The organism is Desulforamulus aeronauticus DSM 10349 (assembly GCF_900142375.1).
Classification (GTDB): Bacteria; Bacillota; Desulfotomaculia; order Desulfotomaculales; family Desulfotomaculaceae; genus Desulfotomaculum; species Desulfotomaculum aeronauticum.
The window spans coordinates 1-57671 of sequence record NZ_FRAR01000022.1 but is presented as its reverse complement, the minus strand read 5'-3'; the positions used below and the strand labels follow the sequence as shown (position 1 = coordinate 57671).

Below are 57671 nucleotides of genomic sequence, written 5' to 3'. Positions count from 1 at the left end.
TATAACAATAGGAACTCCCAAAAAACACCAAACCTTGAACAACTAATTTAGGTAGATAAGATTTATTTATATTGAATCCATTTTTTCTGCTTATGAACATTATAAAAATCAGTATAATACTAGCGATTAAAAATCGCAAAAATAACATGATCTCTGTGGTTAAACCTACATTATACCCATATTTTATGAATATAGGTAAGGCCGCAAAGCCTAAAGCTGCTAATATAATTAACACATAACCATTTTTCATTAGTTCACGCTCCCAACTTATCTGGAACAGGCTTATCAATATAAAAAACCTTGTTAATTTAATTATAAGAGCGCACTAAATATGTGTATAATATCTATTGCCTATACCGGTATAATCTTGATCAATGGGTATTTCATATATAAAACGTACTAACTCCTAATAAAATACCCCCACCTTTAGTCGTGTGATAAAGGTGGGGGTTCTCATTCTCAAAACTACCTTGCAAAAGATATCAAACAGTTATTTTGGAGATACTTTTTATTTAACAGTCACCGATTTTGCGTGTTACCTGGTATGTCAATATCACAACCGCGATACACGGACAAAATAAACTAACAACAGTAACGGTATATCTGTCAGATTTAATGCTTAATCCAATTATTCATCAGGATTCAGTGGAAGGTATAATATAGACTAGCCAGCAGGATTCTGTCCGTAAAGCCTATGCTATTCCATTTACATGCGTGCCCTTATACAAAACAGCTATTGCCGCTGCTATAAGGATCATACCCATAAAAGCGGGTGCGGCATGACCAAGTGATACATAGATTTGACCTCCGATGATAGGCCCAATCATTCTTGCTAAAGCCTGAATAGATTGGCTCCCCCCTTGAATCCTTCCTTGTTCACTAGAATCGACAGACTTGGAGAGCATCCCGTTGAATGAAGGCCCAAAGATCGAATCACCAAAACCAAATATAAACATCCCAGCGATTAAAAGAGGATAAAATGAGAACAAAGCTGATGCTGCAATAAAACTGTAGCCTATAATCTCCGAAACCATGCCGAGAATGGTTATCTGTTTATCACTAAGTTTTATCAAAAGCTTTGGCATTATGAAACCTTGTGAAATGATGTCTTGGAAGCCTATAATTGAAAACATAAGTCCGATTAGTGCAGGCTTCCAACTGAAAGTATCTATTATAAATTGTGAAAAAATTGCCTGTAAAGATCCGTTAGGTATCCAAAGTAAGAACGCTGAGACAAGTAGTCTTTTTAAGTTTTTTATGGAAAGTACGTTTACAAGCTGTGTAAATGGATTCAGTCTTACAAAGGTAATCTTTTTCAGTCTATTATTCTTGTCAAGGCTCTCAGGCATATATAAGATGCCATAAACGACATTCAATAAAGTTATTATTGCTCCAAAATACATAGGTACAGAATAACCAAACTTGGCAAGTAATCCTCCTAGGGTTGGACCGATGACGGTTCCTACACCGACAACTGCACTCACCCATCCAAAGTATTTGGTTCTCTGTTCTGGGGGAATGATGTCTGCAAAATATGCAAAGATAGTGCTTATGCTCCCACCTGTTATGCCTTCTATTATGCGGCCAGCAAATAGTACCCATAGAGCTCCCCCTATGCCAAAAACCAAGTACCCGATTGCAGAACCCAAAAGGCATGCTAAGAGCAATGGACGACGGCCATATCTGTCGCTCAAAGCTCCAAGTCCGGGGGCCGCAAAAAACACGCAGAAGGCATAAACAGAAGTCAGCAGCGTAACAATGATAGCTTGATCTCCCGGATTGCTGGTATAAGGCTGTACTAAGAATGGGACGACAGGTGTTATGATACCGAAGCCTATTCCACAGAGAAACACGGACATAAGACCGAATAGTAAAGCCTTTTTATCTACGATTTGTTCTGTGTTCTGTTTATTGTGTGATCTAAATATGAACACGTAAACTCTCCCCTCAAAAACGATGAATTTGATTCCGCGGAAACAAATTTATCGTACCGTTATTTTGTTTCCGTGTCAACAAAATAATTTGCAATAAAAATGCAGCCTGTTCTCAATAGAGTTGGGCTGCCTGTGGTTTCATTTTCATTATTCAAATTTATTCCGACTTACTATCTACACCCAGTTTCTTTATTTCTGCATCCAAATGCCTACTATACCTTTCCATGAAGCTAAGCATACTGTCAAATTGTTCCTCGGTTACCTGTTCAAATACAGCTTTATCTCGCTCTCGAAACTCTTTGTGCAATTCCTCATGGACTTTGTTAATTACTTTCCCCTGCGGAGTCAAGCGAAAATAGATTTCTTTCTTGTTATCCGACTTTTGGTAGCTTTCGATAAAGCCTTTTTCGATAAGCTTCTTAGTTATTTTACTTATGGCACTTCTAGTCATATAAAAAGACTCCGCAAGCTTTGTCACGTTGGAATCTACATTTCTTCCAATGTATTCGATACAATGTACTTCAGAAGGCTTATAATCCTTAAGTCTGTCTTCCATCTTAAACTTATTAAGCCAAACCATCTTGTTGAATAAGTCTCTGAAACCCATTATGACTTGTTCTTCTTTGTTCATGGGCTGTCCCCCCACCCGTTGTTGCCTTAACCATAGTATATTAAACTTTTGTTTCTATTTCAACAATACAGGCGGTTTCGCTTCCTGTCTGGTCTCCCTGCCAAGCGTGGCGCGGCCATACTTTTCAAAAGTTGTGTTATAGTTTATTTACAATTTGTAGTAAACCTAGCCTTATTTAGTAGATATATAATAACGGCTGTTGCAAGTGCGTATTTAAAGGTAGGTATACTGATTCCTGTAGTAAGATAAGTCGATAACTGTATAAGCCCTGCATTAATTACCAATGTAAATAAGCCCATGGTTATTAAATTTATTGGTAGTGAAATAAGAAGTAGAATCGGTTGCAAAAATAATGTAATTATTCCAAGGAGAAAGCTGGCCCAAAGTACCGCAATTATTGAGGATGAAGATATTGCAGGAAAAAGTATACTTGCAATATAAAACCCAAGAGCATTAGTAAAACATATGATAACTAAGTTTTTCATAGGAATACCCCATTAGTAAAATGAAATACTGATTTGATCCTGGCGGAAAGTTATATCTGCCAGTTGCCACCGTCCCAGTTGACGCATTTCGGAAAACAGTTGTAAAACCATACTAATGGCCATTCTCGGTAGCTTCAGGCGGGAAGTAAAACATTCCCCCAAAACTACTAGATCTAATACAGACTTTATTATGTCATCAAATATAAATAAAGGTATTGGGAAGGTCAATTTCCAGGTACCATGATGGATTTTTACTAAGACAAAGTGGTTTTGGGGCTTATTCCACATAGATTTCTACCTTCGTGCGACCTTCTTTTGGGTCATCTGTATCTACATCTACCAGTTTGCCATCGACCAAGCCTTCGTCGATTAATTGCATTAATTCTTCAAAATTAATTTCTTGCAGGTTAATACCCTTTTTTTCCATTTCCAGACGAGCTTCCGCTGGGATAAACTTTAATCCAACATCCGCTAATTTGGTGGCCACTTTTAATAAGCTTAAGGGAACATTAACGTTTACCTTAGTATGTTGACCACTGGAAACACGAATTCTTATGAAACGTCCACTCATCTGTGAGGAAGTAACAGCCGTACTATCATTATCATCGATTGCCCTTAATAGTTCTAAACCTTCAGTGGCAGAGATGGTACCATTTTGAACCATTTCTAAAATCTTAATTTTTCCATCGCTCACTTACGTTACACCATCCTTAAGCATATTTTTAGCCAATTACTTTTTTACTTTTCTTAATTGCTGAGCCGCTTCTTCAGGGGTTATTTCCCCTTTTTCCAGGGCATCCAGAATATTTTGATGGTTAGTTGCTTCTACAGTGGATTCTGCTTTATCGGTCCCATAACCAAGGGCTTGTAAAACACTATCCAGTCTGTTGCGTACGGTGGGATAGGAAATACCTAGTTCTTTCTCAACATCTTTAATGCTGCCTCTGCACTTTAGAAAGACCTCAATGAATTCTATTTGTTCTTGGGGTAAGCGGCAAAACTTAGAAGGTAAAAACTCGCCTTCAATTTTTGTGTGGCAGTTGTGGCAAGCTAAATTGGTTACGATCATTTCATGTTCACACACAGGGCAACGGTTTAAAATTGGATAGCTAATGTTTCTCACCTCGATTATTAATATATCAGGTCTATCACTTTAATTCAACCATTAAATTAATAATGTTAATTATTTTTGTTAATTAAATTAAAAATATTAATAATAAATTTGATTTAATTATGGAATTGGTAGACTAGTTTTTAAAGTTTAGATAGTGTTTTTAACTATCTTCTTGATTATCCCAACTGACTTATGCCTTCTTGCTCCTTTCATAACCATGAGTTTTGAGAAGGTATTACCGTTTCCCCACTATTCATGCAAAAGAGCGATAGCCCGAACGGGAGAGCCATCGGCAGCCATATGCTTTAGTGGCAGGGCACAAAAGGTAAACAGGTCATCTCCAAGCAGATGCAAATTCATCAAGTTTTCAATAATGACGATTTCATTGTCCTTAAACAAACCCTTAAGTTTCTCTTGAACATCCTCAACTGTGCGGCAACCTTTTGCCAGTTCCTTAATAAATGACGAGTTTTGCATAAATGGTACTTCCTCCTTAGTGGTAAGTATTCCCATTTATACAAAACTCGTTACGTTCTCTTATATTACAGCCTTTACTTTCATAATAACGTATCATTTCGTCAATTTTCCTTTTATCATAACTTGTAATGCAATCTGATAGGACATTAACGCCATAATTTGCTTTGCGTAAGTTGTAGCAGGTAGATTTAACACAAGCAACAGCATCTGCCCCTGCTATATAGAAATCGCATATTTCGTTTTTACTGATAAAGTCTGTAAATTCCTCACTGCTCAATGCGTTTCCTTTGTATTTAGTAAAAACATTTTTTGATACTATTTTCAAATCCGAAGCTAATTCGGACCCATGTGTATTGGGTTTAAAAGTCCTCGTGCCGTCTGATAAATTTTCATGCCTTATATAAACAACATGAATATCATTATTGACTGCCCAATCAATAGCTTTATTTATATTGTCAATAATATCCTTATAATTCTTTGTTATGTCATTTTGAATATCTATTATCACCAAGGCTTTTTTCTGCATAGTGTCTCCCCCTGATAGGTAGATTGATTTGTTTGCTTTTTTATTATACCTGTAATTGTTGACAACAGTATGGCAACAATCTAAAATGATAAAAAAAATTTTGAAAGGCAGCTGTCAGATGAAAATTGACAGGCTTGTTAGCATTATTATGATACTCCTTGAAAAAGAGCGGATAGGAGCACAGGAGTTAGCAGATATATTTGAAGTTTCACCCCGCACAATCTACCGCGACATAGACACTATCAACATGGCGGGTATTCCTGTTCGCTCAACATCGGGAGTGGGCGGCGGCTTTGAAATCATGAAGAAATACAAGATTGATAAAAAGGTTTTTTCGACTGCCGACCTTTCCGCTATTTTGATGGGGCTTTCCAGTCTTTCCAACATGATACGAGGCGATGAACTGGTAAACGCCCTTGCAAAAGTCAAGAGTTTTATCCCCGCCGACAGAGCGAAAGACATTGAGTTAAAAGCAAATCAAGTATATATCGATTTAAGTCCGTGGATGGGCAACGGGAACATACAACCATTTTTAGAAATCATTAAAACAGCTTTGCAGGAAAACAGACTACTTTCTTTTGAATATACAGACCGCTACGGAAACAAAACCGCACGAACAGCCGAGCCGTATCAGCTTGTATTGAAAAGTAGCCATTGGTATTGGCAAGGGTATTGCCTTAAAAGAAATGACTATCGCTTATTCAAACTATCCCGCACATCAAACCTACAAATACAAGAGGAAGCTTTTACACCACGAGATTATCAAAAACCGACGTTAGATTTTACGTATATTTTGGCAATTATGCAAACAAAAATCAAAATCCGTATTCATAAATCTGTCATAGACAGGGTACTTGATTTTTGCGCCTATGAACACTTTTCACCTGATGGTAATGAGCATTACATTGTTAGTTTTCCTTTCATAGAGAACGAATACTACTACAATATCCTTTTCAGTTTCGGGGATAAATGCGAGTGTTTAGAGCCGTTATATATACGCTCAGAAATGAAGCGGCGAATACATGATATGGCTACCATTTACGAAAGTTAATACATGAAGTAAGACGCAAAAACAAACGAGTTGCCGTGTCATTTCGCCGCCGAAAACGGGGAACAGGATAAAGCAATCCTGTTCCCCGTTTTCGGCCGCTTCATTGTACGGCAAAACCGGCTTCACTACTGCGGCGGTAGGCGTAAGTCTATGCGGTGGCTCTGCCCCCGCGCCCCCGGCCTCCTCCAAAGAACAGAATAGGGGCAATCGTTCTATACGGTTTCTCCCTGCTTTTCAAACCGTTCTTTCAGTTTGCGGTAGTAATTCGCCACGCTTTTATCCCCCTCATTGTCGAGGAATAGACAGAATGGCAAACTATTCGTTTCCCTGTGCTTGATAACGCAGGCACAACATTGGCCGTTATTAGGGCAAGTCTTTTTCGGGCAGGCGCACTCTTTGACATTGGGGCAGCTCATTTCGGAAATGTCCTTTCCCTTGCGACTATCAGCAACAGCACGAGCCGCCGCTATCCGCGCAATCCGTTTCGTAGGAAACCCCGCATCCGTCAAACGCTCCAAAGTGCGTTGAGCGGTCGCCCATAACCTTAAACGAAGAAGCAAAGCGCGTTTTTGACAGCATGGACGCTGTATTGCCACAGACCAAAAGCGGCTTGCCCGTGAAGAAACGGTGATGGTCGTCAAGGTCAAAGAAATGCGGATGGCCGGGGATGGTGCCATTGTAAACAGCGATCTGCCCGTAATCCTCGCAAATATCCTCCAAGTCGTCCAGCTTAAATCCCCTAACAGTCCGCTCCATGAAGTTTGCGAAGCCCACTTTTTCTATGATGGCTTCATTATCCAAGTCTAGCGTCCGGCTGGACTTATAGCGGAAATCGGCAAAGCCAGACCGTTGCATGATACGGCGAAAATCCTCACTGTACATCGCACCACCAATACACTCACCGCGCAATATCGGGTCGGTTGCAAGGTGTTCAGGTATGCGGCGGTCAGCGAACACGTCCGAGAAGTAAAGCTCTCCGCCGGGTTTCAGTACCCGCCATATTTCCGCAAATACTTTTTCCTTGTAAGGCGAGAGATTGATAACGCAATTCGAGATTACAATATCCACGGAATTATCCTCAATCCCCGCAGAACGCAAGTCCTCAATATAACCCTTTATGAAGCGCACATTGGATTTAGCGTAACCAAATTTTTGACGCTGTTCTTCCTCGTATTTTTGAGCAACGTCAAGCTGTTCCTGCGTCATATCCACACCGATTACTTGCCCATGCTCACCGACAAGTTTTGCCGCAACGTAAACATCCAGACCGCTTCCACATCCAAGGTCAAGGACGGTCATTCCATTGAGCAGCAGAGGCAGGGGCGAGCCGCAACCATAGTAGCGAGTGACAACTTCATTTGCAACTAAGGCAAGGGCTTCTTTCACTTCCTTTGACATGGACGATGGCGAACAGCAACAGGCTTTGCTTTGTAAATCGGCTGTACTTTGCAGGGTTTTACCGTAATACTCTTTCACGTTTTCGATTATTGACGATTCACCGCAGCAATCACCGGACGCGCAACAACAGTTTTTTTCGCTCATTGACAACAATCCTCCTCGATATTTTTTTCGTAACAAATACAATCCTCTTTCGCTGTCGTGACTCTTTCAAAAAATGCCCGAAAACTCCGCACGGTATCGCCGTTCAGCGAGTAGTACGTCCACTTTCCCTCTTTGCGCCCATTTACCAATCCGCAATCACAAAGGGTTTTCATGTGATGGGAAAGGGTCGGTTGCGTGATATTAAACTTCTCTAAAATCACACAGGCGCACAATTCCCCGCAGGAAAGCATATCCACAATCATAAGTCTGTTCGGGTCGGATAACGCCTTGAAAAAATGGGCGTAGTCTGCATACTGTTCACGCACTAAAATCACCTCACATAGATATTCGTCTATGTCATAGTATACACAACACATAGATGAATGTCAATGTGTTGTGCTTGCATTTCTCAATAATTGTCACTCCATTTCATAGAATAAAAAAATCCTACAAGGTAATTCAACCTTGTAGGCGATACTTTTATCTCAATTTTGTCGAAAATCATTTTACCCCTTGACAAAAGCTATCCCAAGCTAAATTGGTTACAATCATTTCATGTTCACACACAGGACAACGGTTTAAAATTTGATAGCTAATGATTAGCACCTAAAATAAGATATGTTTTAGCACTAGTTTTTAAATTTTAGATAGTATTTTTTGCTATCCTTTTAATCATCCCAGCTGACGTAAGCCTTCTTGCTTCTTTCATAACCATGAGTTTTGAGAAGGTATTACCGTTCCTTCACTAGTCATGCAAAAGAGCGATAGCCCGAACGGGAGAGCCATCGGCATCCACATGCTTTAGTGGCAGGGCACAAAAGGTAAACAGGTCATCTCCAAGCAGATGCAAATTCATCAAGTTTTCAATAATGACGATTTCATTGTCCTTAAACAGCTTTTTATGAAGCGTCAGATTTGTATCGGCAATAGGATCAAGTCCTATTACATCCAGTCCGACGCCCTTTTTATGGCTCTTGACAAGATAATCCGCAACTTCACCATCAATACAGGGGTAATCGCCAAAATATTTCTCAGTTCCCCAATAGCGGTCCCAACCGGAGCGGAAAAGAAGAAACTCAGCTTTATCTGCTTTGTCCTTCTGCTTGTTGATGTACTCCATCGTAATGTGCTGCCCTTCCTTTAAGTCAGAGCAGTCTATCACCAATGCTGTTCCGACAAATTGGGTAATTGGGAACTGGTCGAGTGTGGTTCTGCCTGCAAATAAGTGTGCGGGTGGGTCCATATGTGTGCCGGTGTGGGTATACATGGTCATAAGCGTTTCCTTAAATCCATCCACTTCATAGGAATTTGCAGGCGCAAACTTTGGCCCCTCTGTTCCGGGATAGACGGGCATATCCTCTGAGATATAATGCGTTAGATCAACAATTCTCATTCTTTATCCTCTCTTACCTTTCTTAAATAGGCAGATTCATTTTGTTATGCAGTGCCACAATCAGTAAAACTCGTTACGCTCTCTTTTTTTGCCTACTAATAAAAATTAAGGCGGCTATCGGCAATCTAGCGGATTATCCTTTAATAGAGCTACTTTAAAAACCGACTACCAATATGTCTGTACTTCTTTGCACTTACAGGACGATTAATTCATAATCGCGGCTACCCATACCAATTTCTTCACCATGTCGCAATTGGATAGTACCGTCTATATAGGAGCGCAAACCTTGAAACTTATCTGCACCGGACTCATGATTGCATGACAAATGAGAGTTAGAGAATCCAAGCTGTTTATTTACCAGATCATAGCTTGCCTGATCAAGAGCTACAGGATCAGTGGATGCCAAAAAACCGATATCGGGAACAATCGGTGCATCGCTCCAAGACGCGCAATCACAATCAGGAGTGATATTTATTAGAAAGTTTATATAACCGATGTGTTTCTCATGTGCCTTGGCAAAGCCATAGCCATATTCAGTCATGCGTTCAAGAAAAGCTACTAGATCTGTCTCCCAGTCCATTCCGTTGGCCTTTACAGAGCACACAGTAAGGCATTCACCACAGCCGATACATTTTTCCAAAGAGATATGGGCCTTCATTTCACTCATACTTATAGCCTGTTCTGGACAAACTTCGCTGCATTCACCGCAGCCAACACATTTATCTTGATCGACTATAATTTTGGTAGCATGCTGTTCTTTTTTACCAATCGCGGGTGCTCCACCCATGGCAAGATTTTTTATCGCCCCACCAAAGCCACCCATCTCATGCCCCTTAAAGTGTGATAATACAATTACGCTATCAGCATTAACAATATCTTTAGCCAGTTTCACTTTATGAAAGTGTTTTTTGTCAATCTGTACTTCAGTAATATTATCACTGCGTAATCCATCGGCTATGATAATTGGCGCACCTGTAACCGTATAATCAAAACCATGCTCCAATGCAGTCAGTAAATGATCAACCGAATTATGTCGACTTCCAGAGTAGAGCGTATTGGTATCGGTTAGAAAAGGTTTTGCACCCTTTTCCTTTATTTTATCCACCACCTGACGCACAAAAATAGGGCTAATAAAGCCATCACTGCCGCGTTCACCGAAGTGCAATTTTATAGCTGTGAGGTCGTCCTTTTGAATAAGCTCATTAAAACCAGCACGATCAAATAAGTTTCTTATTTTGGTAATTTTATTGCTCTTATCTGTCCTCGCCCGCAGATTTACAAAATATACTTTGCTGGACATACTTTTTCCCCTCTCTATATAAAGTAAAAGTTTAATCACACTCAATAGTACAACTTTGAGCTAACTTAAAGTCAATAGCTATTATCCGTTTTTACATTGAGGTACCATTTGGCGTTTAATTTTATTTATCAAAGGTATTGGCAACCTCTTTTAAACTTTCCACAATGGACAGATGCTGCGGGCAGTGGCTCTCGCACTGATGACAGTCGATGCAATCGGAAGCACGACCGTTCTTGTCCAGATAGTTTTCATAATAGAATTTTGAGTTAGATTTCTCTTTAAACTGTACATAGGAGTTATACAACGCAAAATAATTCGGAATGGGTATGTTTTTAGGACAGCCTTCCACACAATACTGACATCCCGTACAGGGAACGGCAATGCTGGAATTAATGATAGCAACCGCTTTATTTATGATGGTCATTTCTTCCTCATTTAGAGGTCTGAAATCCTGCATATAATCTGTATTATCCAGTAATTGCTCATAACTTGACATACCAGAAAGTACCATCATGACATTGGACTGGCTTGCTGCATAGCGGATTGCCCAGGAAGCTACGGACAAATTTGGTACATAGTCCTTGAACATCTTTTCTACCTCTGCAGGTACTGTAGCAAGGGTACCCCCTTTGATTGGTTCCATTACGATAACTGGTGTACCATGCTTTACACAAACCTCATAACACAGCCGCGACTGAATGTTTGCATTATCCCAATCCAGATAATTTAGCTGTAGCTGTACAAATTCCACCTCTGGATGATCGTTAAGAATTTCTTCTAAAAGTTCTGCATTATCATGGTAGGAGAAACCGATACTTCGGATTTTACCCTCCTCCTTCTTCTGCTGAATAAAGGCAAAGCTTTCTAGGTTTTTGGCAATTGTATAGTTAGCTGCATTTAAACAATGCAGCATATAATAATCAAAATATTCCACGCCACACTTTTCTAACTGCTCACTAAAGATGCGTTCCATATCCCCTTTTGTTTGCAGCATCATGGTAGGCAGCTTAGTTGCAATTGTAAAACTTTCTCTTGGATGACGTTTTACCAGGGCCTCTTTTACCATAAGCTCACTAACATAATTGTGGTACATATACGCGGTATCGAAATATGTGAAACCCCTTGCCAAAAATGTATCTACCATCTTATATAACTGTGGCTGATCAACACTGGTCCGATCTTCGGGATTTATAATTGGTAATCGCATACATCCAAACCCTAATTTTTTCTGTTCCATAATTTTTCCTCCAACTATTTGATTAGGATCACAACTTTACTTTTGTCTATACAAATTACTTAATTGTCCTGCTTCGGGTAAAACTTTGGTATAGGTAAGTGTTTTTTCTTTTTCAACTATTGATTGTTCATATATTGCAATTTTATAATCTAGGCGTTCCAGTGTTTCCTTCATATCTTCTATTCTTGCTATGAGCTGCTTACGCTGCTCGATAAAAAGTTCTTTTCTTGCTTCAATGGTTTCATCACCCCGTTGAAACAGTGCAACATACTCAATCAATACCTCAATCGTAAGACCTGCGCCTCGCATACATTTGATAAATTCGATCCACTTACAGTCTTCTTCCGTATAATCTCTGTTGCCGCTTTTATTGCGATTCACCCGAGGTATCAGCCCAATACGCTCATAATAGCGGAGTGTATCCTGTGAAATATCTAATCTTTCACTTACTTCAGTTATCGTCAAGTTGTTTTACCTCCCAATAACCATCTATTTTAGGTGAATAAGCCTTTTCCAAGTTAAAAGCCCACTATGAAGAAGGAGGACTGTGTAGGTTCGAATCTAATAGGACAGTTTCATTCCTCCCTAAAAACATACCATTTTAGAGTTAGCTCCAAGTCAATATGTTTTTATCACACCTATAAAAAAAACCTGAGCTTTCACTCAGGTCCATCTCGTTTAATAAATTTTCCTTCATTTTGGTAGAACCTTCTTTTGTCTTGATACATTTTTTCATCGGCACAAGCAAAAACTTCTTTCGCTTCTGATATCTCCGAAGAACAACAAGCCCCCATGCTTAGATTTACACCAATCGGACCATCTGGTCTTGGTTCTATGTTTTTCCCCCTTATCCTTGAGCAAATAGACGCAGTCGTTTCAGGATTATCTTCACCTATTAGAACCACAAACTCATCTCCGCCAAATCTAAAGACATAATCTACCTTCCTTACACTCTGGGTAATGTTTTCTGCGGCCTTAATGATTAGCTTGTCCCCGGCTTCATGTCCGTAGTTGTCGTTAACATATTTTAGACCATTAATATCCAGCATAATGATGCCAAAGGGTTTTTGATTAGTAGTCAGCTCATGAAAAATTGTATCAAAGAATCTTCTATTATAAAGACCCGTAAGGTTATCTGTGACAGCAGCTTTTTTTACTACTTCAACCATTTTCTCTCTTTCAGTTACGTCTTTAGTAATGATCATAACACCCGTAAAAAGGTCTTTAATACGAATTGGCGTGTACGAGTTTTCAATGAATCTGCCATTAAGCTTAATTACGCTATGCCACTCTTTGGTATTAGCATGGTTTATTTTGTCTATAACCCGGGTATTAACCTCTTTGGAGTGACATTTTAGTACCGTATTTAATTCTCCTTCTTCACTCCAACCGAGTAAAAGCCGGGCCAGATTGTTATACCATGTTACATCACCGTTTTGGTTGACTAGGGTTATACCAACAGAGGCTTCCTCCAAAATAATATCTATGATTTCAGCCGGAAATTGTTTTATCATTTTGCATTGCCTGCCTTTACACATAACTATAGGTATCGGAATATCTCGGAAGGTCTAACCGTTCGTCCTTCAAATTGAATCTAAAATTGAGCAAATTGAGTATCATTTTGGACTTTATTCCATTGAACCGGTAACTTGTTTTTATTTTGGCTCAACTTTAGATTTCAATCCTTACTGTATTATTTCACTAAGCATAATCTAAGAAGGTGTAATGATATCTCTTAGTTTCCTGCGAATGATTTTTCCCGAAGTAGTTTTAGGCATTTCCGAAACATAGATGATTTTTCGTGGATATTTATAAGGAGCGGTGTTCTCTTTAACGTAATTTTGCAGTTCCTTTGTCAGTGCTTCCGACGAAGTGTAACCCTCACGTAACAAAATTACCGCACAAACAATCTGACCGCGGATTTCATCTGGCTGGGCGATAATAGCACTCTCCCTGACCGCCGGATGCGTATTTAGAACGCTCTCTATTTCGAAAGGTCCGATACGGTAACCGGAGCATTTAATCATATCGTCATTACGGCCTACATACCAATAGTAGCCCTCTTTGTCTTCAACGGCAATATCGCCGGTATGGTAAATTCCTTCCTGGATAGGATTCATCATTTCACCATTGGCATAGTACGCCGAAAGCAAACCGAGTTGATTCTCGCAGGTAGTAAAGATAACAACTTCACCTTCTTCGCCCTGCTCACACAGACTTCCGTCTGGACGAATTAGAGCAACATTATACAAAGGAGACGCCTTTCCCATGGAGGATGGGCGTACCGGCAGCCACGGAAAGGCACAGGTGATAGGCGTACCCTCGCTCTGACCAAAGCCTTCGTGAATATAGTGCCCGCTGATCTTATGAAACTCGCTGTTTACTTCTCCGGAAAGCGGTTCTCCTGCCGTGGAAAACCACTGGATAGACTCTACATGCTTTTTTTCAATGCCGTCTCGCAGCAGGAAACGGTACATGGTGGGCGGGATGCAAAGTGAAGTCGGTTTGAAACGTTCCATTGCTTTCATTAAATTATGAGTATCAAAACGAACGGGATCATAGGCAAATATTGCACTGCCGCAGATCCACTGGCCGTAAATATTGCCCCAGCCGAATTTTGCCCAGCCGCTGTCAGACTGCGTAAGGTGTAAGCCGTTATTCTGTACGCACTGCATATATTTTGCAGTTACAATATGTCCCAGCGGATAGGTTCTGTTATGAATAGCCATCTTTGGATAGCCGGATGTACCGGAGGTGAAATAAATGATCATTTCATCATGATTTGCTAGGCCGCTGTAATCATTCCACTCATCGTATTTGATATATTCGCGGTTGAAATCCGGATATTGCTTTTGTGGTTCATCCCCCACAATAAGGATATCTATTATAGAGGGGCATTTTTCTTTCATATGCTTAATCTGCTCAAGCACGAAACTATCCTGCAAAGCGATAATCAGTTTTGCTTCTGCCGTGTTAACACGGTAAACAATATCCTTTTCTGTCAGCTGAATGGATGCGGGCACGGTAACAGCGCCGATTCTGGCCATTGCAATGGCGCAGATCCAATATTCATATCGTCTGCGCAATAAAGTCAGAATACGATCACCGGGCTTGATACCAAGAGAAATAAAATAAGCTGCTGCACGCTTTGATAACTCGGCTACTTCCGAAAAGGAAAATCTTCTCTCAAAACCGTCATCATTACAATAGACAAGTGCCGTTTTATCAGGCTCATACTCCGCCCACTTGTCTACTATGTCTCTTACAAAATCAAAATCATCGGGAACTTCAATTTTAAAATTCCCTTTAAAATCTTCATAGCTTTCAAATTCTGTTCTTGGTAGATAGTTTTTAATGAGTTCCATTTTTCGTCTCCCCTTAAAAATAATTACCGCAGAAAAATCCGTCAAAACTCAAGTTAGCTTGATAAAAAAATAAGAGCCATTCGTCCTATATTTAGGACGAATGGCTCGTGTTACCACCTAACTTTGTATAGAAGTGTTACAACTATACCTCATATCAGCACGGATTTTACTCGATGCCGTTTCCCTTTTAACGGTGGGAATTTCCGTCAGAGTCTACTTGAAACAACTAACGAACGTCATTTCTTTCGATCTGCAGCTCCAAGACTACTTCGTGTATTTTCCCGACAAAGCGCTTCCACCGTCCGCTTCTCTCTATGCTCGGTAAAAAATACCTACTCCTTCTTTTCATTGCTTTTCTTATTCAACTTTACCGTATCGGCTTAGGCTACATTATATAGCAAGTTTGTTAAATTTTCAATAAAAATAATTGCTTAAATATCTGTCAGGGATATCCTTTGTATAGAGCAATACATAGCTATTGTTCACCTAAACAACCTAGGTCCTTTGACAATATGTTTTAAACGAATAGATAGTTTATCTTTTGTTAGCGAAATAGTCATAAATGTGAAGCAGACCATCCTGGATTTCCTGCTTATCCGTTCTGGAAACACTTATTTTTAATATGTTAATTTCCCTGTCCTTTTCTATGAAATTCTCTCGGGTGTCTTTAATAATAACCCCTTTTTTTGCCATCTCAGGGATGATGTGACTAAAATGAATGCTTTTTTGTGCCTCCATAGATAAGAAAAATCCTGTGGGGGGAACATTCACTCTTACTATTTCGGGGTCAAATTTACTGCAGATATGCTTCAGGTGTTGCATACGTTCCTTATATGTTCTTTGCAATAATAATCTTGATCTTTCAAATAAACCATTTTTGATATAAATGTCTAATGCGCCCTGGGGAAGGATTGACGTATAAATATCGGACCATTGCTTAAATTGTAAAAATGAAGCTATTAATTCTGCGGGCAAGACAACTGCGGCTATCCTTAAACCGGGCAGAAGAATTTTTGAAAATGTTTTTAAAAAAATAACTCTATCGGTGTCGTCCAATGAAAATATTGGAACGTTTTTTTTGTTTGTATCTAAATCAACAAGATAATCGTCTTCAACAATATAAACATCATATTTTTGAGCTAATTTAAGAATGGATTTTTTCTCGCTATTGGAATAACTGTTGCCAAGCGGATTGTGGAATCTGGGTATCGTATAAAAAAATTTTATAGGCTCTTCTTTAAAAAGCTGCTCTAATTTATTTAAATCAATTCCATTAAAGGTTTTTTCTATACCAATCGTTCTTATTTTATTCATTTCAAGATTTTTGATGATTGGTTCATAGGTCGGATTTTCAATTAAAACAGTATCTTTACCATTGGGGAAATCTAATTTTACTAAAATGTCTAATGCTTGTTGGGAGCCAGCAGTAATGGCTACGGCGGAGGGCTTACAAAATACTTGATAATCCTGTAATTGCTTGGTAATTGTTTGAATTAGGGATGGTAATCCCTGGGTATTTCCATAAGATGACAGGTCTTTCTTATACATTTTCATTGCGTGTTCTTGGCAATGCTGAAACTCTTCGTAGGGAATTAAGTTTATATCCGGTAAAACTGTAGAGAAGTCAATAATATTCTCTGAGTCCTTTGGTTGGTTGCCGTCTTTGGAAACCAGATAATAGCCACTCTTGGGAACAGAGTAGATAATATGCTGGTGCTCCAATTCTTTCAACGCTCGGACAACAGTTAATGTACTGCATTGAAGCTTCCCGGCTAATTCCCTTACAGAAGGGAGCTTTTGTCCGGTTTTTATTTTTTCACGCTCAACAAGATATTTGATGTATTGTTCAATCATATTGTATTTATTCAATATCATCACCCGGTTTTGTATTAACACACATGAATTTTTTCTGTATTGAGATGCATCTGACCATTCAATTAAAATATATTCTGTGAGAAGGATAGTGGGGGCGGATGTAGCCTAAGAGGAGTGGGCACATCCCTCCCAAATCTTCAAGGTGGCAATTAGAGACCATCTGGTTGTTGCCAACAGTTAGTGTACTGCATTTGAAGCTTTCCGGTCAACTCCCTTGCAGAAGGGAGACTATGTCCGGTTTTTTTTACGCCTAACAAGATTTTAAATGTATTGTTCAATCATACTGTATTTATTCAAGGTTATTCATTGGTTCTGTATTAACACACATGAACTTTTTCTATGTTGAGATGAATCTGATGGTTCAATTATACTTTAAGTGTAACAGAAAGTGTGATCTATATGTTAAAAACCTTGAACAATCTTTTTATCAGGAGAAAATCAGGTGATATTTCCATTGCTGGGGTAAGCTCGAAGTACGTGTAATTTAGTAAATAGGAGTTGTCAAATGTTTTAGTTTTTCCTAATTAGCTAGTTTTATGTGTGTTGATAAACGAATTTTACCAATAATTTGGGATAGATTTTTAACTATCCTTTTTTATAAAAAAATGGAGGTGTACTGAATGACCGAAGCCAAGAAGACTCCACTCTTGGACGAGCTTGAGAAAGGCCCTTGGCCCAGCTTTGTGAAAGAGATGAAAAGAGCTGCGGCCCATAACGTTTCCGCTCAAGATTTACTGGGCCAGTTAGAGCTTTCTTATGAAGAGAAAAAAGCTCACTGGAAGCACGGTGGTCTGGTAGGTGTGATGGGTTACGGTGGTGGTGTAATCGGCCGTTACTCCGACGTACCAGAGCAATTCCCGAATATTGAACAGTTCCACACACTACGGATTAACCATCCCTCCGGTTGGTATTACAACACCAAAGCCCTGCGTCAAATCTGTGATGTGTGGGAAAAGTATGGCTCTGGCCTGACAAACTTACACGGTACCACTGGTGATATGGTTCTTCTGGGTACTAAAACCGAACATCTTCAAACCATCTTCAACGAGGTTTCTAACTTTGAAGAGCATCCCATGGATTTAGGTGGTTCCGGTTCCAACCTGCGGACTCCCAGTTGTTGTGCTGGTCCTGCTCGCTGTGAATTTGCTTTAATCGACGCCACAGATATGTGCCATAACTTCACCAATGAGTTTCAGGATTACCTACACCGTCCTATGTGGCCTTATAAATCCAAAATTAAAATTTCTGGTTGCCCCAATGACTGCGTAGCCTCTATTGCTCGTTCTGATTTCTCTGTTCAGGGAACCTGGAGAGACGATATCAAGATCGACCAAGAGGCAGTACGCCAGTATGCTGCTGAGGGCTTTGATATTAATGGCATGGTTATTTCCAAGTGTCCCACCAAGTGTATGACTTGGGATGGCCATGAACTAACCATTGACAATCCTAACTGCACCCGCTGTATGCACTGCATCAACAAAATGTGCAAAGCATTGCGTCCTGGAGACGATCGTGGCGCCACGATCTTAGTAGGTGGGAAAGCTCCCATTCTTCAAGGGGCTATGATGGGTTGGGTAGTGGTTCCCTTTATGAAAGTTGAGCCTCCCTATGATGAGATTAAGGAATTCTTTGAAGCCTGCTGGGAATGGTGGGATGAAAATGGTAAAACCCGCGAGCGCATTGGTGAGCTAATCCTGCGTCTGGGTATGCGCAATTTCCTGCGGGGCATTGGCAGAGAGCCTATTCCGCAAATGGTATATGCTCCCCGTGCTAACCCCTTCTTTTTCTGGTGGCCTGAAGAAACAGTCCAGGACTAATTTAAATAACAGGCAGGCTTATGTTGCCTAAAATAATGAAATTGGGAGAGGTGAACTGTTTTGGCACAAGCAAGAACTGACATTGGACCGCCGCTTTATAAAGAGATGTTACCGCCAATTATAAAGGAAAACTATGGTAAATGGCGGTATCACGAAATCGTAAAGCCGGGCGTTCTAGTACACGTATCTGAAACGGGAGCCAAGCTGTATACTGTACGTGCTGGTTCTCCACGTTTGATTAGTATTTACTTTATTCGTGAAATTTGCGAGTTAGCTGACCAATATTGCGATGGTTTCTTGAGATTCACCAGCCGCCACAATGTTGAGTTCCTGCTAAGCGATGAAAGCAAAATTGATCCCCTGATTACTGATCTGAAAAAAATGGGTATTCCCGTGGGTGGTACTGGTAACTCCATTACCAACATCGTACACACCCAGGGCTGGGTACACTGCCATACTCCTGCCACCGATGCTTCCGGTATCGTAAAAGCAGTTATGGATGAACTGTTTGAGTATTTCACCACCATGAAGCTGCCTGCCAAGATGAGAATTGCTTTGGCTTGCTGTTTAAATATGTGCGGTGCTGTACATTGCTCTGACATCGCTATTCTGGGTATTCACAGAACTGTACCCAAGATTGATCATGAAAATATCAGCAAGCTGTGCGAAATTCCTACCCTGACTGCTAGCTGCCCCACTGCAGCTATCCGTCCCAACCCCAAATTGAAATCCGTCGATATCAAAGCAGAACGCTGCATGTACTGTGGTAACTGCTATACCATGTGCCCCTCCGTACAGATTATCGATGCTAAGAATGATGCCGTTTCTATTTGGGTTGGCGGTAAGATTTCCAACAGCCGTATCGGTCCCAGATTCTCCCGATTGGCTATTCCTTTCCTGCCGAACAACCCCCCGCGTTGGCCGGAAGTTGTTGACGCAGTTAAGAACTTGGTTGAATTGTGGGCTGCTAATGCAGAGCCTGGCGAGCGTATGGCTGAATGGATCGAGCGCATCAGTTGGGAGAAGTTCTTCGAATTGTCTGGTCTACCCTTTACTGACAAGCATATTGACGATTTTACTTTGGCTCAAACTACTTTCAGAAGCACCACGCAGTTCAAGTGGTAAAATTATCCCCTTGACACCGAGTAGTATAGTTCTAAGAGCCGTCGCCGTAGGGCGGCGGCACTTAACATTTATTACCCTTATAGATTGTAGGAAACGGTGGTGAAAATAATGGAAGAAATTAAAGAGAAAATTTTAGCCTATCTCGCAGGAGTAAGCAAAGAAAAACCCCGTGTAGTTGCGGAAAAAATTGGTGTTAAAAAGAAAGAAGTAGATAAGGCTGTAGTAGAATTGGCTAAAGAGGGTAAAATTGAGTACCTTTACATAGGTACCTCTTTTATAACCCTAGCTGGTAAAGATCATACACCTGGCGTTGCAAAGGAAGAGTAATTTAACATTATTGTTAAACACCAAAAAGAGCGGACTGTGTGTCCGCTCTTAATAAATTACGTGCAAAGCATGCCAAATTCTCTAAAATTCCTTTTCCTTATTTAATAATAATTAGCATCAAGTTTCATAATCTTGAAACATAGTAAAAGTCATTGACATATAGGGTAGGACTATATGTTTGTAAGAGAGGTAATCAATTGAAGATGAAGCGGGTAACCTTAGAAGTTAATGAAGGGCCCCCTACACTGGCGGCCCTTCATTATACTTATTCGCTTTTCACATCCCCACAATCTATATTTATCGGTGTTTCCTCGCTTTGTTTTTCTGTTGTGCTGTCTTCCTTTTTTTGTTTCCTTGACTGGCGCCATAGGGACCAGCGATCCTTAAAACGTGGGTACCAAATCATAGTTACACTCCCTAGACCCATAATGCCAAGAACCAGTAATACCAGCCAACCTAGCAGGGGAATCCACACCAGATGAGCTACCAGAAGGATACCCAACAGCATTTCTTTTACCTGGGGGAATTGTTTTAGATCGAAGGTTGAGCTAACCTTATGTCCAATCTTAAGACAGACGCCAGACATACCAACCAGAGCTGCCAGTACTAAAGTTATCGCTAGTGCAATGGATATTGGAATACCAATGATCGTAATAAACAGTAGAAATACCAGGGGGATACCCAAGGCAGCTGAGACAAATCCAGACCATAGGGTCTTCAGGGGTCTTAATGTGACATTTTCCATACTGATTGCCGCATCACCAGTAAAGAAACCATAGGTTATGAATAAGGTGGCCAGGATGCCCAGTAAAACAGGCAGCCAAAGTAGGAACAGGAACGATATATTGTCGTCCTGAACCACAATTCTTTCAGGTCCATTGTAACGGTTGGGAGTATTGTAATGGAAAAGATTATCCCCCGAGGGTTCTGCTTTAACAATCTTTATCGCTTTATTTTCTGTGTTGATAATCTTACCTAGTACATTAGCACCTGGTTCCATGACCACCGATTCAGTGCTTGTTATCACATTTCCATGAATTGTAGCCGTGGAGCGTAGAATTATTTGTTTACCTGTGACATTACCTTGTATGGTACCGGCCAAGTCTAAGCGGCTTTCCTGGGAACCAGCATTACCCATAATAGTTGTTCCAACAAAGGTTTGAATATCCTCGCCGATAAGATTGCCATAAACAATTCCACGGTTCCTGTTTTCTATTTCCGGATCGAAATCATAGTTTGGGTTTCTTTCGTGTTCGGCACGCATATCGGGTGCCAGAATTACCTGGGAACCTTTCACATCCTGGGTAACTGTGCCACCATAGATGGCCGCCATTTCTTTGGCCATAATGGAACCAACCTGTGCATCCTGGTAGATGCGAACTTCCTTCGCTTCAAGAGTACCAATTACCTGACCATTCATTAATTTGATCCGTTTAGAAGGTTCTTTTAGCTCAGGGATAATTTCACTTGGGTTGCTAAGAAACTCCCATTGATTAGCGCTTTCTCGTACGTCGGTAGAGGTGGGTGTTTCCTCTTGCCACATTGCTTTACTGGGTAAATTTAGGCTAAAGGATATTTCTTTGGCCAATTCACCTTTCTCTAAAAAACTAAAGGCTACAGCCAGGGAAATCATAACCAGAAGCAAGGCAAACCATTTTAAAAATAACTTCAAATATTTTTTAATCACTAAATTCTCTCCTCTCCGTGGTCGAAACATATTCTGGAGCTTATAAAAGCGGTTATAAGAGCAATAATTATCCAAGCAACTACTGCCAGTATAGTAAGTTCAATGACCTTTTGGTATGCTGTAGCCTTAGTTAATAATAAATTAAATTTACTAAGCAATGGGCCGGTGGATCGCTCCGGCAGGGTAAAGGCCGTATCCCAGGTAGTATAGAAAAATTGGCTAAACTTATTGCCTGCCAGGTGGAGGATTGACCAGAAACCGTTCCACATCTGAGTAATACTCTGCCACACTAACAAGGGAGTTTCCTGCCAAGTATATTTTTGACCAAGGTAAATTATCCAGGTGATGACGCCAATCATAGAAAAGGAAACCAGAAGGGGAATTCCCCTAAGCAAAAAACCCCACCAGGAAAGTTCCTGGTTTGTTTCTTCTATAGAAGCTTTTTGCAAATTTGCCAGGGGTTGTATTGTCGACATAATATTTTTTGTTAAATCCTCTGGAACGGGTTCTCTGGGTAGTTGAACCAACAGATGGTTTAGTTCATCATACTCTTCCCGTAATTGTTGGCAATGGTTGCACGTTTTTAAATGCTGTTTAAGGAGTTCTTCTTTTAAGTCAGATAATTGGTGATCTAAATATGCCGTTACATCATGGTGCGTCCATTTACACTCTTTCAACTCGAATTCCTCCCTCCTTGGACGAATTTAACTTTTTGAGTAATACAGCTTTGCCACGATACAGAAAGGTGCCGACGGTTTGTACAGGGACTTGCATGATTTCTGCAATTTCCTGATAGCTAAAGCCTTCCATATGTCTCAACACAATCACAGTCCGATACTTTACTGGTAATTCATCAATGGCTTTTTGCAACCGTAAAAGCTTTTGTTTATCTTGATAGATTTGTTCCGGGTTGCTATTCTGGCCATTACTAGTAAGGAGTAGCAGAAGATGTTCCATGTATTCAGGCGCAGTGTTTTCACGTTTTTTCTTATTACGCCGATAACAATCCAGACAAACATTGGTAGCAATTCGATAGAACCAGCTGGTAAAGCGGGCTTCCCCACGGAAGCTTGGCAGTGCTTGATATAACTTAACAAAGGCTTCCTGAGTGGCATCCTGAGCCTCTTCTCGGTTATTTAGGATACGGAAGGCCAAATTATAGATGCCACTCTGTGTGAGTCTAACAATGGTTTCAAAGGATTCTGAATTTCCTTGGATTGCCTGGTCAATCAGGCTTTGTGATATGTCTAGTGTTGCAATGTCCTTCCGCCCCCTTTCTTTCTTTTTTGCTGGATACGTATAATTTGACGGCGGCATGGTCTAGATTATTTCACTTAACACAAAATTTTTAAGGAAAACCGGATTAAAATTAAGCCAAGGATACTTCTTAGCAAATTCACTTCCCCGATACACCCATCTTTAGCAAGCACATCAGCACAGCTCAAAATAAAGACGGCTTTTTACCATCTTAAAATAAACTATCTTTGCCAACAGGTTAATTCCCTATCATCTCCTTTTTTTTCTTAGGAGTTAATACGTATTATATAGATACTGTTTACTAAAACATCCTTGCTGTAAAACATAACATACACTAAGCCCCCTCGACTGGAACTATAGCCGAGAGGGCTTTCAAGTTGATACATCGTTTTAAACATTGGTCCTATTTTGCATTGATATGATGGGATTTTTACGATTTAAGGTGAATCCTTTTCCTAGTTTTTACGTCTTAACTAGCGAAAGGAGTTGATCAATTGCGATATCTCAGTAAAGACCAATATAAATTTTTGCAAGAGGAACTAGCGTACAGCAGAAACCAGGATATCCTTAGTCAAGAACAGGCCGATAAAATCCTGGACCTATATGCCATAAAGCCGGGACTTAGTTTTGTACGCGTAATGTTAGTCATAGGAGCTATCCTTGTAGGGCTAGGTATTCTTAGCTTCATAGCATCCAATTGGGATGAGTTGACCAAGCTTGTTAAATATCTAATCATTGTTGGGATGTTTCTTGGTTTTATCGCAGCCGGCTACTCCATGTCAGAGAAATATCCTAAGACCTCCAGGAGTTTTCTCTATATGGCACTCATCACCTACGGTGCCGGAATCTTTTTAATTGGTCAGATATTCAATTTTGGCGGGCATTTTACACAGGCCTTTTTACTATGGGCCATAGGGGTCTTACCCACTGCCCTACTTATGAGAGATAAGCTGGTTTTCCTATTTGCTCAACTTTTGCTGCTTATTTATACTCTGGGTTCTATTGGTACAGCCGGGTTCGCCTATGGTATTTTGTTAATACCAGCCGGTTATTATTTTGCCAGGCTCATCCCCGCTCACTTCATTGCTTTCTTTAATAACCTACTTTCTATTGCTGCAGTTATTTATCTCGGGGAATTCTCTAAGGTTGAACCAGTTCTAACGGTTCTTCTATTGTTTATCCTCGGCAATATTGCCTTTTATAAACTGCAGGACATCTATAGATTGCAGGGAATACTGCTATTTTGTATCACAGGTTTCATACTCACCTTCCCGGATATCTGGAATGCTTGGCAACTAGCCTCATTTAATACTGAAATAAGTATTGTCTTTTCTATTGGCTACATCCTCTATATGCTTTGGCTAGTAAAAAAGGAACATTTTATCCCTTTGATTTTTGTTTGTATAACTATTTTCCGCTATTATGTTGACTTGACCTATGATTTTATGCCCAAGTCCTTTGTATTTATAAGCGGCGGCGTCCTGCTCTTACTATTTGGCTACTATATTGAGCGCCGCAGAAGAAAGGTGGCGCGATCATGAGGAAGTATATTCTAATCGCTTTATTACCACTACTGATTTTACTTGGACTCACGGTTAAGCCTGTTCTTACTTACACTCTTGGGGAGGAAATCATTCTTAAAACGCAACCCATTGACCCTTATGATTTATTCCGTGGCCGTCATATGGTGGTTTCTTATGATATATCCAGGGTTGATATTAGTAAAATGCCTAGAGACTTTACGCATGTTAATAACGGGAAAGAGTCTGCAGATAGGGAAAAAGAAGATCCTTATATCCGCGGGAATGAAAATTACCAAGGGAAAAAACTTTATACAATTCTTAAAAAAGAGGGTTCCTATTACACGGTAGATCGCATTGTATCAGATAAACCTAAAGGACTCTACCTTCCTTGTAGATATCAGTATGTAGAAAAAAGTGCTGACGGCGAATATTATGTTAGACTGGACTACAATCTTGATAAATACTTCATTCCTGAGAACAGCAGCTCGGAACTGGAAAATGCTGCTAGGGATGGCAAGGTTGTGGCAAAGGTCAAAGTTTATAATGGATACCCACTGTTGATTGACTTACGTAAATCATAGAAAAATACCCGTCAGACTTAGTTCTGACGGGTATTTTTCTAATGATCACTCTAACTACCCTTAACCGATAGCAACGGCAGGCATATTGAGAACCGGCTGCCATGGCCGGGTTCGCTTTCGGCCACAAGGGTGCCGCCCATTCGTTTGACTGCTTCCTGGGCAATCGCCAGACCCAGGCCGGTGCCTGGTATGGATTGGGTGTCAACCCCGCGGTGGAACCGATCAAAAATGTAGGGTAACTCCTCCGGCGTAATACCTCGGCCAGAGTCCTGGACCAGAAAGACCGCCTCCTGGCCATCCACTCGCAGGGTAAACGCCACCTCCCCACCGGGTTCTGTATACTTGCAAGCGTTGTCCATAAGATTGTCCAAAGTTAATTCCAGCAGGTGCTGGTTGGCCAGTACCCGCAAAGGTGCCTGGGGGCAGGTTGTGGTCAGTCGTTGACCGTTCTCCTCAGCCAAAGCCTGGTAAACCGGCTTCAAACGATTCATCACTGCACAGAGGTCTGTTAGCTCAAGGGATATATCGCTGTCCTCCACTAGGTTGGCTATTTGCAATAAACCGGTGATTACCTGTTCCATCCGTTTAATCTGACGGTCAACAGCCGGTGTGACTTGCTGCAGTCGTTCCGGGTGTTCCTTGAGCACATCGTGGAAAGCCTGCAAAGTGGCCACCGGTGTCTTTAACTCGTGGGCGGCATCGGCAGCGAAGCGCTTGGCTGTATCTCGTTCCATGGCCAGGGATCGAAAGGATTCCCGCAGGTACAGAACCATCCTGTTAAATTGCTCTCCCAAGCGATCCAGTTCAACAATGCCCGACCTGTCCACCGTTTCCAGGAAGTTGCCTCCCGCCACCGCTTCTGTTGCCGCCACCAGACGGGACAGTGGCCGGGACAGCCAGTGGCTCAGCAACCAGCCGATGATTACGGCAAGCACCAGAGCCAGACCTAAAACTGCCAACACCTGGCTGTAAAGATTGGACAAAAATGCAAATGTCGAAGGACTCAAGGTAAATCGATAGAGAGTACCGGAGGAACCTTCTTCGCCTGTCACCAGTGGCAAGGTAAACGAACTTACGCTTAACTTAGACGTTTGCATAACGAACACTCTTCCTGGCTGGAGAGATAGGGGTGCTTCATCGGTCAAAGAAAAAGACAGGACGTTGCCGCTAGGAAGTTCAGTCTGTGCCGGTGTCGTAAAGACACGATGAGAAATACCTCTCTTTTCCGGTTCCAATTTCTCCATTTCAATGTGTAGGTCAGGGAGGTTCTGTTGCAGGAAAGAAAGAGTCGTATCCCCGGAGAGGTTTTTCCTCTGGGCTTCTCCAAGCAAGTTCATGGCTTGCCTGAGATACATGGCTTGTTGAGAACTCTGCACTGACATGGCGTACATAGACAGAGCATTGGAAAAGATATAACCGGCAAAGGTAAGCAGCAGCAAAGCCAGGGCAACATAGCTGAAAATTAGCCGCAAACGTAGGCTTCGCCAAAGTTTCATCGTCCTTCCTCCCGCAGTTTATACCCCACTCCCCGAACACTGACGATGTACCGGGGGTTTTCTGGATCGTCACCTAGCTTAGACCGCAGGTTTCGGACGTGAACGTTCACTGTCAGCGGGCTGCCGGTGTTGCGGTCAGTCTGCCAGAGGGCCTCCATCAACATCTCTCTAGTCAAAATCATCCCAGGCCGCTGGGCGAGGGTGAGGAGTACCTGGTATTCACTGGCGGTAAGGGCAAGCCGTTCCTGGTTTCGATAGACGGACTGCCGTTCCGGCAGAATGAGCAAGTCATGTACCCGGATGCGTTTTTCTTCCCCTGGTTGTGTATGGGCACGCCGTAGCATTGCCCGCACCCGAGCTCTCAGTTCCCGCATGCCGAAGGGCTTGGTTAGGTAGTCGTCGCCGCCTAGTTCGAGGCCCACCACCTTGTCCGTCTCGGAGCTGCGGGCGGTAAGAAAAAGTACCGGAACATTACTGTTGCGACGCAACTCCCGGCAAACGTCAAAACCGCTTAAACCAGGTAAGCGGACATCAAGAATGACTAAGTCAGGCTGGCCAGTTGTGGCCCTGGCCAGTCCTGTGGTCCCGTCTGACACATGCTCCACCCGCAAACCTTCGTCCTCAATTCCCATTTTTATTGCCTCTGCTAAATCAAGGTCATCTTCCACCAGAAGAACCATCGCTGACACGGCACACCCCCCTTTCCTCAAATAATGGTGCCCGTTGGTTTACGGTATAGGAATTCTATATTTTTTATAAAATTATTTTACCATCTTCACCGAAGGTCTCCAAACTCCTGGTTTTGGAAATGCTGGTGTCAGCTAAGCCGCTCAGTGAAAAGCAAGGCTGGTTGGAAACTTTCCAGCCAGCCTTGCCCTAAAAAGAAGATCACACCCGTCTACTGGGCAGTCGCTTGCCCATCGACTGACTCGCTTTTAATCACCACGTGGTCTGATCCTGCCACTGCCTCTCTCACGGCATCAGCCTGCTGCTGGCCGATAATACCCTGGTCAACCATCTGAGTAACCAGTTCTTTTCTGTTACTGAAGTTTTCTTTAAGATACTGGGTCCGTTGTTCCGGGCTCATATCCTTGATCCGTTCAGGCATACGCTGCATCTCTTGCTGGTTGGTCTCCAAAAACGTGAGAATCTTGGCAGCCTGATCCTCTGTAAGGGTTCCCTTACCTACCAGTGCGTTTAGATTAGCCTGTAGTTGCTGCGGTGACTGTTTCGTTAGCTGCACAGTTCTCATGATGGATGGAACTACCTCTCTTACGGCATCAGCTTGCTGTCGGGTCATCATCCCCTGCTCCACCATCTGGCTGATCGGGTCTTTGGTGTTGATATTTTCTTTGAGATGCTGGGCCCTTTGTTCCGGGTTCATATCCTTGATCTTTTCAGCTACATTCCTCATTTTCTGATTGTTGTTCTCCAAGAAGGTAAGAATCTGGCCGGACTGTTCCTCGGTGATGGTTCCCTTGGCTACCAGCGCAGCAAGACCTTGATGCCACTGCTGCTGCATCTGTTGGTCAGCAAGAGAACGCATCTTATCCCTGATCGACTGGGCCTGGCCTTCCGTGATAGTTCCCTCATCCACCAAATCCTTCAGAGGATCAACTATTTTTAACGCTATTGCCGGTTCAGATTTTTTTATTCCGTCAGCTGGTGCCGTTATTTTTAACACTGCAGCTGGTTCAGAAGCTTTTGCTCCATCGATCGATGCCGTATCACGAATCACTACTTTCTGGGGCAGATCTTGTTGGAAGTGCTCAAGCACGGCATCGGATTGGTTCTGAGTGATGGTTCCGCTGGTTACCAAATCAGCCAGAGCCTCTTTGAGGGTACTTTGGTTAGCAACTCCGTTAGTAACACTATAAAATATACTTTTACTGGCGACGATATCCACGGCAGCGGTGCTCACAGATAAAGAGTTCTCGCTGGCTAGGGCTGAACCGCTAAAGGAGGTTATCAACCCCGCTGCCAAAACTCCGGTAGCTAAAGCTTTAACAATATTCCCTTTTTTCATGATTAATTTTTCCCCTTTCGTTGGTTGTAATGTGTACGTTGGAGCGCTCCAACCTTCAAGTGTTATTAAACCATAGGACGGTGTAGATTGAAGACAAGGTTTCATTAAGAAATCTACTCTGTTTTGATGTCCTCCCAAAATAATAAACCAGGAAAGGAACATTATTTCGCTCCCCTCCTGGTTTTCCTTTCCTTGGACCGGTAATCACCGAATAAGCTGCAAGGTTTAATTATCACTCAAAGTTAAAGCCATGATAAGTATCTTTTATTTGTACAGGCAGGTGTGGTTGCGCCCGCTGCTTTTGGCTTGGTATAGTGCCGAGTCCGCCTGGTTCAGCATGTTCTCCAGCGAATGGGTATTCCCTGCGGGGGAATGGGCTACCCCAATGCTGATGGTAATGCTGATGGTGTTATCTCGACAGGAAATCGCTGTGCTTTCAATGGCTTTGCGAAGCTTTTCCACTGTAACAAACGCTTGGATGGCGGAAGTGTCCCTTAGTAAAACTACGATTTCCTCGCCCCCATAACGGCCCACAACATCATCTTTGCGGCAATGGTTCTTCACGATAGCGGCGACACTTTTCAGTGCAATGTCGCCGCAGAGATGACCATAGGTGTCGTTCACATGTTTGAAATGATCCACATCGATCATCAGCAGGGCAAAAGCAAAGGGTTTTGCTTCATGTGAATCCAGTATCGTGCCAGCAAGCTCAAAAAAAGTGCCCCGGTTGTAGATGTCCATCAGGGGATCGACCGTGGCCTGCAGGTGCAGATTCTTGAGCAGCCTGTCTTCCTCAGTTATGTCGCGGAACACAATGCACACACCGCTGTTTTTCTCGCCTTGCCGGATGTAGGTTGGGGTTGCCTTGTAGCACCGTATTTCATCGTCTGACGGAACGTACACCTCGCCTTCGCTTTTGAAATGCTCCACCTGCTGCATGGATTCGCCGGGCGCGAGCCTGTTTAACTCGGGGAACAGTCGCCTGGCCGCCCGGTTTGCGTCCAGAAAGTTAAAGTCATTGTCGCAGACGAAGAAAGCTTCCTCCAGTGCATCAATCACTTGCACACGCGCCAGAGGAATCACATTGAGCAGGTTTTGGATCAGGACTGCATACATAAACGCTACCACTGAAACAACGAATATAAGTGGGGTCAGGTCGTACATCTTTTCACCGCCGAGAAAGATGTAAATCACGTTAGCGATGAGCGGAGCCATCACCCCCGCCAGTAGCACAAGGCTTTGCTGCCTTTGCAGCTTGCTGCCGCTTCGGAGCCGCCTAAGGATCTGCCGGAGTATCAGAAAGATGCACATGTAATTAAATGCGGTACCCAGTAGGTACATAGGACCACGGGTGTGCTGGCAATTGGCAATATAGCCATTTGTGATATAGGAGATATCAGCGTAATGCAGCCGCAGCAATGGAAAGGCCTGCAAGGCGAACAGGCAAAGCAAGGGTATCACAAAAAACAGACCAAGCTTCCTGGGGCTGAACCTTTTTTCTCCATAAACGTCTCTGATAAAAAGATAGGTAAGGGGTATGATAAAGGGCGCCCCCATGTACTGGACGCGAATGCCATAAAAAGCCGTCTCCAGCGAGGGGGCGGAGATCTCCAGCAGACTGCCGAAGGTGAAAAAGAGATCGGCGATAGACAGGAAGATCAGAAAAAAAGATTTCTCTGCGGCGTGTTTGGCAATGGCATATACCATCAGAACAACACAACCCACTACTGTCATCATGCTGATTAGAACAAATATATTGGGCATGATCTTATCCCCTCCCCTCATCTTTAGTGACATGTGCTTTCCATTATAGCTGCATCATTGCGACAAATTCAATTATTATATCAAATATTTTCGCTAAAAACAAGAATTGGAGCTGTTTGACCACAACTATTTTAAGCACTTATGGAGACTGAAAAGAGAGAAGTATTTAAAAAAGTAAGGAACCACTACAGTATCTGTGGTTCCTTTGTTATGAGGTTATAGTCCATACCATAATAAAGGTTTCAAGTAACATTAACATCCTCTACATATTCTCTTTACTTTTGTATTTTATAATGTCGACAAATAAATCTTTTGACCTATTCAAGGGGGATAAGCATGCAGCTAAAAGCGGATTTACACACCCACACCATAGCAAGCGGTCATGCCTTTAGTACCATTAAAGAACTGGCGGAGGGTGCCAAGAGGAAAGGTCTTGAGTTAATAGCCATCACGGATCACGGCATTACTATGCCAGGTGGTCCTCACCCCTATTACTTTAGCCAGTTGGTGAGCTTGCCTGGGGAAATTGACGGGGTAAAAATACTCAAGGGCGTTGAAGCAAATATTATAGATTGCAATGGGTCCCTTGACATGCCAGAGAACCTACTCAAAAAGTTGGACCTAGTGTTGGCTAGTTTTCACACCGATACCGGTTACCAGGGGAAATCAATAGAAGAAAATACCCGGGCTATGATATCCGCCATTCAAAATCCTTATGTTCACATCATATCCCATCCAGGCAACCCAGAATTTCCTGTTGATCTAGAGAAGGTTGTTTATGCTGCCAGAATGTCAGGTAAGGCGTTGGAAATTAACAACAATTCCCTACTGTCCCTTAGTCGCCCCGGAAGTGCTCCACGCTGTGATAAACTAGCCCGCCTCGCTGCTAAAACTGATACATTTATTTCCATTAATAGTGATGCCCACAGCTGTTTTTCAGTGGGAAACTGTGATTTGGCCCTGCAGCTTGCCGAAAAGGCTGGCATCAAAGCTAGTAGAGTACTAAATACTTCGGTAGAGTTCGTTGAGGACTACATCAAGGTATTGAAAAAGAAATTGAGAAGAATATGTTGACTGAATAGGGATGGGGTATTTCAAAGAAATGTTAGTGAGGTGGGGTAATGCATAACTTCGTGATTTCCCTCAGAAACTTTTCGGTTACCGGGTACACCAAAGCTTATATGCCCCAGTTACCCACTCAAGTTGTTCTAGGTGCCGGAGCCACCCATCTATTGTGTAACTTTCAGGCCATCAAAATACTCCGAAATGATGGTCATACAAGGGCCGCTAATTTATTCAGCCATTTTATAAATCATCTGGAAGATGGACTTGTCTGGGCTGATAAGGGCTTTAAAAGCTTATCTCACCATTATGATCCGGAAACTTCTTCTGGCAAATGGGGTTTGTTTAATGCCAGTCATTCATTCGAAGAATACTTAAACAAGGCAATAGCACTTTGGAAAAGAAAAAGCCATGAGGGAGCCATGTTTTATTTGGGTGCAGCCACCCACCTGCTGCAAGATATGTGTGTACCCCACCATTCCCGTTGTGTACTGCTAAATGGCCACCAGGAGTATGAACAATGGGCTGAGGATCATAGAAATACTTATCGTGTTTATGAAAAGGGTATGTATTTAAAGACAACTACACCCAGGGATTGGATTCACCATAATGCCTTATGGTCATCGAAGCTCTTCCATCTTGTCAAGGCTGGAAGTTCAGAACAATCCTTTCACCAGGCAACAAAGTCTCTATTGCCTCTGTCGCAACAGAGTACCTGTGGATTTTGGCTATATTTTTACCAAATGATGATTGAATAAAAGGGGTGATTTTTATGACAAAGGAACTAATAGATAAAATACTGGGAGAGATAGGCTTAGAGGAAATTAAAAAAGAAAAAGAAGAACATAATCACTAGTAAAAAGCCGAAGGAGCAAAAAAACACCTTTGGCTTTTTACTTACTTAACTTACTTATAATCCGTTTCACCGCGCTGCTCTGACTTCGCTTTTTGTTTTCGGTGCCTGCCACATTAACATCTTACATTTTTACGTTTAAAGCCTAGTTTTCCTTTATCAACTGCATTTTGAATATATTGTGCTGCAACATTCGTTTGGCAGAGGGTTTGTCCCTTAAAAACATCTACTTTTCCTACTTCTTGAGCAATTTTCCTTGCTTCTTCATGAAGTGGCAAATATGAAATGCCAACAGACATGATAAAATTGTTCATGGCATGTTTAGTACGGTTTGGCTGGTTGTGTATCGTATCACGTACCTTAATAAGCATTGCCAGTAGTTTGTCCTTATCAAATTCACTGTCTTTACGAGTGCCTAATAACCAATCATAGCAACTCCAGCCAGCCGACATTATTAATTCTTTTCCGCTATCGATCCAGTGGTCGGCAACGGTGAAGGCAATATCTGTTTCGGCAAGGGTTACTGCTACAATATAGTCCGAAATCATATAAAAATAAGCGCCTTCTATCCAGCGGTTAAAATCTTCTTCGGCCATTTTCTTTGGCTCTGCTATCATGCCCGCCAAATACATGGCATCATAATTTCCTGTTGCATAAAGCTGCTCTGCCAAAGGCTGGTTGTATTTTAGCTTCTTAAAAATAGGCTTCATAGCACTTATGGTTACGCCAAAAACCGGCTCTTGCGCACCATTGCTCATATAAATTTTTTTCGTACGCTCTGTACCAAGTGACTTTAGTTCGTCCATAATTTGGTTTAATTCCATTTGTAATGTCTCCTTGAATAATTATAGTAAATTAGAAACTTGATAATCTCAACGGTATGGCTTCTAAGTGGATATTATAATACTTTTGTAAATTTTCAACCATTAAAAATTAAAAAAGCCAATGGAAAATTGACTCTTAGTGATTCTAAAAACTCTGAGTATCTTAAATCATAGGTGTTTGCTGTCAAAATGAAAAAATCCTAAGCAAGAGCACGAACAAAACGTTTACTTAAATCAGTTACTTGCTTTAAATGACTAATCGGCCTTAGCCACTCCTGGGGGATACTGTTATAGCCGTAATAAACTCCGGCTAGCCCACCGGTTACTGCTCCTACTGTGTCTGTGTCCTCACCAAGATTTACGGCTGCTAGCAGGGTATCTGTAAAGTTGTTGTTATTTAATAAGCACCAGATAGCAGCCTCAAGGGTATCAACCACATATCCCCCAGAATTAATTTCTACTTCCGGCAGCTTAGGCAGTGTGCCATCTATCACTCGTTTAAAATGCGGTAACTCGTCGGCAAGATGATTCCCAGCTACTAGTGTAACTGTTTTCTCTCTCATTTTGTTATAAGCACTTGCCGGGTCCTTGCCAGCTAGAAGTTCCTTCACTATTAAAGCATACAAACAACAGGCTAACTGGCTGCGGGGATGAGCGTGTGTGATGCAAGATATTTCGCAAATCCTTTTTATCATTTCACGATCTTCAACCTTGGCAAAGTATAGGGCTGCCGGCAAAATACGCATTAAAGATCCATTACCATTACTTCTTTCATCGGTCAGTCCGGCCTGCAGTGGCTCTATTCCATCAAGTAAGTTTTCCATTGCCCTCCGTGTAGCCCTTCCGATATCAAAGGCTTTACCAAAGGGGGTCCAGTACCCCTCTTGGTACCAGCGGATAAATTTATTACCGATATCACTGGGGCTATATCCTTTTTCGGTTAAGCTTTCCATAAGGCACAATGTCAGGGAAGAATCGTCCGACCAAGTTCCTGGCGGCAGGCCTAAAGTTCTGTTACTGGTCATTTCTGTAATTGGCTTATGCCGAACCTCTTCCCTGGAGAGAAATTGAACGGGTAATCCTAAGGCATCCCCCACCACGACACCTAAAATACCTCCTACAATCCTTTCCTCCAGCTTCATTTAAACACTCCTTTACCACATAGAATCAGGAATACTTATTTCTTCAGATAAGGTTTATACTTCCTCTAAATCCTCAAAATCTCTAGATATTTAATTAGTTTACAATAATTATTTTATGTAAACTATAATGGTTTTCTGAATATGAATTTAGTAGAATATAGTATCTCACATCATATAAGTAAATCCCTTCCCATTCGACAACTAAATGCGTTCCCGTATGATTACTTTGCTCTTTTTAAGTTGTTTAAACAGTATGAGAACACATTTAGTTGTCGAATGATACACTTGATACATGATAAAGCAATATAGTCCCCTACTGATCGTATTTTCTGCACAATTATTTAACGTCATATACTGAAGGTTCTCTCATGTTTGGGCTGATTTCTATACCTAAAATGATATAGATTAACATGAGGCCACATGTTTGCGTTAACTGATCTTCCGATTTCCACTGCAAGCCCCGCTGGCCCTGCATAGAAAAGATGGATTTCATTGTACCGTTTTTTTTGTATTAACTCCTCAACATTTCTTTTGAAACAACTTTTTACTTTTGCTACTTGCTCACTAAAAATTACTTTATCGACCTTCGGTTCTTCTACCGTAATTTCAAGAAAATCAGATTCCTCTAAATTTACCACATCTATAATATCGTCACTTTCAATCTTACTTGTTATGCCTATTGAAACAATAAGAATCTTGGAACCCTTTATAGTTTTATTGGCTTTTAGCCCTAACTCTTCGAGTAAGATATTTTCAGGTGAGCCGAGTACCCATTCCTGAATGCTTCGATCATATTGGTAAATATTTACTGGGATAGTATCGGTAATTAAACTACCTAAATGAATTAGTAAGGGAATCTGAGATAATGGAAAAACATCAATAACAGTCCCTTCATACTTTTTCATTAAATCTAGAGTTTCTCTATATTTCAAAATGTTTTTATCCTTAATCTGGTCCCAAGGAATATCCGTCGAAGCATCAAGTCTTTCTTGAAGTGAAACCGATCCCAACATTTTATGTTTGCTAGCTAGAGTAATATGATCGACAGGGGGTCCCATTGTCTTATGGATTATAGCTATCGAATTTTGGACTTCCTGAAGTCTGGTTCGTACCCAAGCTTCGTGCTTTCTTTTCATTTCAAAAAGAGTATCTGGAGTATATTTCTCTTCATTAGCATCCACAATTTTATGATGGATTTTACAGAAAAGTATAAGATTTTTGTGACTATCTATATCGTCTTCACTAAGACCATACTTTTCCCGTTCATCGCCCCGAGGTCCATCTGTGCTATGGGCAATGACATGAGCTTTATCAGCTACATTTACTATTGTCCCTATGTCGTCAAACACTAATGGCTGATGGCAGCCATCAAAGGCACAAATTCCTCCCGATGACACCCATAAAAAATTCTCTTCAGCTGCTTTGAGATTTTTTCTCGGTTTGCTCATACAACTCCCCCACTCTTTCTAGTTTCTACAGTGAGCTCTAATATATCTAGATTATCCTTTTTACCTTCCCATACGCCTATAGCCCGTGTTCCAATAATTATAAAGAATAGATACCACTTTCAAACTTAGTTTCCCGAAGAATTCGCTTCCAATTAGATATGTCTTGGTTAGAAGGTCTAGGAATAGCTTCTGGGTGGGTGTGCCATTCCCCCAAATAATTACAAGTGCCGTTACTTTGCAACCATCTTATTTTTAATTTTTCTTGATGTGCTAAACCCTTTCTCAAGAAAAAGAATCTCCCACTCTGGTCTTCTATATTGGGGACAGTTATATCGTCAACAACAACATCGTTACAGTCAATAATGAGCCGACCTAAAAGTAGTCCCCCACCTTCGTGGTTATCATGAATAACCTGAGAATATGTCACCATCTTCCTAAGAGCTCCCCGACAGATCTTGATATAACCTGTATTACTACGATTATAAACTAATGAATTTAAAATCGTTATAGTCTAATCACCTCTGATTCCACAAACCTCACATTGGTCTTTCTTGTAGCTATATCTGAGACTATATAATGTTTCATTATTTAGCTTATATCTATCCGACAATATATATCCATGTTCTAAAAAAACTCGGCTCTCTCCTTTCCAAGATAAAAGGGGGCAATCCACCTCACGCCCTAGTAGAGTGTCCGTCGCTAGCCTAGTTGCGAGGATTGCAGTACTTATCGCATCCATTGAGCCATAGGGAGTAAAAACGCTTCCACATCCGGCAATTATTTTCCCGAAAAACTGTCTTGCTGCAGCAAACGATGCCCTATTGAATAGGTCTGTCTTCAAACCACTTGTGTCAAGATATAGGCAATTCAAACAACCAGCCTTGTTATTGTTTTTCGTTAAAATAGCATGTCCTCCAATTCCTAATGCCTCAAGCCATGTAAAAATCACCGGAGGACAGTTTGACAAATTATGAAAGTAATCATTAAGATATAATTCAATGGTTGGATTACCTAAGGCAATCACAATCAGATCGTATTCGGTAGGTTCAATCATTTTTCCCACTATTAATTCCTCAATGCTATCTTGGTGGCACTTCACTATTACATAGGGGAATTTAGACTCAATTTCTCGCTTCAGCCCTATAACTTTTGGTAAACTATAATATTCTTCATTCTCCTTGTTCTTGACTGCTTCATAAAGGGAAGAAACCCCCAGTGCATGCCTATAAACATTTTCAATATGAAAAAGGTCTTTATCTACAAGGGTTAGATTCATTACCCCCGCTCTTACTAGCTCTAACGCTATGTGGCTACCTACTGAACCACACCCAATTAGCAATACTTTCTTATCAGATAGAGTACTGTTCGAACCAGCCCTAGGAAGGATGTACCCTTTGTCAAACCTCTGTATACTAATAGGCGTCATATCAAATAATGAGTTATTTTTATTTAGTGGATGGGGATAAATGTTAGATTTTCTTTTATCATTCGGAAGGTTATGAAAATGGGATAGCTCAATGCCGAATGTTGTAGTAAATCTCTTGGTATTTGTTGCCGCTCGATCCTTGTAAATCCCCATCTTGCCATAAACTTTTCGGCGGTGTTGGTTAATAGATAAGCCTCCTGCCCACCCCTGCTACGGGCACGGTTTAGTGTTTCATTTACCAGGGCCATCGCAATGCCCCCCTTACGCTGTGCCGAGTCCACCGCTTAAGACGTAGCAATACAGCCGTGCCAAATTGTTCTAGGCCAATCATACCGATAAGCACGCTGGGAGATTCCGCCACCAAGAGATTAGTCAAATTCCCCTTAACGCCTTCGGTGGGTAAGTGACACAATTGCAAAAGGTGGCAAATCGCTGGGTAATCTCGGTCAGTGGCCATTCTAATATGATAATCTACGCCCGGCAGTCACTTCATCGGCGGCTTCTTAGCCCGGATGAAGGCACTGACCACTGCCCCCTGGATCTCCTGTCGCTCTTCCTCCGAAGAATTGGGCAAAATCTGTTGGCCCTGGGCACCGGTGAAATCGTAGACTCGGGTCACCTGTACTTCGCTATCCGCAAAGCCAGCGGCAGCTAGCTTCTCTCGGTATTCCTGTTCCTGCAGGGCACCGGCTATACAACCGGCCCAGGCCAGTAAATCCTGCTGCAGTCTTTCTGGTAAGGGCCTGGTTAAAACAATATCAGACACCGCCAAGCGTCCACCTGGCTTTAATACCCGATAGGCCTCCCGCAGGGCCTGATCTTTATCTGCCGAAAGATTGATTACACAGTTAGAAATAATCACATCGATGCAATGATCTGGCAGAGGGATTGCCTCCAGGTGACCTTTTAAAAACTCCACATTGGTGATACCAGCCTTCGCTTGGTTCGCCCTGGCTTCGGCCAGCATTTCATCGGTCATATCTAAGCCATAGGCCTTACCCGTAGGACCCACCCGGCGGGCCGATAGCAATACATCAAGCCCCGCCCCGCTGCCTAAATCCAGTACCACTTCGCCGGGATGGAGTTCTGCCAGGGCCGTGGGGTTGCCACAGCCAAAGGTATTGGCCACCAAATCCTCTGGCAAGCCTGCCACCTGCTCCGAGCCGTAAAGCCCGCCGGTAATGGGGTTGGACTGGTCTGTGGACCCACAGCAGCAACTGCTACCCCCACAACAACCGCCACCCTTTTGGCTGATGGCTCTGGCATAACTTTGCCGCACCATTTCCCGGATACTTTCATTCATTCAAAACCCTCCTTCATATCAAGTTTTTTTGATTGATCCACCCAAAAAAATTTACCTCAGGGCAAAATCCTGGTTTAGCTGCTCCATGAATTGTCGCAAGCTCTTGGTATTGATAAAATACATCTTCCACTTCCCCCTGGGTTCCTCGGTCACTAACCCTGCCTCCACCAGTTCTTTCATGTGATAGGACACCCTGGATTGGATAAGACCCAGCTCTGTCATGAGCTCACAATTACATAAACCTGGCCGCTGATCTTCCACACCGGGTATGGGACAACAACCAGCCTCACTCTGGGCCAACATCAGCATAATTTTGTAGCGAATGGGGTCACTCAGTGCTTTGGCAATTTTCACATTGTTGTTCATAACCCCATCATATCAATTTTTTTTGATGGAAAGCAAGGGTAGAAACAAAAAACACCCCACAAATCTGTGGAGTGCTGTGACACTATTTTTCCGCTACGCCTGCAAAGGTGCTCATGGCTTCGTCCGCTTCTTTTTTCAGGATTTGATTGGCCAATTCCAGCATCTCAATGACTTCCGGGTTTTTGATGCTGTAGATCACCCGCAGTCCCTCTTTTCTGCTCTGCAAGATGCCTTGCTTTTTCATCACCGACAGGTGCTGGGAAGTATTGGCCTGTTCCACATTGAGACCTTCAAAGATATCGCACACACAATGCTCACCATCACTGAGCAAATCCAAAATGCGGATACGGGTGGGATGAGAAATGGCTTTAAATAAATCTGCTTTTCGTTGGGCTATTTTTTCTTGCATCACGTCACCGCCTAGTTCATTCTAATATTATTATATAACACTTTCTATGATAAAACCAGTTGATGGCGGTTAGCGTGAAAATAAAAAGCCCATTACGTGAATCTTTAGGCCTTCCCGGTGCGAATAATCTCAGCAAATTCCTTCGGCAGGCCCACGGCCTCGATTTCCCTGGCTGTTTGTTCAAAATCATAGGATACCTGAATAAACTCCACGGTCAAATTCCCTTCCGTCACATTTACCAGAGCATAGCCCACATTGGCATTGCCGTGTTTGGGTTTCCCGGCACTGCCGACATTGATGACATGCCCACCGTTCACCTGCTTGTGATAGGGCAAGTGGGTGTGGCCGCAAACCAGCACATCACAATGATTTTCCGTTAAGAACTGCTTGAGGGTTTCTTCGGGTGTGTTTTCAAAAAGGTATTCATTCAGCTGACGGGGGCTGCCGTGTACCAACAGGAATTTCAATCCACCGGCAGTAAACGCCAAACGCTCGGGCAACTTCTGGAGCCATCCTTTATTTGCTTCGGAGGTATGCTCTTTGGTCCAGAGGATGGAGCTTTCCCCCAGTTGCCTGGCCTGTTCATTCTTATAGTCACACCCGCAGATAAACCGCATATTGCCGATGGCATCATCGTAGTTCCCCATGATGGTGGGAATGTTCTCCTGCCTCTGCAGGTCGATTACTTCATTGGGCCGAGGGCCATAGCCCACCAAATCCCCCACACAGTAGGTGGCGTCTACATCCCTTTGCCGAATATCCGCCAGCACTGCTTGCAAGCCTAATAGGTTACTGTGTACATCTGCAAAAATGGCAATCTTCATGTCTGATGTCTTCTCTCCTCTGTTCGTTTTTATGAAACCTGGTGATCTTTTGCTATGCAATATTTTTAGTCTAACCCGCTTCAAAAAGCAATTAAGGTTCCGTGAAGTTACCATTAAAAATTTTTAACGGAGTACAAGTTGATTATATCATTAAATAGTAATATAATAAATAATCATATTTAAACATTTAAATATATGAGGTGGTGAGATATGGAACGGTTAGTGAATCTTTATAAGGCCCTGGGGGATGCCCATCGGCTGAACATCCTGCAAATGCTCTCGGGGCAGGAGCTAAGCGTCTGTGAAATCATGCAGGGTCTTAGCCTCTCCCAACCAGCGGTGTCGCACCATTTAAAAATTTTGCGCCAGGCGGACTTAATAGAAAGCGTCAAACATGGCAAACTGGTGCTGTACACCCTAAAGGCCTGTGGCTTGCAACAGATTTACCCATTGGTGGAGCAGCATTTAGGGGAGTTACTGCAGGCCACCACCGCTAATATCAAACCTTCGGCCCTGCGAGAGACCCCCAATTATTGTGAATTGATGGGCCTGAAAAGATCCGTCTGCGAAAAAGATGAATAAGGAGGAATTAAGAACATGGCAGAAAAAAGACTGTCTACCCTAGACCGTTTTCTAACCCTGTGGATTTTCCTGGCAATGGCCATTGGGGTAGGTCTGGGTTATGTATTTCCCGGCATTGCCGATTGGTTAAACAGTATGTCCATCGGTACCACTTCCATTCCCATTGCCGTGGGCCTCATCGTCATGATGTACCCACCCCTGGCAAAGGTGAAATATGAAGAAATGGGCAAAGCCTTTAAGAATGGTAAAGTCATGGGGCTTTCTCTGGTACAAAACTGGATTATCGGCCCCACCCTGATGTTTGTGCTAGCCATTGCCTTCCTGCGGGATTATCCTGATTATATGATTGGACTTATTCTAATTGGTCTGGCCCGCTGCATCGCAATGGTAATAGTCTGGAACGATCTAGCCAAAGGGGACAATGAATACGCCGCCGCTTTGGTGGCTGTGAATTCCATTTTCCAAATGGTCTTTTACTCTATTTATGCTTACTTCTTTATTACCCTGGTACCAGGCTGGCTGGGTATGGAAGCCATTGAAGTGCACGTCTCGATGGCGGAAGTAGCTAAGAGTGTCCTCATTTACCTGGGCATTCCCTTTGCCGGTGGTATGCTAACCAGGGCTTTACTGGTACCCCGCAAGGGTAAGGAGTGGTATGAGAAAGAGTTTATTCCCCGTATCAGCCCACTGGCTCTGATTGCCCTGCTATTCACCATCGTGATTATGTTCTCCCTGAAGGGCAAGTATATTGTGGAACTGCCGATGGATGTGGTACGGATTTCCATCCCGCTCTTAATTTACTTTACCATCATGTTCTTCCTGTCTTTCTTTATGAGCAAACGCAGCGGCGTCAACTACGGCCAAAGCACCACCCTGGCCTTTACCGCTGCCAGCAATAACTTTGAGCTAGCCATTGCGGTGGCCGTGGCCATCTTCGGCATCGAATCCGGTGCTGCCTTTGCGGCGGTTATTGGCCCCCTGATCGAAGTGCCCGTGATGATTGCCCTGGTCAGTGTAGCTCTGGGCTTCAAAAAGAAATACTTTACCAGCAGTGGTGCAGTAAAATAATTTTCACTAAATTTAGTAACCCCAGCAAGGAGCAGCACCCTGCCCCTTGCTGGGGTTGCCTTGCATTCCCCTCCCCACTAACTGATCAACCAACTGAGGAGGCCCGTCATGAATAAAATCAATGTCCATTCTAAAGATAACCTGGCCGGAGGCAAAAAAATCAAACTCAGTGATCTCGGCCTATGCCTAGCAGACCCCAGTGCTTCCGAGGCCCTACTGCTCACCACCGAGGAAGGCTACAAAATCCTTCCCCTGCGTCAAGACATTAAAAAACTCTATATTGAAGTAACGACCCTCTGTAACTTTTCCTGCACCACCTGCATTCGCAACTCCTGGTTAGATGATATGGGCCAGATGGAATGGACCACCTTTGAGCGGTTACTGGACCAGATGCGGCAATTGCCAGAGCTGGAAGTGGTACATTTCGGCGGCTTTGGGGAACCCATGAGCCACCCCCGTTTTTTTGATATGCTGCGGGACGTGAAAGCCCTGGGGCTGCGGGTGGAGATGATTACGAACGGTTCCTTTTTAACCCCAGAAAATATTGCCAGGCTAGTAAACCTCCCACTAGATGCCATCTTTATCTCCCTGGACGGCCCCGATGAGGAGGAATACAACCAAATCCGCCAGACAGACTTTGCCCCGGTGGTGGATAATATCAAAGCCCTAAATGCTGCCAAAGCAGCGGCCCAAAGCAAGCTGCCAGAGCTGGGCATCGAGTTTGTGGCCATGAAGAAAAACTTCCATAAACTGGCCAAGCTCATTCGCCTATCCATAGAATTAAAAGCCCATCAGGTGATCGTCACCAACGTGCTGCCCTATAATGAGGAAATGAAGGATGAAATCCTCTACGACCTGGACGATACACAGCTTAACCACGGCAAAGACGACATATTGGTTAAGATCCACGCCAAGATGCCCTATATGAAAATCCGCACCGACCGGCAGTGCAAGTTTGTGGAAGACAAAGCCGCCACCATCACCTACCGAGGCGAAGTGGCCCCCTGTTACGCCCTGATGCACGCCTACCATTGCTACATCTACGGGCGCAAAAAGGAGATGTACCCCTTCTACTTGGGTAATGTCAACCAAAGCACCCTGGGTGATATCTGGACCGACCCAGCCTATGTCAACTTTCGTAGTAAGCTCAAGGATTTTAAAATCCCCTCCTGCACCGACTGCAAATCTGTGGACGGCTGCTCCTACACCGACACCAATGAAGCAGACTGCTGGGGTAACAACCCCTCCTGTGCCGATTGCCTGTGGTCCCGGCGGCTCATTGCCTGCCCCTAGAGAGCTAGCAATACAAAAGAGGAACACACTTGATCTAAAGAGTGTTCCTCTTTGCGTTACGCTATAGTAATATCTCACATAAATAACCAGCCACAATGGCCACCAAAATAATGGTGAACACAAAGGCTGCTACCAGCTTACGGCGGAAAATGGAAGATAGGATAATCACTTCCGGGATGCTGGCCCCGGCCCCTCCAATAATCAAGGCCAATATTGCCCCCATACTCATTCCTTTATCTAACAACACCGTACTGATGGGCAGCATGGTTTCTACCCGAATATACATGGGTACACCTACAATGGCCGCCGCCGGAATAGCCAGGGGATTATCTGGGCCAGCCACCTTTGCCACCCAATCCTCTGGTATAAAGCCATAGATAAAGGCACCAATGGCTGCGCCAAGAATAAGGTAGGGAAAGGTCTGCCGGAACAAAGACCAGGCCATTTCCCCCGCTCGCTTAAGCTTTGCTTCAAAGGTTTGGCTTACTTCGGTGGCAGCCGCCGTTTCTTCCGCACCCTCCCCACAGCAGCAACAACTGCTCCGGGTGACTACCTGCTTATACTGGTCCGCTAAGCCCATTCTCTCCCAGATAGCCCCCGTGAGTACCGCTGCCACGAAGGTAATGGCTCCATAAATCACCGTCACCTTTAGACCCAATAGACCTAAGAACATGACCAGAATCACAGGATTTAGCAGTGGTGAAGCAATTAAAAAGGACATGGCCGCCCCAAAGGGTGCCCCACCGTTTAGTAATCCCACCAACATAGGAATGGTGGAGCAGGAGCAGAAGGGGGTTAAGGCCCCAAAGGCTGCCCCGATTATATTCCCCACAAATTTTTTCTGTCTGGTCAACACCGCCCTAATTTTCTCCGGGGGGATATACTCTTGTAACAGGCCAATTAGAAAGGATATCCCGATAAAGAGAGCGATTAACTCCCCAGAGATAATGAGAAAGAATTTGCCCGCTTGGGTAAGGTTATTCAATTCCAACATTGTTCCCTCCTCTAGCCGGTTACAGCCCCGGCCTACTCACTTCTGCCAGTATATACTCTGCGGCCTTCATCCAGGCTTTGCTGGCTGTTTCATAGGCTCTAGTCCCTTTTTCTGTCAGGCTATAGACCTTGCGTTCCCTTTTGCCATTAAGCTCCGTAACACAGGTCACCAACCCATTTTCTTCAAACTCTCGCAACACCGGATAGAGTCCCCCTTCGGTAGGAGCGCAGCAACCCTCCGTCAGTGCGGCCACCTCTTTGGTAATCTCATAGCCATGCAGGGACCGACAGCAAAGTACCCGCAAAATAAAAAAGCGAGATAAACTCATGCGCACCAACCCATTCCAATACTCCTCTGTCTCGTACTTCATAATACATTACCCCTCTATGTATATTGGTTAAACACATTATATTCCTAAGCAACCTTGTCTGGCAAGGGGGAAAATGAAAAAGGACAGGTTTGATCCTGTCCATGTTATTCAACTAGCCAACGATGCCATACAGCAGATAAAAGCCCAGCCCAATCAAAGCCACACCACTAATCCTTTGCACCACCAAGCTAAAATTCTCAAATTTCGAGGCGTTTTTCAAAACCGAGGTAAAGGTTCCCGCTGCCAAGAGCGGGATGCTGCGGCCCATTGCGTAGGCAAAGAGGAGGGTAAAGCCGTACCAGACACTGCCTTTGGTGGCGGCGTAGGCCAGCACCGTGGCGGTGATGGGAGCGGTGCAGGGAGAGGCAATGATGGCAAAGGGGATGCCCAACAAAAAGGCCCCCAGCACGCCACTGCCCTGCTTGACCCCGGTGGGGTTGATGCCAAAACCGGGCAGTTTAAAGAGCCCCAGCAGATTGGCACCCATCAGCACTGCCACCAGGGCAGCCACATACCAGACCACCTTGCTCCCCATAAACAGCCCGCCCACGGCGGACACCACCGCTCCGGCCACGGCCAGGGTGAGGGATAAGCCCAGCACAAAGGATAAAGACAGGATAAAGCCCTTTAGCCTTGAGCGATTGTCATAGCCGCCCACATAGGCCACCACCATCACGGCGGTGGGTAAAGTGCAGGGGCTAATGCCACTGAACAGTCCTGCTGTTAGGGCTGCCAGCAGGGAAAATAGTAAAGAGCCAGCTAAAAGGGATTCCAGCGAGGGCATCTACTTCACCACCTGTTCGATGGCTTTGCTGACCTCAGCCTGATTTAGTTCTCCCATCCAGGTCTGCACCAACTTCTGCTTACGATCAAAAAGCACCAGGGCTGGGGCGGTTTGCACCTTCATGTCTGCAGCGGTTTTGTTTAATTGTTCCCCTTCGGACTCCTGGTAAACTGCGATATCAATCCAAGTAAAGGTTAGCTGAGCGCCGTATTTCTTTTCTATTTGCTGTACCACCGACCGGTGGTTGGAAAAGAATTCCTGGGTGGTGGGTCAGCAATCGGCGTTGTAGGTATAAACCACCGCCACGGGCTTGCCTTTGGCAAAGCTATCTTCTAAAAGTTTAGTCAGCTTGGGGGCCTTTGTGTTAACAGCACTTGTTTGTTGCTGAACTGCCGAGTTCTGGCTAGCATCCGTTGAACTGGCCTTTGCTTGACCTGGCTCACTTTTATTGGTGTCTGTTTGACCGGCTTTGGTCTGAGTGGTAACCACCTGGGGTGTTTCTACTTTCTCTCCGCCCCCGGACCAAAGGGGTTTGCTAGCCACCGCCACAAAGGCTAGCAAAATCATACCCAGCAGCACCAGTTTGCCACGCTTCTTCATGAACCCGCCTCCTTCATCTACCCTACTTTTTGCTTATATTATAAATTTATTATATATTAGCACCAATATTCCCAGTAAACAAGCAAATTGTAAAAGTTTTACAAATAAAAAAGACCGCCGAACAAGCCTGCGACCTTGTGATCATAGCTTTAACCCTTTCGCAAATGATATTGACAATTCATCATTTAAGACTTAATATGCATATATAATTATATTTTAATATATAAATTGGGGTCAGAAAGGAGACGGTTATCAACTGGTTAACCCAAGTCTACAGAACTTGCTGATCAAACAAGGCTTAGGAGTTGTTTTAGTCCAGCAAGAGTTTTGTTTTGTCAGCTCAGAGAAAAGGTAAGGGGATGAGTGTATGTTTATATTTGACTGGTTAAATAGTCAACTGCTCAAGATGGAGTGGCTCTCCAACCTGGTTAAAACCTTAGTGGAACAGGGCTTTGGCTTAAGCATTCAAGAACGTTTGGGCGGCAGTATTCATTTTTTCATCTACGATGTAATTAAAATATTTATCCTGCTATCCGTACTTATTTTTGCAATTTCCTATATCCAGAGTTTCTTTCCTCCGGAGCGGACCCGTAAAATATTAGGCAGATTCAACGGCATCACAGCCAATACACTGGCCGCCTTATTGGGCACGGTAACTCCCTTTTGTTCCTGCTCTTCCATTCCGCTTTTTATCGGCTTTACCAGCGCCGGCCTGCCCATAGGCGTGACTTTCTCCTTTTTAATTTCTTCCCCGCTGGTAGACTTAGCCTCTGTTCTGTTACTGGCCAGCATCTTCAACTGGAAGATTGCCATTGCCTATGTAGTCGTTGGACTGATACTGGCTGTGATCGGGGGCACTGTTATCAGCAAAGCCAAGATGGAGGAATATGTAGAGCCCTTTGTTTTCGGCAATCAAATGGCTGATGTTGAAGTAGAGGAGTTAACAACTCGTGCCAGAGTGGAATTTGCCAAAAGCCAGGTGAAGGACATCGTTAAAAGAGTATGGCTCTATATCCTCATTGGCGTAGGAATTGGGGCTGCCATTCATAACTGGATACCGGATCATATCATCAGTGCGGTACTGGGCCAGGATAAGTGGTATTCTGTACTCTTAGCCACAGTGGTAGGGGTGCCCATGTACGCCGATATCTTTGGTACCCTGCCCATTGCCGAAGCTTTAGTTTTGAAAGGAGTGGGAATCGGAACCGCTTTAGCTTTCATGATGGCGGTAACTGCATTGTCCCTTCCTTCGATGATTCTCCTGAAAAAGGTAGTTAAGACAAAGCTTCTCGCCGTGTTTGTTGGGGTTGTAACCGTTGGTATCCTCATCATCGGCTATACCTTTAACGCCTTTGGCTATCTGCTAGTGTAATACCACTCAAAAATCGGAATAACCACGACTGAGAAGTCGTGGTTATTTTTGACTAACTAATTTTCTTCCTCAATCAGCTTTTTGATATCGGCCTTGTTGGGCACCCGACCAGATACCTTGACTTTCCCGTTAATCACCAGCCCTGGTGTAAGCATGACACCATACTGCACGATCTGGGCAATGTCCTCCACCTTTTCCACATTGGCGGGTACGTTTATTTCTGCTAAAACCTCCCGCACCAATTTCTCCACTTCTTTGCACTTCTGGCAGCCAGTTCCTAATACTTTAATTTCCATGATCTAAAACCCCTCCTTCAGTTAAGTTATCTTAACATCAATTGATTATATAATCACTTGCTAATATAATAACATTGTATTATTTAAATTAGCAACGATTATTCTTTCCTTTCCCAAATTTAAATAACCGAGCGGAGGTAATAACCACTCTCCATGCCCAACAACCCTGGAATATCACAAAAATGTTACATTGCTGTGACATGGCTGTGAAATTAGGGTGCTAGTATAGAAAATATTGGTATTGATTAAGAGTGGAGGGGTTCTATGGGGATTCGATTCAAGCTATTATCAGGCTTTGGTGTGGTGTTGTTACTACTACTACTTTTGAGTGGCACTTCTTACACACAACTGGAAAATGTGGAGCAAACCTTTACCAACTTTATTGACAAAGAATTACAGCTAACGGAAGAAGCAAAAAATGTCCAAGTTTCCTTTGCGGTTACCGAAGCAGCTCTCAATAACTATGTACTTTTCGGCGACCAACAACACCTAGATAAGCTAATGGCCTTAGACGGTCAGACTGACGATTCTATTAAAAAAGTAAAAAAATTAGCCCAGCATGACCAAACCCGGCAACTGGCGACGCAAATTGAGCAATCGATGGACGCATATGACCAATACACGGAGGAGATCGTTTCCCTGGTCCAATCCGGTAAGTTAGAAGAAGCTCGAATGTATATCCACAGCAACCAGCAAGTGTTAGAAAAATTTCACCAAGCAGTAGAGCAATTGGCCCAATACCAAGCTAAAGAAGAACAGGAGGCCAAATCTAGTGTGGAGAAAAAGGTGGATAGCGTAAATTGCTTTGTAATTTTGCTAACCCTCGTCACCCTGCTGGCCGGTGTTCTGTTGGCCTTGTTCATGGGGAGGCTGATTGCCCATCCTTTGCAACAAATGGCCCAGGAAGCGGCCAAGATCGCCTCTGGTGATTTAAGCGGCAGAGACTTACCGGTGAAAAACCGGGATGAACTAAGCACACTGGCCCGTTCCTTCAACCAAATGCGAGCAAATCTCCGGGCCTTAGCGGGGCACCTGATCCATACGGCGGACAGCCTAACCACCGCTGCGGCTGGTTTATCCCAGCAAACCCAGCACACGACTACCGCCGCCAGCCGCAATGCTGCCACCATTTCCGAAATTTCTGCTTCCGCAGATCAGATTGCCCACAACACCCACCAGGTGGCGACAGTGGCCCAGGAGACAGCCAGCACCGCCGAGGCAGGCCAGCAAGGTATGGCGGGGATCACCCAACAAATTGAGGTCATTGCTACTTCTGGCCAACACGCCTCCCAAATGTTACAAAAGCTAGTACAAGAACTAAGTCAAGTCAATCAGATTGTAGAGTTAATTACCCACATCGCCGACCAGACCAATATGCTGGCTTTAAACGCCGCCATCGAATCGGCCCGAGCCGGAGAACAGGGCAGAGGCTTTGCCGTGGTGGCGGAGGAAGTACGCAAACTGGCAGAGCAATCGGCAGCTGCCGCCGGAAAAATTCGTACACACATTGAGCAAATCCATACCGACTCCGGAACGGCTGTGGCTTCAATGGACACAGGTACTGCCAATATCAAAAACGGTGCCGAAGTCATTCATGAAGTGAGCGGTCGCTTTAGCTCCCTACTGCAAACCATCGGAGGCTTGTCGGGCCAGGTGCAGCAACTATCCGCCGCCGTGCAGCAGATTTCCGCTGGCGTACAAAATGTGGCTGCCACCACCGAAGACCAAACAGCGGCCCTGCAGGATGTTTCCTCCGCCACCGAAGAATTAACCAGACTGGCCGATGCCTTAAAGGCCGCTGCCAATGGTTTTAAAATATAAAGGACTCGGCCAAACTCATTTCCCAAAATAAGCCTCATTTATCTTTTCAAAAAGCATTAAAAGTAGCAAACCCGTACCACTTGGATTTGATACGGGTTATTTTTTAGGATTTAGTTCATTTACGCCACTCTAATCGACCCCTTTGGCTTGTGCCAAAGCCCTTAGGCAGTTGGATTTTTAGGCACACCGTTGACCAATTTTTCAAAGTGTAGATGAGGTCCGGTGGATCTGCCGGTGGAGCCAACCTTTCCGATAAACTGTCCCCTTTGCACCGTCTGGCCTACCTTTACCCCAACACTTGACATATGGGCATAACGGGTTACCACCCCATTGCCGTGGTTAATTTCCACACATAAACCATAGCCTCCAAACCATCCAGCCCGAATCACCTTTCCTGCACCGGCTGCTTCTATGGCTGTACCGTAGGAGCGAGCAATGTCAATCCCCTGGTGTTGGCGTCCCCAGCGGGAGCCATAGGCGGAAGAAATGGCACCGGCGGGCCGGGAAATGCCCCGGGAAGCCACCATTACCTGGGAGCTTCTTTCAATGATTTGGGGTTTGGCTTCTTTCAGAATCTTTTTTTGTAACACTTTACGCTCATTTTCCAAGCCATTAACTGCGACAATCTGATAGGTAACTTCCTTGCGTCCCTGCTCACCCGCTTGGATAACCCGACTGGTCCCGTAGGGTAGGTTGGGATTTTTCTTGACCTGTTGAGGTGCCTCATAATCCTCTGTTACGGTTTTCTCAGTGGTGGCAACCACACTGATCATGGGCTCCAGTGCCCCTAGCACCTTGATTTTTTGTCCAATTTGCATGGTCTCCGGGGTGAAGCCTGGGTTGGCCTTTTCCACCTCTTCTGGGCTTACATCAAAGGCAATGGCAATGTCCCAAAGGGTATCCCCTTCTTTGACGGTATAAAGCCGGGGGCCTTCACCCTGACCTAGCAGCTTTTTCAATGCTGCATCGCCTGTCAGTACCTTATCTGACAGCACAGGCAAATCTACCAGAGCGACGTTCTCTTGGAAGGACACCCGATAATCCGGGTCGACCTGGTAGGTCTGCTTGAGTTTATCCAATACTTGTGTGGCGGTCTGCTTATCAGCCACCACGACCTTCACCTCTCCAGCCACCTGGATACCTACCGCTGTGGTTTCAAAGGTAAGTTTTTCAGCCAAGATCTGGCGCAGTTTGGCCTCCGGCAATACTTGGACTGGTCTATCGGTGGTTCTCTCAAAGCTGACCTTTTGTACTAGCGTTACCTGATTTAGCTGCTGACGTTGCTGCTCTGTTAACTGGTTAACGACTACTTCTGCCATTCGCTTGTTGGCAGCCACCGCCACCACCTGTCCATCTACCTTAATCTCACAGGGGGTATTGGCCAGCACACCTGAAACCACTCCTAATAGAAGCGTCATACTCAAAAGGCCCGCCAACCCCCACTTTACAGGCTTTGTCTGTTGACTAAGCCAGGTGGATATTTTCATTGTCCACTTTGTTTGCCCCATTGTTCAGCTCCTTTCAATTAACTGGTAAAAAACACAGGTATCATTATAGCTGGAAATAGGTTGTTATGTAAAGTTTACAACCCCTTACTCCTCCCCAGGCCAAGCACAGACGGCATTGGACAACTCCAGGGAACGAAAAATCCACCAACCGGCATAATGAAGCCCCAGCGGTTGGTCTGGTTCCGCCAGGCGTATTTGTGGATCGATATAAACGGTGATACCCTGGACTTCCTGGGACTGAAAGTGGGTTTTCTGCTGAGCAGAAGGTGCTCCCCCACGCACGGTGGGAGTGTGGCTATTGATAGCCCCTCCGTGGGTACTGCAGCGTCAGCCCCCCTCCACCATACATTGAAGGGTAACCTTACCGCCAGCTTTTTCCAAAATATACTGACGAGCCTCCGGTGTGATCTTTATATTCAAGGGCAATACCTCCTAGTTTCGTGAATAGAAAATACAGTATGACCAACAGCTGAAGGCCAATGGACTACAGATACCCCGCCGGGTTCTGGGGGACACCATTCTTTAATACCTCAAAGTGCAAGTGTGGGCCGGTGGATAAACCGGTAGTGCCAATCTTAGCGATTACTTGACCCCGTTTCACCACTTGTCCCTCACTAACTAACTGTGCAGATAAATGGGGGTACATGGTGCTTAAGCCACCACCGTGATCCACCATCACCACCTTGCCATAACCGGACATGGTGGTTACGGATATAACCCTTCCATCCTCGGCAGCCACCACGTTGACCCCAGTTGGAGCGGGAATGTCCAGCCCGTTATGCAGACGATTCTTCTTTAAAATGGGGTGAAAGCGCATGCCATAGGGCGAGGATGTCTGGTTATAGCCAGGTACCGGCCAGAGCAGTCTGCCCCCTTTATATTGAGTGGTGGTACCGCTGCTCTTTTGCAAGGCGATTTGTCGTAAAATTTCTTGTTCCTGGCTTTCCCAGCGATCCAAGTCACGCTCATACTGGTCTAAGTCCTGCCGAGCTTCCTTTAATAAGCCCGCTTGCTCACTCTGACGGGCAGCCAACTCCTGGCGGCTCCTCTCCTGCTCTTGCCGCAGTGCCACTAAATTTTGCTGTCGCTTGTTAAGCTGGTCTTTGGCCACTTCAATATCCTTCTTTTCCTTCGCTACCCGATCGATAATCTCCTTATCTTGCTCCATAATCATTTTCATCAATTCCACTCGATTGATGAAATCTGAAAAATTACGGGCCTCCAGCAACACCTCCAGATAAGCCACCTGACCGTTTTCGTAATAGAACCTTACCCGCTGGTTTAAGGTTTCATTACTCTTTTCCAGTTTCTCTGCGGCCTGCTCCAGTAATGCTTCGGTTTCTGCTAACTGCTTTTTGTTGGCGGCGATACGTCCATTCAAATCGGCAATTTCATTGCGTTTGTCATTGATGGTGGCATTTAATGCGGATATCTTTTGGGTAATATCCCTTACTTCACCCTTTTGTTCGGTAATTCTTTGCTGGGTTTGGCTTTGCTTTTGCCTTACCTGTTTGAGCTTATCATCAAGCCCTGTGGACTCCGCCACCGAGGATAAAGTAAAAACCGAAAGGCTGATGAGTAGTCCATAGGTGATCCATCTTTTAGTCGGTCGGAAGGTCAATTTAATCCCCCTAATAGTTGTCTATATTGCAAATTTCTACAATAAATATTTAATTTCCTGCGAAACCATAGCCATTTTGGAAGGTGGTCCTAAGAACTAGATTGGAACGAAATAAGACATACTTCTCCATTTTTAGTATTTATAATGATAATAAACTTCGAATATCACAGGAATGTTACAACTTTTTAACATTTTTGTAACAATCCAAATGGCACAGAGGAAGAATCCGGTTTACACGACATACAGCGCCGATGAAAAAAAGGATGACAACTAAAATAAGCTCCCGCTGGGGAGCTTATGCTATAGTCTATTTATCTAGCAACCAAAGGTTCTGCGGGGTTAAACCGCATCACCCGCATAGCATTGAGAATGGCAATTAAGGCTACACCCACATCTGCAAAGACCGCCTCCCACATGGTGGCCACACCAAAGGCACCCAGCACTAAGAAGATGCCCTTCACCAGCATGGCCATGATGATGTTCTGCCAGACAATACCCCGGGTGCGACGTGCGATTTTGATGGCCGTAGCCAACTTGGAGGGTTCGTCTGTCATCAGCACCACATCCGCCGCCTCGATGGCGGCGTCTGAACCCAGGCCCCCCATCGCCACACCGATGTCCGCCCGGGCTAAAACCGGTGCATCGTTAATACCATCCCCCACAAACATTAGTCTTTCTTTTGGTCCCTTTTCCCGGTTGAGCTTTTCAACCTGCTCTACCTTATGATCTGGCAAGAGTTCCGCCCGCACTTCATCCAAGCCGAGGGATTTACCAACGGCTTGGCCCACGGCCTGGTTATCGCCGGTGAGCATCACCAGTTTTCTTACACCCAGTTCTTTTAGCTGCTGCATAGCCCTGGGGGAATCCTCTTTGATTTCATCGGAAATGACGATGTAGCCGGCATATTTCTTATTCACAGCCAGATGCACAACGGTTCCCACAATTTGCTCCTGGGAATATTCAACGCCTTCCTTTTTCATCAATTTGATATTGCCCGCCAGGATTTCCTCCCCGCCCACTTTTACCTTAATGCCGTGGCCGCTGATTTCTTCATAGGTCTCTATTTTTTCCGTGGCTACCTTTTGCCCATAGGCCTCTATGATCGATTTAGCAATGGGGTGGTTGGAATGAACTTCTGCAAAGGAGGCGTATTCCAATAACTTGTCTTTACTAAAATCTCCAGCCGGGACAAGGGAGGTAACTTTAAACACGCCTTTGGTCAGAGTGCCAGTCTTGTCGAACACGGCAATCTTAACATTGTTCAAGGCCTCCAGGTAATTGCCACCCTTTACCAGCACCCCGTTGCGGGAGGCTCCGCCGATGCCACCGAAAAAGCCCAGAGGAATGGAGATCACCAGTGCACAGGGGCAAGATATTACCAGCACCACTAAAGCACGGTATATCCACTGGCTAAAGGTGGCCCCGGGAATAAAAAGCGGCGGTAAAAGGGCAATCCCCAGGGCTCCAAAGACCACCACCGGCGTGTAATAGCGGGCAAACTTGGTGATAAAATTCTCTGTGGGTGCCTTTTTGCCCGCTGCATTTTCCACCAGATCCAGTATTTTAGAAACGGTGGATTCTGCAAATTTCTTAGTCACTTCAATGGATAACACACCGCTCTTATTGATGAAACCAGCCAATACATCTCCCCCTGGCACGGCCTCCCTGGGCACTGATTCCCCTGTCATGGCGGAGGTATCCACCATCGAAGTGCCCTCCACCACTTTACCGTCTAAGGGTACCTTTTCTCCCGGCTTCACCACAATGATATCTCCGATATTGACACTTTCCGGGCTGACCTGCTTGGTCTCGTTACCCACTTTCAGGTTAGCAAAGTCAGGCCGGATATCCATCAGAGATGCAATGGATTTACGGGAGCGATTCACCGCATAGTCCTGAAACAATTCCCCCACCTGGTAAAAAAGCATCACCGCCACCGCCTCGGGGAACTGCCGAATGGCGAAGGCCCCCAGGGTGGCGATACTCATTAAAAAATTCTCGTCAAAGACTTGCCCCCGGGAAATATTTCGCACACTTTTGAGCAGTACCTCGCCACCCACCAATAGATAGCTGATCCCATAGAGTACAGCCTCTGTGGTAAATGAGAATGTAAAGACAATGGCTACGGCAAAAAGGAGCGCTCCCACAGCCAGACGGATGGTTTCCATTTTTTCTCCGTGTTTTTCTTCTTCCCTGGCTAGAACCTTCTTCTCTTCGCCCGCTGGCCGAACCTCAACATCAGGCTCAATTCGCTTAATTCTTTCCTGAATGTGACTAAGAATATCGGCATTGTTACTGCCAGAAGACACTTCCACCAGGAGCTTCTTAGCCGGGAAGTTTACCATTGCACTTTTAACCCCCGAAATGTTCTGTACCTGGCTCTCGATTTTGGCAGCACAATTGGCACAATCGAGCCCCATTAATAAAAAAGCTTTCTTCTGCGTAAAATCAACCTTTTTCTCAGAGACCGTCACATCAGGCTCTAACTTCCTGATGATGTTCCTCACTTCCTGGATGACCTGCTCCAGCTCCTCTACCCGCTCCGTTTCCAGAGACAGCTTTTTAGTGGCAAAGTTCACAGAAACCTCTGTCACCCCGGCCAGAGCTTTAATCTGCTCCTCTATCTTACTGGCACAACTGGCACAATTAAGCCCTTCTAAAAGGAGTTCCTTTCTACCCGTCACCATCCTACAACCACCCCATATATTTGGTATTTGCTTTATTATGGCACTTTATTCTAAAGACAATCCCAGAAATAGCAACCGAGAAGCCTCCCAAAAAGAAAAGACGGAGAAAATCTCCGCCTTTAAGATCTAACTAAAAACCTTTATTCTACTTATCATCATGCTGATAATGTGCTAGGGCTGTTTCGATAATGATTTTTACACAGTGATCATGAATGGAGTAAAAGACCATCTTCCCTTGCTTGCGTTGCTTGGCTAACCCCACATTCTTCAAATACCGTAAATGATGAGAGGCCGCCGCCACCGTTGAACCGATAATGGATGCCACATCACAAACACAAAGCTCGTCACGGGATAGGGCATAGATAATCTTCATTCTGGTGTCATCGGCCAATGCCTTGAAAATTTCCGCCAATCCCTCGGTGGCTTTGACTTCTGTTTTTAATCGTTCGACCTTCTCTTCATTAAAGCAAAAAGTTTCACAGGTATCCGCCTGCTTTTCTTGAGCCACAGGATCACCTCCGGGTAGATAACCGACCTTCGATTATAGAAACGTTCACTTTATCATTATAATATTCCCATTGTTCCCTGGACAAGAATTTATTATCTCCTGGTACCCCTCTAAAAATCGGAGCGAACCTACGAATAGCTTGCTAAGACCGAAGGAGTGAGCCAATGGAGGAAGAAGATTTAAGGGTAGCGATCCTCATAACTGCAATCTTTGCATTTGTTATGGGCTTACAAATCGTGAGAATTTTTTTCACGAGTTAAGAAAACCGGTAGTGCCTCCCATTGAAAAGTCCGCATTCCTTTCACAGAATGCGGACTTTTTTATCTGCTGGCAGCTATACACTGACACTGGCCAGGTTGGATTGGTTGGGCTTAACCTTTGTCTCTGTGTAGGGGTCAGCCACCTTCATTAACCGCATACCGTTAGCAATGACAAGTAACGCTGCCCCGGTATCCGCAAAGACCGCCATCCATAGGTTGGCCATGCCCAGGAAAGTTGCTACTAGGAAGACCCCCTTTACCACCAGGGAGAAGCCGATATTCTGCTTAATCACCCCCAGTGCCTTACGGCTTAGGTGCATGGCATAGGGTAGCTTGGTCAGATCGTCTGCCATCAGGGCAATGTCTGCGGTTTCCAGGGCGGTGTCTGTACCGGCACCACCCATCGCAATCCCCACGGTGGCGGCGGCCAGGGCCGGGGCATCGTTTACACCATCGCCCACCATTGCTGCCTTGCCATATTGATGTTGTAACTGCTGAATGGCGTAAAGTTTACTTTCCGGCAGCAGTTCTGCCCGGTAATCATCAATGCCTAATTCTTCGGCAATGACTTTGGCTGTGCCGGCGTTATCCCCGGTTAGCATCACCAGCTTGGTAATACCTGCCCGGTGCAATGCTGCCACCGCAGCCCGACTGCTTTCTCTGATTTTATCCGCCACCGCAATGAGACCCAGAACCTCCTTACTGCTACTCACAAGCATCACCGTCTGGCCACGATCCTGCAAAGCGGTGAGTTCTTCCTGCAGATGCCCCAGGGGGATATTTAACTCTGCCAACAAGCGTCTGTTGCCGATGTAGTATGGTTCACCATTTATTTGTAACCCAGCCCCTTTGCCGGTAAAGGATTGAAAATCGGTGCCCTCTGGGATCTGAATATTCCGTTCCCTGGCATATTTGAGAATCGCCTCTGCCAGGGGGTGCTGGGAACGGGTTTCAATGGTAGCCGCAATCTCCAGCACCTGTTCTAAGGGAACATCCGCAGTAGGAATGACCGAGTTTACTTCCGGCTTACCTGCGGTCAGGGTACCGGTCTTGTCAAAGGCAATCACTTTAAGGGCACCTGCTTCTTCCAGATAAGCGCCGCCTTTAATCAATACCCCTCTCTTAGCGGCACTGCCAATGGCAGCCACGATGGACACTGGGGTAGAAATCACCAGGGCACAGGGGCAGGAAACAACTAAGAGGATCAAGGCTCGCTCAAACCAGGGCTGAAAGGGCTGCCCAAAGAACAGCCAGGGAAGCACCGCAACCAGTACAGCGGCTATGATTACCGCCGGTGTGTAGTATTTGGCAAAGACATCCACAAACTGCTGGGACGGTGCCTTCTGGGCCTGGGCCTCTTCCACCAGTTGAATGATTTTGGCCAGGGTGGTGTCTTCCACCAACTTGGTAACTTTCATTTCAATGGCCCCTTGACCATTGATGGTCCCGGCGTATACCTCCTGACCAACGGTTTTCTCCACCGGCATGGACTCACCAGTAATGGGGGCCTGGTTCACATCGGTCCGCCCCACCACCACTTCACCGTCCATTGGGATACGTTCACCGGGCTTGACGATGATAAGATCACCCACCACCAGTTCCTCCACCGGCAGGCGTAGCTCTTGGCCAGCACGCCGTACCAGGGCCTCTTTGGGCGAGAGATCCATCAGGGCTCGAATGGAGTTACGGGTTTTATCCATTGTATAGGCTTGCAGGG

At 44.1% G+C, this 57671-nt stretch carries 58 protein-coding genes, 1 pseudogene and 1 other annotated feature (1 of these 60 running past the window's edge); of the genes and pseudogenes, 13 read left to right on the top strand and 46 right to left on the bottom strand.

Translation table 11 applies throughout. The features are described 5' to 3' along the window. The 9 genes and pseudogenes from BUA78_RS14390 to BUA78_RS14350 form a co-directional block, all read right to left on the bottom strand. On the bottom strand, positions 1-250 hold the 5' portion of the coding sequence (locus BUA78_RS14390) for a DMT family transporter (protein WP_072915907.1). The gene continues 683 nt to the left of window position 1, outside the view; the window shows 250 of its 933 coding nt (coding positions 1-250); the start codon lies at positions 248-250; its stop codon lies off the left edge, out of view. Positions 251-692: 442 nt separating this feature from the next. Continuing rightward, a complete protein-coding gene (locus BUA78_RS14385; protein ID WP_072915906.1) occupies positions 693-1934 on the bottom strand; it encodes an MFS transporter in 1242 nt (413 codons plus the stop codon). 157 nt (positions 1935-2091) lie between these two features. After that, positions 2092-2565 (bottom strand): MarR family transcriptional regulator, encoded by a 474-nt coding sequence (locus tag BUA78_RS14380; protein WP_072915904.1) that lies wholly within the window; start codon positions 2563-2565, stop codon positions 2092-2094. A 143-nt stretch (positions 2566-2708) separates the two neighbouring features. Then, a complete protein-coding gene (locus BUA78_RS14375; RefSeq protein ID WP_072915902.1) occupies positions 2709-3050 on the bottom strand; it encodes a phage holin family protein in 342 nt (113 codons plus the stop codon). Positions 3051-3062: 12 nt separating this feature from the next. Beyond that, positions 3063-3338, bottom strand: a complete 276-nt coding sequence (locus BUA78_RS14370) for a hypothetical protein (protein ID WP_072915900.1) — start codon at positions 3336-3338, stop codon at positions 3063-3065. Beyond that, positions 3328-3744 carry an SHOCT-like domain-containing protein gene (locus BUA78_RS14365; RefSeq protein ID WP_072915898.1) on the bottom strand — a complete coding sequence of 139 codons (417 nt, stop codon included), beginning with the start codon at positions 3742-3744 and terminating at the stop codon, positions 3328-3330. The genes BUA78_RS14370 and BUA78_RS14365 overlap by 11 nt, the downstream gene beginning before the upstream one ends. A 36-nt stretch (positions 3745-3780) precedes the next feature. Then, positions 3781-4164: a DUF2089 domain-containing protein gene (locus BUA78_RS14360; RefSeq protein ID WP_072915964.1), complete on the bottom strand. Its 384-nt coding sequence runs from the start codon at positions 4162-4164 to the stop codon at positions 3781-3783. Between the two features lie 345 nt (positions 4165-4509). Next, positions 4510-4641, bottom strand: a pseudogene (locus tag BUA78_RS21095) (IS256 family transposase); the annotation flags it as partial. Between the two features lie 16 nt (positions 4642-4657). Continuing rightward, the gene (locus BUA78_RS14350; protein ID WP_072915893.1) at positions 4658-5167 is read right to left on the bottom strand and encodes a cysteine hydrolase family protein; all 510 of its coding nucleotides are present in this window, start codon (positions 5165-5167) and stop codon (positions 4658-4660) included. A gap of 118 nt (positions 5168-5285) precedes the next feature. Here BUA78_RS14350 and BUA78_RS14345 point away from each other — a divergent pair, with 118 nt between their 5' ends. After that, a complete protein-coding gene (locus BUA78_RS14345; protein ID WP_072915891.1) occupies positions 5286-6218 on the top strand; it encodes a helix-turn-helix transcriptional regulator in 933 nt (310 codons plus the stop codon). 444 nt (positions 6219-6662) lie between these two features. Here the strand turns inward: BUA78_RS14345 and BUA78_RS14335 are convergent, their stop codons facing one another. From BUA78_RS14335 to BUA78_RS14295, 9 genes are all read right to left on the bottom strand, one after another. Next, on the bottom strand, positions 6663-7760 hold the full coding sequence (locus BUA78_RS14335) for a methyltransferase domain-containing protein (protein WP_072915886.1): 1098 nt from the start codon (positions 7758-7760) through the stop codon (positions 6663-6665). Continuing rightward, on the bottom strand, positions 7757-8086 hold the full coding sequence (locus BUA78_RS14330; protein WP_274377401.1) for an ArsR/SmtB family transcription factor: 330 nt from the start codon (positions 8084-8086) through the stop codon (positions 7757-7759). Before BUA78_RS14330 ends, BUA78_RS14335 begins: the two co-directional genes overlap by 4 nt. A gap of 419 nt (positions 8087-8505) precedes the next feature. Beyond that, positions 8506-9153, bottom strand: a complete 648-nt coding sequence (locus tag BUA78_RS14325; protein ID WP_072915882.1) for a cyclase family protein — start codon at positions 9151-9153, stop codon at positions 8506-8508. A 193-nt stretch (positions 9154-9346) separates the two neighbouring features. Further along, complete coding sequence (locus tag BUA78_RS14320) at positions 9347-10453, bottom strand: DUF362 domain-containing protein (RefSeq protein WP_072915879.1); 1107 nt, start codon at positions 10451-10453, stop codon at positions 9347-9349. Between the two features lie 121 nt (positions 10454-10574). Next, on the bottom strand, positions 10575-11690 hold the full coding sequence (locus tag BUA78_RS14315) for an aldo/keto reductase (protein ID WP_072915877.1): 1116 nt from the start codon (positions 11688-11690) through the stop codon (positions 10575-10577). Positions 11691-11726: 36 nt separating this feature from the next. Beyond that, entirely contained in the window at positions 11727-12155 is a 429-nt protein-coding gene (locus BUA78_RS14310) for a MerR family transcriptional regulator (protein WP_072915875.1), read from the bottom strand. A gap of 194 nt (positions 12156-12349) precedes the next feature. Further along, positions 12350-13204, bottom strand: a complete 855-nt coding sequence (locus tag BUA78_RS14305) for a GGDEF domain-containing protein (protein ID WP_072915873.1) — start codon at positions 13202-13204, stop codon at positions 12350-12352. Between the two features lie 198 nt (positions 13205-13402). After that, on the bottom strand, positions 13403-15055 hold the full coding sequence (locus BUA78_RS14300) for an AMP-binding protein (protein WP_072915870.1): 1653 nt from the start codon (positions 15053-15055) through the stop codon (positions 13403-13405). Between the two features lie 89 nt (positions 15056-15144). Continuing rightward, positions 15145-15413: a binding site (T-box leader), on the bottom strand. A 176-nt stretch (positions 15414-15589) separates the two neighbouring features. Further along, on the bottom strand, positions 15590-16930 hold the full coding sequence (locus tag BUA78_RS14295) for an aminotransferase-like domain-containing protein (protein WP_238456833.1): 1341 nt from the start codon (positions 16928-16930) through the stop codon (positions 15590-15592). A gap of 620 nt (positions 16931-17550) precedes the next feature. On the opposite strand from BUA78_RS14295, the gene dsrA reads away from it, so the two are divergent. The 3 genes from dsrA (at position 17551) to BUA78_RS14280 (ending at position 20199) form a co-directional block, all read left to right on the top strand. Then, entirely contained in the window at positions 17551-18747 is a 1197-nt protein-coding gene (gene dsrA, locus BUA78_RS14290; protein ID WP_072915866.1) for a dissimilatory-type sulfite reductase subunit alpha, read from the top strand. Positions 18748-18807: 60 nt separating this feature from the next. Further along, positions 18808-19872: a dissimilatory-type sulfite reductase subunit beta gene (dsrB, locus tag BUA78_RS14285; RefSeq protein WP_072915864.1), complete on the top strand. Its 1065-nt coding sequence runs from the start codon at positions 18808-18810 to the stop codon at positions 19870-19872. 108 nt (positions 19873-19980) lie between these two features. Next, entirely contained in the window at positions 19981-20199 is a 219-nt protein-coding gene (locus BUA78_RS14280) for a hypothetical protein (protein ID WP_072915861.1), read from the top strand. Between the two features lie 265 nt (positions 20200-20464). Here the strand turns inward: BUA78_RS14280 and BUA78_RS14275 are convergent, their stop codons facing one another. The 3 genes from BUA78_RS14275 to BUA78_RS14265 are packed head-to-tail and all read right to left on the bottom strand — an operon-like array spanning position 20465 to position 23203. Further along, complete coding sequence (locus BUA78_RS14275; RefSeq protein WP_139257404.1) at positions 20465-21886, bottom strand: polymer-forming cytoskeletal protein; 1422 nt, start codon at positions 21884-21886, stop codon at positions 20465-20467. After that, positions 21886-22563 carry an anti-sigma factor family protein gene (locus BUA78_RS14270; RefSeq protein WP_072915856.1) on the bottom strand — a complete coding sequence of 226 codons (678 nt, stop codon included), beginning with the start codon at positions 22561-22563 and terminating at the stop codon, positions 21886-21888. Before BUA78_RS14270 ends, BUA78_RS14275 begins: the two co-directional genes overlap by 1 nt. Continuing rightward, complete coding sequence (locus BUA78_RS14265; protein WP_084082441.1) at positions 22550-23203, bottom strand: RNA polymerase sigma factor; 654 nt, start codon at positions 23201-23203, stop codon at positions 22550-22552. Before BUA78_RS14265 ends, BUA78_RS14270 begins: the two co-directional genes overlap by 14 nt. 434 nt (positions 23204-23637) lie before the next feature. On the opposite strand from BUA78_RS14265, the gene BUA78_RS14260 reads away from it, so the two are divergent. Together BUA78_RS14260 and BUA78_RS14255 are read left to right on the top strand one after the other, a co-directional pair. Continuing rightward, positions 23638-24684 carry a DUF2157 domain-containing protein gene (locus tag BUA78_RS14260; protein WP_072915854.1) on the top strand — a complete coding sequence of 349 codons (1047 nt, stop codon included), beginning with the start codon at positions 23638-23640 and terminating at the stop codon, positions 24682-24684. Beyond that, on the top strand, positions 24681-25247 hold the full coding sequence (locus BUA78_RS14255; protein WP_072915852.1) for a GDYXXLXY domain-containing protein: 567 nt from the start codon (positions 24681-24683) through the stop codon (positions 25245-25247). The genes BUA78_RS14260 and BUA78_RS14255 overlap by 4 nt, the downstream gene beginning before the upstream one ends. A gap of 50 nt (positions 25248-25297) precedes the next feature. Here BUA78_RS14255 and BUA78_RS14250 read toward each other — a convergent pair whose 3' ends face one another. The 4 genes from BUA78_RS14250 to BUA78_RS14235 all read right to left on the bottom strand — a co-directional run bounded on the left by BUA78_RS14250 (position 25298) and on the right by BUA78_RS14235 (position 30533). Beyond that, the gene (locus tag BUA78_RS14250; protein ID WP_072915849.1) at positions 25298-26743 is read right to left on the bottom strand and encodes a sensor histidine kinase; all 1446 of its coding nucleotides are present in this window, start codon (positions 26741-26743) and stop codon (positions 25298-25300) included. Next, positions 26740-27423: a response regulator transcription factor gene (locus BUA78_RS14245; RefSeq protein ID WP_072915958.1), complete on the bottom strand. Its 684-nt coding sequence runs from the start codon at positions 27421-27423 to the stop codon at positions 26740-26742. Before BUA78_RS14245 ends, BUA78_RS14250 begins: the two co-directional genes overlap by 4 nt. Positions 27424-27641: 218 nt before the next feature. After that, entirely contained in the window at positions 27642-28769 is a 1128-nt protein-coding gene (locus BUA78_RS14240; RefSeq protein WP_139257400.1) for a hypothetical protein, read from the bottom strand. 264 nt (positions 28770-29033) lie between these two features. Next, positions 29034-30533, bottom strand: coding sequence for a histidine kinase N-terminal 7TM domain-containing diguanylate cyclase (locus BUA78_RS14235; protein WP_072915844.1), 1500 nt, complete (start codon positions 30531-30533; stop codon positions 29034-29036). Between the two features lie 336 nt (positions 30534-30869). On the opposite strand from BUA78_RS14235, the gene BUA78_RS14230 reads away from it, so the two are divergent. After that, on the top strand, positions 30870-31607 hold the full coding sequence (locus BUA78_RS14230; RefSeq protein WP_072915842.1) for a phosphatase: 738 nt from the start codon (positions 30870-30872) through the stop codon (positions 31605-31607). 47 nt (positions 31608-31654) lie between these two features. Next, a complete protein-coding gene (locus BUA78_RS14225; RefSeq protein ID WP_072915840.1) occupies positions 31655-32353 on the top strand; it encodes a zinc dependent phospholipase C family protein in 699 nt (232 codons plus the stop codon). A gap of 211 nt (positions 32354-32564) precedes the next feature. Here the strand turns inward: BUA78_RS14225 and BUA78_RS14220 are convergent, their stop codons facing one another. The 9 genes from BUA78_RS14220 to BUA78_RS14180 all read right to left on the bottom strand — a co-directional run bounded on the left by BUA78_RS14220 (position 32565) and on the right by BUA78_RS14180 (position 40190). Then, positions 32565-33272 carry a DNA alkylation repair protein gene (locus BUA78_RS14220; RefSeq protein ID WP_072915838.1) on the bottom strand — a complete coding sequence of 236 codons (708 nt, stop codon included), beginning with the start codon at positions 33270-33272 and terminating at the stop codon, positions 32565-32567. Between the two features lie 200 nt (positions 33273-33472). Beyond that, complete coding sequence (locus BUA78_RS14215; RefSeq protein ID WP_175549031.1) at positions 33473-34414, bottom strand: ADP-ribosylglycohydrolase family protein; 942 nt, start codon at positions 34412-34414, stop codon at positions 33473-33475. 347 nt (positions 34415-34761) lie between these two features. Then, on the bottom strand, positions 34762-35862 hold the full coding sequence (locus tag BUA78_RS14210; RefSeq protein WP_072915836.1) for an SAVED domain-containing protein: 1101 nt from the start codon (positions 35860-35862) through the stop codon (positions 34762-34764). A 97-nt stretch (positions 35863-35959) separates the two neighbouring features. Further along, on the bottom strand, positions 35960-36292 hold the full coding sequence (locus BUA78_RS14205; RefSeq protein ID WP_084082439.1) for a Mov34/MPN/PAD-1 family protein: 333 nt from the start codon (positions 36290-36292) through the stop codon (positions 35960-35962). Between the two features lie 81 nt (positions 36293-36373). Next, entirely contained in the window at positions 36374-37441 is a 1068-nt protein-coding gene (locus BUA78_RS14200) for a HesA/MoeB/ThiF family protein (protein WP_072915833.1), read from the bottom strand. A 331-nt stretch (positions 37442-37772) separates the two neighbouring features. Then, the gene (locus BUA78_RS14195) at positions 37773-38591 is read right to left on the bottom strand and encodes an arsenite methyltransferase (protein ID WP_072915831.1); all 819 of its coding nucleotides are present in this window, start codon (positions 38589-38591) and stop codon (positions 37773-37775) included. 51 nt (positions 38592-38642) lie between these two features. After that, entirely contained in the window at positions 38643-38957 is a 315-nt protein-coding gene (locus tag BUA78_RS14190) for an ArsR/SmtB family transcription factor (RefSeq protein WP_072915828.1), read from the bottom strand. Between the two features lie 82 nt (positions 38958-39039). Continuing rightward, complete coding sequence (locus BUA78_RS14185) at positions 39040-39366, bottom strand: ArsR/SmtB family transcription factor (protein ID WP_072915825.1); 327 nt, start codon at positions 39364-39366, stop codon at positions 39040-39042. 104 nt (positions 39367-39470) lie between these two features. Beyond that, on the bottom strand, positions 39471-40190 hold the full coding sequence (locus BUA78_RS14180) for a metallophosphoesterase family protein (RefSeq protein ID WP_072915822.1): 720 nt from the start codon (positions 40188-40190) through the stop codon (positions 39471-39473). Between the two features lie 210 nt (positions 40191-40400). On the opposite strand from BUA78_RS14180, the gene BUA78_RS14175 reads away from it, so the two are divergent. From BUA78_RS14175 to BUA78_RS14165, 3 genes are all read left to right on the top strand, one after another. After that, complete coding sequence (locus BUA78_RS14175) at positions 40401-40772, top strand: ArsR/SmtB family transcription factor (protein WP_072915820.1); 372 nt, start codon at positions 40401-40403, stop codon at positions 40770-40772. A 15-nt stretch (positions 40773-40787) separates the two neighbouring features. Beyond that, positions 40788-41840 (top strand): ACR3 family arsenite efflux transporter, encoded by a 1053-nt coding sequence (gene arsB / locus BUA78_RS14170; protein ID WP_072915817.1) that lies wholly within the window; start codon positions 40788-40790, stop codon positions 41838-41840. A gap of 108 nt (positions 41841-41948) precedes the next feature. Then, positions 41949-43133, top strand: coding sequence for a tungsten cofactor oxidoreductase radical SAM maturase (locus tag BUA78_RS14165; protein ID WP_072915815.1), 1185 nt, complete (start codon positions 41949-41951; stop codon positions 43131-43133). Positions 43134-43194: 61 nt separating this feature from the next. On the opposite strand, the gene BUA78_RS14160 is transcribed toward BUA78_RS14165, so the two are convergent. The 5 genes from BUA78_RS14160 to BUA78_RS14140 form a co-directional block, all read right to left on the bottom strand. Next, on the bottom strand, positions 43195-44127 hold the full coding sequence (locus BUA78_RS14160; protein ID WP_072915812.1) for a permease: 933 nt from the start codon (positions 44125-44127) through the stop codon (positions 43195-43197). 19 nt (positions 44128-44146) lie between these two features. After that, positions 44147-44497 carry a PadR family transcriptional regulator gene (locus tag BUA78_RS14155; protein WP_072915810.1) on the bottom strand — a complete coding sequence of 117 codons (351 nt, stop codon included), beginning with the start codon at positions 44495-44497 and terminating at the stop codon, positions 44147-44149. Between the two features lie 112 nt (positions 44498-44609). Further along, entirely contained in the window at positions 44610-45281 is a 672-nt protein-coding gene (locus BUA78_RS14150; protein WP_072915808.1) for a cytochrome c biogenesis CcdA family protein, read from the bottom strand. Then, positions 45282-45515: a YbbN family protein gene (locus tag BUA78_RS14145; protein WP_072915805.1), complete on the bottom strand. Its 234-nt coding sequence runs from the start codon at positions 45513-45515 to the stop codon at positions 45282-45284. A gap of 36 nt (positions 45516-45551) precedes the next feature. Further along, on the bottom strand, positions 45552-45881 hold the full coding sequence (locus tag BUA78_RS14140) for a hypothetical protein (protein ID WP_072915803.1): 330 nt from the start codon (positions 45879-45881) through the stop codon (positions 45552-45554). A 367-nt stretch (positions 45882-46248) separates the two neighbouring features. Here BUA78_RS14140 and BUA78_RS14135 point away from each other — a divergent pair, with 367 nt between their 5' ends. Then, entirely contained in the window at positions 46249-47253 is a 1005-nt protein-coding gene (locus BUA78_RS14135; RefSeq protein ID WP_072915800.1) for a permease, read from the top strand. 56 nt (positions 47254-47309) lie between these two features. Here BUA78_RS14135 and BUA78_RS14130 read toward each other — a convergent pair whose 3' ends face one another. Then, positions 47310-47549, bottom strand: coding sequence for a thioredoxin family protein (locus tag BUA78_RS14130; protein ID WP_072915797.1), 240 nt, complete (start codon positions 47547-47549; stop codon positions 47310-47312). A gap of 264 nt (positions 47550-47813) precedes the next feature. Here BUA78_RS14130 and BUA78_RS14125 point away from each other — a divergent pair, with 264 nt between their 5' ends. Then, positions 47814-49370: a methyl-accepting chemotaxis protein gene (locus tag BUA78_RS14125; protein ID WP_072915794.1), complete on the top strand. Its 1557-nt coding sequence runs from the start codon at positions 47814-47816 to the stop codon at positions 49368-49370. A gap of 161 nt (positions 49371-49531) precedes the next feature. Here the strand turns inward: BUA78_RS14125 and BUA78_RS14120 are convergent, their stop codons facing one another. The 6 genes from BUA78_RS14120 to BUA78_RS14095 form a co-directional block, all read right to left on the bottom strand. Further along, entirely contained in the window at positions 49532-50878 is a 1347-nt protein-coding gene (locus BUA78_RS14120) for a peptidoglycan DD-metalloendopeptidase family protein (protein WP_072915792.1), read from the bottom strand. A gap of 84 nt (positions 50879-50962) precedes the next feature. After that, positions 50963-51160, bottom strand: coding sequence for a hypothetical protein (locus BUA78_RS14115; protein WP_072915789.1), 198 nt, complete (start codon positions 51158-51160; stop codon positions 50963-50965). Positions 51161-51362: 202 nt separating this feature from the next. Then, positions 51363-52499 carry a murein hydrolase activator EnvC family protein gene (locus BUA78_RS14110; protein ID WP_072915787.1) on the bottom strand — a complete coding sequence of 379 codons (1137 nt, stop codon included), beginning with the start codon at positions 52497-52499 and terminating at the stop codon, positions 51363-51365. Positions 52500-52810: 311 nt separating this feature from the next. Continuing rightward, positions 52811-55186, bottom strand: a complete 2376-nt coding sequence (locus BUA78_RS14105) for a heavy metal translocating P-type ATPase (protein WP_072915784.1) — start codon at positions 55184-55186, stop codon at positions 52811-52813. Positions 55187-55331: 145 nt separating this feature from the next. After that, a complete protein-coding gene (locus tag BUA78_RS14100; protein ID WP_072915782.1) occupies positions 55332-55694 on the bottom strand; it encodes an ArsR/SmtB family transcription factor in 363 nt (120 codons plus the stop codon). Between the two features lie 334 nt (positions 55695-56028). Further along, positions 56029-57671 (bottom strand): heavy metal translocating P-type ATPase (locus tag BUA78_RS14095; RefSeq protein WP_072915780.1); only part of this gene is annotated, 1643 nt, incomplete at its 5' end.

What these genes read in the sequence shown, in the direction of transcription:
- BUA78_RS14380 (WP_072915904.1), bottom strand. Translation starts at nt 2,565, where the DNA reads ATGAACAAAGAAGAACAAGTCATAATGGGTTTCAGAGACTTATTCAAC.
- BUA78_RS14375 (WP_072915902.1), bottom strand. Translation starts at nt 3,050, where the DNA reads ATGAAAAACTTAGTTATCATATGTTTTACTAATGCTCTTGGGTTTTAT.
- BUA78_RS14370 (WP_072915900.1), bottom strand. Translation starts at nt 3,338, where the DNA reads ATGTGGAATAAGCCCCAAAACCACTTTGTCTTAGTAAAAATCCATCAT.
- BUA78_RS14350 (WP_072915893.1), bottom strand. Translation starts at nt 5,167, where the DNA reads ATGCAGAAAAAAGCCTTGGTGATAATAGATATTCAAAATGACATAACA.
- BUA78_RS14345 (WP_072915891.1), top strand. Translation starts at nt 5,286, where the DNA reads ATGAAAATTGACAGGCTTGTTAGCATTATTATGATACTCCTTGAAAAA.
- BUA78_RS14335 (WP_072915886.1), bottom strand. Translation starts at nt 7,760, where the DNA reads ATGAGCGAAAAAAACTGTTGTTGCGCGTCCGGTGATTGCTGCGGTGAA.
- BUA78_RS14325 (WP_072915882.1), bottom strand. Translation starts at nt 9,153, where the DNA reads ATGAGAATTGTTGATCTAACGCATTATATCTCAGAGGATATGCCCGTC.
- BUA78_RS14320 (WP_072915879.1), bottom strand. Translation starts at nt 10,453, where the DNA reads ATGTCCAGCAAAGTATATTTTGTAAATCTGCGGGCGAGGACAGATAAG.
- BUA78_RS14315 (WP_072915877.1), bottom strand. Translation starts at nt 11,690, where the DNA reads ATGGAACAGAAAAAATTAGGGTTTGGATGTATGCGATTACCAATTATA.
- BUA78_RS14305 (WP_072915873.1), bottom strand. Translation starts at nt 13,204, where the DNA reads ATGATAAAACAATTTCCGGCTGAAATCATAGATATTATTTTGGAGGAA.
- BUA78_RS14300 (WP_072915870.1), bottom strand. Translation starts at nt 15,055, where the DNA reads ATGGAACTCATTAAAAACTATCTACCAAGAACAGAATTTGAAAGCTAT.
- BUA78_RS14295 (WP_238456833.1), bottom strand. Translation starts at nt 16,930, where the DNA reads ATGATATTGAATAAATACAATATGATTGAACAATACATCAAATATCTT.
- dsrA (WP_072915866.1), top strand. Translation starts at nt 17,551, where the DNA reads ATGACCGAAGCCAAGAAGACTCCACTCTTGGACGAGCTTGAGAAAGGC.
- BUA78_RS14280 (WP_072915861.1), top strand. Translation starts at nt 19,981, where the DNA reads ATGGAAGAAATTAAAGAGAAAATTTTAGCCTATCTCGCAGGAGTAAGC.
- BUA78_RS14265 (WP_084082441.1), bottom strand. Translation starts at nt 23,203, where the DNA reads ATGCCGCCGTCAAATTATACGTATCCAGCAAAAAAGAAAGAAAGGGGG.
- BUA78_RS14255 (WP_072915852.1), top strand. Translation starts at nt 24,681, where the DNA reads ATGAGGAAGTATATTCTAATCGCTTTATTACCACTACTGATTTTACTT.
- BUA78_RS14250 (WP_072915849.1), bottom strand. Translation starts at nt 26,743, where the DNA reads ATGAAACTTTGGCGAAGCCTACGTTTGCGGCTAATTTTCAGCTATGTT.
- BUA78_RS14245 (WP_072915958.1), bottom strand. Translation starts at nt 27,423, where the DNA reads ATGGTTCTTCTGGTGGAAGATGACCTTGATTTAGCAGAGGCAATAAAA.
- BUA78_RS14240 (WP_139257400.1), bottom strand. Translation starts at nt 28,769, where the DNA reads ATGAAAAAAGGGAATATTGTTAAAGCTTTAGCTACCGGAGTTTTGGCA.
- BUA78_RS14235 (WP_072915844.1), bottom strand. Translation starts at nt 30,533, where the DNA reads ATGCCCAATATATTTGTTCTAATCAGCATGATGACAGTAGTGGGTTGT.
- BUA78_RS14230 (WP_072915842.1), top strand. Translation starts at nt 30,870, where the DNA reads ATGCAGCTAAAAGCGGATTTACACACCCACACCATAGCAAGCGGTCAT.
- BUA78_RS14225 (WP_072915840.1), top strand. Translation starts at nt 31,655, where the DNA reads ATGCATAACTTCGTGATTTCCCTCAGAAACTTTTCGGTTACCGGGTAC.
- BUA78_RS14220 (WP_072915838.1), bottom strand. Translation starts at nt 33,272, where the DNA reads ATGGAATTAAACCAAATTATGGACGAACTAAAGTCACTTGGTACAGAG.
- BUA78_RS14215 (WP_175549031.1), bottom strand. Translation starts at nt 34,414, where the DNA reads ATGAAGCTGGAGGAAAGGATTGTAGGAGGTATTTTAGGTGTCGTGGTG.
- BUA78_RS14210 (WP_072915836.1), bottom strand. Translation starts at nt 35,862, where the DNA reads ATGAGCAAACCGAGAAAAAATCTCAAAGCAGCTGAAGAGAATTTTTTA.
- BUA78_RS14205 (WP_084082439.1), bottom strand. Translation starts at nt 36,292, where the DNA reads ATGGTGACATATTCTCAGGTTATTCATGATAACCACGAAGGTGGGGGA.
- BUA78_RS14200 (WP_072915833.1), bottom strand. Translation starts at nt 37,441, where the DNA reads ATGGGGATTTACAAGGATCGAGCGGCAACAAATACCAAGAGATTTACT.
- BUA78_RS14195 (WP_072915831.1), bottom strand. Translation starts at nt 38,591, where the DNA reads ATGAATGAAAGTATCCGGGAAATGGTGCGGCAAAGTTATGCCAGAGCC.
- BUA78_RS14190 (WP_072915828.1), bottom strand. Translation starts at nt 38,957, where the DNA reads ATGAACAACAATGTGAAAATTGCCAAAGCACTGAGTGACCCCATTCGC.
- BUA78_RS14185 (WP_072915825.1), bottom strand. Translation starts at nt 39,366, where the DNA reads ATGCAAGAAAAAATAGCCCAACGAAAAGCAGATTTATTTAAAGCCATT.
- BUA78_RS14180 (WP_072915822.1), bottom strand. Translation starts at nt 40,190, where the DNA reads ATGAAGATTGCCATTTTTGCAGATGTACACAGTAACCTATTAGGCTTG.
- BUA78_RS14175 (WP_072915820.1), top strand. Translation starts at nt 40,401, where the DNA reads ATGGAACGGTTAGTGAATCTTTATAAGGCCCTGGGGGATGCCCATCGG.
- arsB (WP_072915817.1), top strand. Translation starts at nt 40,788, where the DNA reads ATGGCAGAAAAAAGACTGTCTACCCTAGACCGTTTTCTAACCCTGTGG.
- BUA78_RS14165 (WP_072915815.1), top strand. Translation starts at nt 41,949, where the DNA reads ATGAATAAAATCAATGTCCATTCTAAAGATAACCTGGCCGGAGGCAAA.
- BUA78_RS14160 (WP_072915812.1), bottom strand. Translation starts at nt 44,127, where the DNA reads ATGTTGGAATTGAATAACCTTACCCAAGCGGGCAAATTCTTTCTCATT.
- BUA78_RS14155 (WP_072915810.1), bottom strand. Translation starts at nt 44,497, where the DNA reads ATGAAGTACGAGACAGAGGAGTATTGGAATGGGTTGGTGCGCATGAGT.
- BUA78_RS14150 (WP_072915808.1), bottom strand. Translation starts at nt 45,281, where the DNA reads ATGCCCTCGCTGGAATCCCTTTTAGCTGGCTCTTTACTATTTTCCCTG.
- BUA78_RS14140 (WP_072915803.1), bottom strand. Translation starts at nt 45,881, where the DNA reads ATGAAGAAGCGTGGCAAACTGGTGCTGCTGGGTATGATTTTGCTAGCC.
- BUA78_RS14135 (WP_072915800.1), top strand. Translation starts at nt 46,249, where the DNA reads ATGTTTATATTTGACTGGTTAAATAGTCAACTGCTCAAGATGGAGTGG.
- BUA78_RS14130 (WP_072915797.1), bottom strand. Translation starts at nt 47,549, where the DNA reads ATGGAAATTAAAGTATTAGGAACTGGCTGCCAGAAGTGCAAAGAAGTG.
- BUA78_RS14125 (WP_072915794.1), top strand. Translation starts at nt 47,814, where the DNA reads ATGGGGATTCGATTCAAGCTATTATCAGGCTTTGGTGTGGTGTTGTTA.
- BUA78_RS14120 (WP_072915792.1), bottom strand. Translation starts at nt 50,878, where the DNA reads ATGGGGCAAACAAAGTGGACAATGAAAATATCCACCTGGCTTAGTCAA.
- BUA78_RS14105 (WP_072915784.1), bottom strand. Translation starts at nt 55,186, where the DNA reads ATGGTGACGGGTAGAAAGGAACTCCTTTTAGAAGGGCTTAATTGTGCC.